Below are 57,671 nucleotides of genomic sequence, written 5' to 3'. Positions count from 1 at the left end.
CCGGTATGCGTGCGATGGTCAAGGTGCTGCTAAAGCGCTATCGCTACCCACCCGACAAGCAGGAGGCAGCGACCGAAACCGTGCTGTCGCAGGCGGAGCGTCTCGCTGACACCTGGGCATTTGAACTGTCATGACGCATCCCACATCCAGTTGCTGAACATATGAAGCGTCTATGCCCTGCTTCGTTATCGAATCGTCGGCGAAGGCGAAGAACACCCTGGCAGCACAACCGTAGCACCCGTGAAAGCGGGCAGCCCTGGACCAACTACTCAGTGACTGCGGCTCGGCTCATCCCGGCAACACTAGCGGCTGAGGCTTGATCCCCGCCGTAACGGTTGAGGACCCGGGCATTATCGTGGCCGCCTCCGTTGCGGACACCTATCCCACCAGCAAAGAATCGATAAGCGACCTGCGCAAATCTACGCCACCAAGCCTGCCCACGCCACCAGAGGGTGACTTTCTTGAGGCTAGTCAATCGCTTCCCGCGAGAATACTAACTCCCTGTTTTTATCGAAGTTTCGAGGCTCCCACGGAGTCCAGTTGATCCGGGGTCGGCGCGATGCGAGAACACACAATATAGTTACTCTTGCCGACTGGAGCGACTCTACCGTAGCTTGTTGCACGTGAAATCGCACGCGAACCCGATGCTCAACCGCCAAGTCAACGACGCCGTGAAGGCGCTAGACGACGGCCGGTGGGGGCCATTGGCTGCACTCATCCAGCACGTTCGTCGCCACGAGAGCTGGCGAGACGAGTTCAGGAACTTCAGCGACTGGATTAACCACCAAGCCGCTGCGCATGGCTTGAGCCAGGCAAGGTGCTGGCGATACAAAGCCTCGGGGGCATACTACGAAACTCTGCGGGAACGCCACACGGGGCTCCCCGAGCTAAAGGACCTACCGGCAGGCATCTCGGCCGAGGCACTAGAGCTCCTGGAGAAGTTGGAGCGTGTGGCGCAGAAAGGCCTGATCGAAGAGATGACCGTGCGCGCTCTCGCCGGCGACATGCCGATACGCGAGCTTAAGCAGGTTTGGGCGACCTACAAGCCGGCGCTTCAAGCAAACTCACCAGGCGATGCAGTTGAGGGGGCCCGGCAGCTCGAGGCAGATTGTGTTCTTGCTTTGTCTAAGCAGCGTGCCTGGACCGGCCATCAGAACCCGGTGCGCTGTCATGTTTACCGCTCCGTGCCAGATTCCACAAATCGGCGTGAGTTCGACGCGGTGGCCCTTGTGCAGGGCGATCGTACCGCCGAGGCCGAAGTGCATGTCTTCGAAATCAAGCTCGCCTCCAAGAGTGCCGAGGCGCAGTGGAAGTTCCAGGCGTGGTCTAAAGAGGCGGATTTTTGCTGGGCGGTCACCAACGCCACTCAACCACTGCAGATTCTCGAACGACTGGAGCCCCATGTTGGGCTGCTAGCACTCATCGATGGCCAGCTCAATGTAAGCCGGTCGGCAATTCGACAGGAGACAGATCAGACGCTCACACCGTTTGTGCGCACGCTGTTGCTGCGGGCGCTGAGATCCTAGTTTGCAATATTAACTCTTGACGAATGGAGTATATAGATGACTAACCGACGGCTCTAAGGAAAGCCGGCGTCCCATCGTGCTCACGGTGATTTCGTCGCACACAACAACGATAGCGATGCGCCTTACGTTGATAAGGAAACGAGAAATGAACGCGCTCAACACGAATAGCCCCGCCTGGTCGAGCCACGCACCGCTGGCAACTCAAGGTAATTCCTCAAACATCGACTTTTTCAATCGACTGCTAAGGCGGAGCCCCGAGCTGATGACCGTGACACCAACCACCTATTCGCGGCAGAGCATCACTCGCACAGTCATCCGCCGTGGTGCTCGGCAGCATCACGTCGGGCTGTATGCCAGCCGGCGCAACAAAGCGTTAGTGCCTTTCGAGTCCACCCTAGAGAAGCAGGCCTGCGCCCTACTGGAATCACAACCTCGCTTGGTGGGCTACCGGACACAGCCGTGTGCGATCCAGCTGCCAATCGACGGCAAGACCCGCAAGGTCTACCCCGACTTCGAGCTGACTACCGTAAACGGTGTGGCTCTCGTCGATGTCAAGTATGAAAAGGCGTCGCGCAAGCTGGCTTTTCAGGCCCGCGCGTCGGCGCTTCAGGAGTACGCCAATCAGCGCGGGATGAACTATGCCGTACTCACTGAGCAGCACATTCGTGTACCCCGCATGACAGCCACCACCTGGCTCATGAGCCTGGCCAACGGTGATGCGCGGCCACAGTTGCATAAGGCAGTACGTACCTGGCTGTCTAGCCTTTATGGATCGACGATAGGCGACTTATTTGATCTCTCCGCTGGCTACCCAGCGGTGCAAAATGTCCTGGCTTCGTCGATCCTCGATGGCCATCTCCGCGTGGACTGGGATTACCCCATCAAGGACCAGCTCGTCATCTTCTCGATCGAGGAGCAGTAGCGATGGCAGAACTGCGTCTTGAGAGAGGAGCCGTCATCGACTTCCACGGTCGTCGCTACACCTGCGGCGGTCGTGGGCCCGGCGGCGGTTACATGCTCGCCCCCCACAAAGGTCGGACCAACCAGCTAATCAAGCCCGGCGCCGCCTTTGATGCCCTGGCCAAGGGGAAGTTGGTCTTCGTAAAAGAAGAATCGGACCACGAGGGCGATCCGCCGCCCGAATTGCATTTCGATTTGACCGCACTGGCAGAGGGCGAACGCACTCTGGTGCTGATGCGTCACTACTACATGCGTCGCATGGATGACTACCGGCGGGAAGGCGGAAAACTCTCAGAGAAAGCCGTGACGGCGCTCGCGAGGGAAGTACACACTGACTACGTTGCAATCTGCCGCAGGCACGACCGCGAACCACCCCACAAGCCGATGAGCGAGGCCGCCGTTCGTCGTTGGTATCGGCGCTGGGTCAATTCCGGCCACAAGTTAATCAGCATTGTCCGCGACGCAACGGGCAACAGTCACAGCAAGCTGACTACGGAGCAGGCAGATGCGCTGTACGCAGCCATCCACGACGATTATATGGACAGGCGGCGGATTAGCGCACGGCACGCCCACACGTTGATGACCGCGAAGCTCAACATCGAGAACCGGGCCAGGGAGGCGCGTGGCGAGGCTCCAATCAAGATCCCGCACTACAACACCCTCTTGGCTCACCTCGATCGGGTCGATCTCTTCGAAAAGCTCAAGGCGCGCTACAACACGCAGTACGCGCTGAAGGTCACCCGCCAGTATGGCATCACCCCGCCGGCGATCCGGCATTTGGAGCGGGTTCAAGTGGACCACACGCTGCTCGACATCTACGTCGATTTCGGTCACCGGACGCTGGTGCGCCCGTGGCTGACGCTGATTCTCGACAGCTACTCCAAGGCCATCCTAGGCTTCTGGCTGACCCCGGACCCGGCGTCGGCGGAAAGTGTTATGCAGGCGATGCGAATGGCGATCCTGCCGAAGAACGTGCGCGAGCTCGGAGGTGATGCCGAGTGGCATTGGCCGATGCACGGCCTGCCGTCCGAATTGACTCTGGACAACGGCAAGGAATTCCACGGGAAAGACCTGGAAATGGCAGCAGCCGAGCTGGGCTTCACGCTCAACTTCACCCCGCCTCGCAAACCCTGGTTCAAGGCTCAGGTCGAACGCAAGTTCGGCGAGATCAACCGGAGCCTGCTGGCCCAACTCCCAGGCCAGGTCTTCAAATACGAGCCTGAGAAGCACGGTCTCGATTATCCGCACCTCTCGCTTGATGAGTTGAAGCGGATCTTTCTCCAGTGGATCACGACGGTGCTGCACCGTACGCCGAACGAGAACGGCCATACCCCGGAGCAGCTCTGGCTCGAGTCGGTTCACAGGCACGGCATGCCGGGCGGCGGCTTCGCCCAGGAATACGTCGAGATGTGCCTGTCCAAGACCTGCGCCGAGAGGATCATCCACCCCAACGGCATCCACCTTAACGATCTGCACTTCAACAACGAGTGGCTGTCGCGCTTGCGCAATGAGCTGGCGCCGAAGGTCGACAATCGCAAGCCGGCGGTAACGGTAAAGTGGTCTGCTGCGGACGTTGGTGTCATCTACGTGCTCCACCCCGACACGCATGAGTTCTTCCGGGTTGAGGCCCAGCAGGAATACGCCCATGGCCGCTCCCTCTACAACCATCGTGTGGTGAAGCGCGAGCAGCGGCTTCGGCGCAAGGCGAGCTTGCAGGATGCATGCTACACGGATGCAGCTCTCGCGCTCGACCAGGCGATCAAAGAGCTAACTGACACGAGGGTGGCCAAGGGCAAGAAGCTCGGTACAAAGGTCGCCCGCTATGAGAGTGGCAAGCCCAAGAGGGCAGCTCGCACGTGCACTCCCACTCCGCCGGAGCCCTTCGATCGGGAGGAACCGATTCAGCATCTTGATGATGATGTGGTGAATACGAGTACGGGAGAGATCCTGACGGCGAAGCCGACTGAAGCGAAGACGCCCCCGAGCGATAAAGATATCGAAGACTTCGCCGACGACTTGGAGATCTGACGATGCCGACAACCTCGATCAACGTGCCGGAGCTCAACCGCGCCCTTCGAGCGCTGCGGATTCCGCACGGCAACTTCAAATCGGCATTCGAGCGAGGCAAGGAGCTGTTCCACTTACCCGACGAGGGTATGCCGGGCAGCGGCCTCATTGTTTCGGGCCCGTCCGGTGCCGGCAAGACCACACTGACCCATGCACTGGTGGACTATGGCCACAAGCATTTCGGCCCCGATTCGGTCATGCGTACCCAACTCTCGTCCGGAGCCACGATCAAGGGGCTTTTGTCGGGCCTGCTGTGCGCGTTTGGTGATCCGAGGCCGAACGCGGGCGCCACGTACGATCTGTCCCGCCGGCTGCTTAACACGATCAACGTGCGCGGATGCCGTCTCATCATCATCGACGAGACTCAGCACCTCGTCCCCGGCGGGAAGCCTTCTCAGGCTCTGATCGACAACATCCTCAACAGTCTCAAGATCCTGGACGAGTCAGAGGTCTCATTTGTCCTAGCCGGAATGGACACTATCAGCCAACTTTGGGGGGCGGACCCACAGATTCGAAGTCGCTTCCAGACTACCTGTTACCTGAACGTGCTGGTTTACCCGAAAGACCGCCCCACCTGGCGGGGGATCATCAAGAGGTACCTCTGCAAGATGGAAGATTTCGGGGTGACGGTAGAATGCGCCGACCTTGAAGACCGCCTCTATGCGGCGACCAAGGGAGCGATGCGTCCGCTGATGCTGACCCTGACTTCAGCAATCGTCCTGGCAGCGAAGGACAACAGTGTAGTGGTAAAGACCGAACACCTGCGAAAAGCGACTCAGAAGCAAATCGACAAGAATGACGGAATGCCCAACGCCTTCGACATCGACCTGGAAGAGATTACACGCTTTAGCCGGGAAGCCCATACGACGCGGAAGCTGGCGCCAGCCAACAGGGGCTTGGGCGAGATTCTGTCTGCATGAAGCCGCGCCTACCGGTTCCGTGTCCATTGCAGCCCGGACAGTCTCTCCCGGGACTGTTGTCCCAGGCCGTGGTTGGCAACAGCTATACCAGCCTAGGCTTGCTGGCCCAATACTTCGGCGTGACCGATCGTCCTGGCGGGCTGAGCAGGGTGGATCTGCGGCATCTGGCCGTGGGCGCGGTCGACACCGGCCAGTTAGCTCAATTTACCGAGCACACGCCCGAGCAAATCCAAGCCGCCGCGTTGAAGCTCGGCCCGCCGTGTCCTGGGGGACGATACGACGAGTACGTCAGCATGCACCGATGGCGCTATTGCCCGGCCTGCATCCAGAGCGGCAAGCCTCATCAGCGGCTATGGCTGCTGCCATTCTCCACGGCGTGCCCGGAGCACGGCTGCGAGCTGGTCGACGCCTGCCAGGCTTGTGACCGGCCGAATGCTGTCAACGTCGTTTTGATGCCGCACTGCGCAGGCTGCCAAACATTTGCCGAGGCTAGACCGGCGCAAGCTCACGAGGTCGAGTGCGCGGCTACGCTGAATCGCCATCTGGACGATGAGATGGAGTTGAAGCGCCTGCTGGATCGCCTGATGACGGCCTGGTTTCTAAGCACGAGCGAAGCGCTCAGGCCACACTACCGTTTCAGCCCTCAACTCCAGACTGTAGCGGCCATGCGAGACCTAGTGATCCGGCTGTGGCCTGCCGCTCGGTCCACCGGGGACCTCGCGGCCGCCGTTGAAACCCAAGTTGAGGCTCTGGCAGAGCGATGGCCCCGGTTCCCCGCCATGCCCACGATGCTGGTCAATCGTGCTCGGGAGGCTGGTGCCGTGCTGCCAGCCCGGGAGATTGGTGAATCCCGTATTTCGTTGCTCCGTGACGACGACCCCTGGTGGCTCCCCCTCTGTGAGGCTGCTGCCGCGGCCGGAATCTCCAGGCATGTGATGCAGCCACTGGTGGACAGAAAGCGCGTCCGCTCCAAGTTGTTCACCAAGATAGGCGACAACGGCAACCGGCACAAATTCCGGATGGTCGACATGAACCATCTACACGAGATAATCGACAATCTCTACGCCGAAGCTATGCCGGTTTGCAACGCGACCAGCCTCACGAACATCTTGATGGTGCCGCTACATGAGGTCATCCGGGATGTCCGCAGCGGGAAAATGTCGGTCTTTCGAGGCGAAGGTTCGGACCTGTCCGAATTGATGGTTAGCTATAACGAGACGACAGCGTTTGCTCGGAGGCAACGCAAACCAGCCGGCACGCTCTCGGCCAGGGAAACGGCAAAACTGCTGGGCACGTATCACGCCGTTGTCGCCGACCTGACGGATCGCAGAATTCTCGCCACTCACCACAAACCGGATCCGCGCCGGCTGCTGATCAATCAGGAATCTGCCGAGGCTTTCAATAGGGAGTACATCCTGGTTGGGACCCTGGCCAAATTGCTTGGCCTGAACAGCACTAATCTGGCGGAGAAGCTAGCGGCTATTGGTGTGCAACCGGCACCTCTGGATGCCTTGGTCACGATCTATCGCAGGGCAGACGTCGAAAGTGTCGATTTTGCGGCCGTGAGTGCTGTAGCAAGTTACGAAACAAAAACCGGCCGAAGGCCCAAGGTCGATGCCAGCAAGGTGGACTGCCCTCGCACAAAGAAACTCATCGCGCTGGTCAACGAGCATGGAGGGCAATCCGCGTTTTGCCGGAAGTTCGGGGGCTCCCGCGGCACGTTATCATCCATCCTTCTTGGCCAAAAGAAGTTCGGGCCTTTGGCGGCCAGGCGGATGGAGAAGCGGGCTAACCTCGTTGAAGGATGGTTTGATTCCTGCGGCGTAGTGCACGCAAGAGAATCCGATGCACAGCCAAGCAGATCGCGAACACATCGACCAGCGTAGTACAAAACTGTCCAGCATAATGGCGATGGCCGTTGCTTACTCGCTCGGCCAACAGGAGGATGAATCAAGATTCCCGCGCAACCCGGCAACGGGCTGGAGAGCGTCACCCGCAAGCATCTAAGGACGGAAGAGCTTTCTCGGATAGCTGCACGATGGCTGCGCCTGAAACCTAGCGACAGATCGGCTCAGTATTCGACTTCGATCACGCGTCTTCGGACCAGCTGTGGGGGCAGAAAATTGCCTGGCCGCTGGCAGCCAGCCGAATCCTATAGTGTTGATAGAGATTGGCTGAGCCAATAGGCAAGCTCTCGCGATGATGTTGGCCGAGAGGACGGCGCCACAGAACATAGCCGCACCAGTCGTCAAAAAACTTAGGCGCCACTTTTCTCCGCCCGGTACCAAGGCAACACCAAGTTCCGGATAATGAGGTCATCAGTCGGTGAACACTCCAACTCTACCCATGCAACTGACGGGCATCGGACTCTACACCTTCCCGGAAGCGGCTCGCCTGACCGGGATAGCTTCGGCGCAGCTACGCCGCTGGCTCATCGGCTATCGGCCCAGCTCGTCGTCTCGCAAGCCCCCGATCTGGGAAACCGACCTGGCCGCCGAAAACCTGGAGGGGCTTAGCTTCTTCGACCTCCTGGAAGTCCGGCTGGTGCGGCATTTCCGCAACCTTGGGATCAGCCTTCAAACGATCCGACTCGCTTCGAAGCACGCGAAAGAGCTGTTCCACAGCAGCCACCCCTTCATCTGCCAGCAGTTCCTGACCGATGGCAAATCGATCTTTGCAGAAGCATTCGAGGCCAGCGACGAAAACAACCTGATCGACCTGCGACATAAGCAATTCGTCATAAACCAAGTGGTTCGACCCTCGCTGTATTCCGGCCTGGAATACGACGGTGACCAGCCTCAGCGGTGGTTCCCGATGGAGAAAATCAAGTCTGTCGTTCTGGACCCGAAAATCGCTTTCGGCAAACCGATCGTTATGGGTACCGGCCTGCGGACCCAAGCCTTGTTCGATGCCTGGCTGGCGGAAAACGAGGACTACCGACGGGTGTCCTTGCTCTATGAAGTCCCTGTCAGCGCGGTCAGGTCGGCGGTAAGATTCGAACAAAAACTTCCTGCGTGAACTTCTTCTTCGACAACAACTTGCCCCCAGCCATTGCGCGAGCTCTTCAAGCGCTGTCGAGGAGCCAGTGGGGCGAGGAGCACGAAGTCCAACACCTGACGAACAGATTTCCACCCGACACGCCTGACGCCGAATGGATTACTACGTTGTCGGATGAAGGTGGTTGGTGCGTGATCACGAAGGACAGGCTGACAAAGGGACTGGAGCGCCAAGTTCTCGCCCGTGCGGGACTCGTCGTGTTCCTCTTGGATCGGAGCTGGAAGAACCACCAATTCTGGGCGTCCTCGGTTCAGCTTTGTCGCTGGTGGCCGAGGGTCGTTGAGCAAGCTGAACGCCTCAGCGGCGGAGCAATTCTTCAGGTCCCCTGGAACGTCAGCGGCAAAGGCAAGTTCAAGCAGGTCCCCCTAGCGTAATCCGTCATCCGGCAACCGCTTTGCCTAACCGTAGCTATTTGCTGCGCCACATTCGGTCGCTAGATCCCAGGACCAACACAGCAACGCCTGACCGTGGCCAGGAATGTGCGTTACGGTCAGCGGATACTATGATATCGGGGTAGCCACGGTCGCCGGATGCTGTGACAATCACGGTCAGCGAATCCTATAGTAGCGCCGTAAGCCATTGATTTCTGGAAGTCGCCACGGTCACTTCTTCAGTTGCCTCAGATTGATTTTCCTGAACTGCATCTTGAGCCTCGGGCCGGAAGGGAGGTCGCAGTGCGTTAGATTGGAGGTAATGAAATGTCAGCTTCTATCACATACTTTCCTGTATCCAATGGCGATATGGCACTGGTCTGTCTGGACAACAGGCAAACGATCCTGCTCGACCTCAATATTCGAGAGGCGGCCGACGATGATGGCGCCGACATGCCTGACGTGGCTTCGCAGCTTCGCGAGCGCCTCGAGCGCGATGAGTACGGGCGAATGTATCTGGACGCTTTCCTCCTCAGCCATCCGGACCAAGATCACGTCAACGGTTTGCGCAATCACTTCCACCTTGGCCCACCGGACGAATGGTCGAGAAAAGAGGACAAGATCCTTATCCGCGAAATATGGTCTTCTCCAGTCGTGTTTCGCCGCGCTAGCGCAATCAATCCGCTATGCGAAGACGCAAGAGCTTGGGCCACAGAGGCTAGGCGGCGCGTAAAGCGGTTTCGCGAAAGCGGGGGCTCCACAACGGAAGGCGATCGCATCCTCCTCATGGGCGAAGATACTGACGGGAAGACGGATGACATCCTCGATATTGTCGTGAAGGTGGATGACGTTTTCTCTATGTGCAACCGTATCCACGAAGAGGTGTTTGAGGCACGGCTCCTCTGTCCGCTGCCGGTGGCAGACGATGACGACGAAGAAACGTTCACGAAGAATGACTCATCCGTCGTTGTGCGCTTCTCTCTCAAGGGCGGCGGCACCGCGGATCAATGCCGATTCCTGACGGGCGGAGATGCTGGCGTCGCTATCTGGAAAAGACTGTGGCGTCGCCATGGCGATACCAATACCGACTGGCTGACGTACAACATCCTGCAGACACCCCATCATTGTTCGTGGCGAAGCCTCAGCTTCGATCGCTGGAGTGACCTAGGGGAGCAGGTCAAGGTCGATCCAGATGCACGCCAAGCGCTGTCCCAAACTAAAAAGGGGGCGGTGATCGTGGCAAGCAGTAAACCGATCAAAAAGGGCGACGATAACCCGCCGCACGAACGCGCCAAGCGGGAGTACATCGACATTCTGGGAGGAGATCACGATAGGTTCTACTGCACAGACGAACACTGGAACGAAAACAACCAGGCACTGGAATTCGAGATCAAGGCAAGCGGTATCACCAGGAAGATTGTCGATGCTGCAACTTCAGCTGGACTGGCACTTGGTATCGGGGCAACGGCTGCCCAGCCTCGCCAGCACGGCTGATTCCCCATGCCCGGAGAGAGCCTCCGTGCGCACGCAGAGCACTTTTTAGCGGTTGCAACGCGTCACCCGGGATGCCGCGCCGGCAGAATCATCGACGCCATTAAAACAAGCGCTACGGTCGAGCTGGATATAGACGTTGAGCTGCCATTGCACATGAAGCCGGATGGGCAAAGCCCCAACGGAGTGCGCAATGCGGAAACCGTACAAGTTGTGCTGGGGCCATCGTATCCGTGGTCGTCTCCGGCCTTTTATTTGCGCACAGATTTCCCCCGCGATCTACCCCATATCCAGCCGGACGCAACGGATACGCTGCCGCGCCCATGCCTGCTCGACGGTAGTCAGCGAGAGTTCTTCTTCCAGTTCGGCATGGTGGAGGGCGGCATCTTTCACCTTGTCGATCAACTTGTGATCTGGTTGCAGCACGCAGCCGAGGGGACGTTGATTAACCGCGAGCAGGGGTGGGAGCCCACCCTAAGGCGCGACTTGGCGAACCTGATGGCAATCGACGCGGAGTCCTGCCGCACCCTGGTGGATCGCAGCGGAGGCCATCGCATTTTCAGGGCGGGCTATATACGGCTCGGTGCGGTGGATAACAGACTTTCGTCCGGCGCCGCGGCGATGCTTCACGTCAGCGCCGAGCGGACGCGTCTCAAGCGGGCGGACAATGATCTGTTCATCACTCGGCCCGGAGCAGAATCCACTTTAGGCAGCACCGTGTGTTGCGTCGTCTGGCCAGACAAGCTGCCGAGCGGCGAGCAGTTCATAGCCGATACCTATCTACCTGAAACAGTGACCACGCTGGGTGCGCTCCAGAACCGTGCCAACGAACTACGTTGTGGCCAAAACCTCCGGGGTATGCTCGAAGCGCTGGAACGGTACTTCCGTGGACGTGCTCTCGAAACACCAGTACCGATAGGTATCGTCCTGTGCGCCCGGCGTCCATTTCACCTGATCGGTTCCGCGTCTGACATCGAATTGCTTCCCTATATTGTCGAAGTGCGCGCCACCCGGGGGCGTAACGCGCTCTTCGCTTCGGGTAGCGACGAACCCGTTGCTCCGGCTACGCAGCTCGACGTTGCCAATCCCGCCTTGCTGCGCAACGTCTCGGGTGCACCGGAGACAGGTTCTGTTGCCATGCTCGGGTGTGGCAGCGTCGGCTCGAAAATGGCAGTGCATTTGGCACGTTCTGGCGCTTCTATCACCATAGCAAGCGACCAGGATCTGCTGATGCCGCACAATCTAGCTCGGCACGCCCTAACGTACTGTGGTCCGCCCCGGTACAAGGCAGACGCACTGGCCGATGAACTTGTTCGTCTTGGCCAGGAACCGCAGGTTCACAAAGGGGATCTCGTACAGGATCTGCAGAGCGTAGGGCGCCGTCGGGGGATCCTTACAAAACAGTCCACCTATGCAGTTAATACCACGGCGTCGTTGGGCGTACGCGAAGCGTTGTCGCTCCTTGCGCCACAGGATGTTGAGCCCCGGTTAGCGGAAGCTGCACTGTTCGGGCGCGGTAACGGCGGATTCTTGTTGGTCGAGGGAAAGGCCCACAACCCCACACTTTGCGACCTTGTTGCCGAACTGTATGCAACCGTTGACGAGAATCGCCTCCGTAGCCTGCTGTGCGACCCTGAGCATGGGCTTTCGGAGGTGCAGATTGGTCAGGGATGCAGCTCGTTGACTATGCCGATGACGGACATGCGCCTTTCAGCAATGACAGCGGCGTTGACCGAAACATTAGTAGAAGTCATGCAGCACGGTGACGGCAACGGTGAGATAGCCGTAGGCCACACAGCGGAGAACGCTCCTGACACAGGCTGGTCCAGGCGATCGGTTGCTCCGTTCCACGTGATCCCGATTCAATCGACGCCTGGCTGGACAATGCGGGTATCGCAACGTGTTCTCGACCAGATGCGCGCCGAAGCGAAACGCTGGCCTGCGTCAGAAACCGGGGGCGTTCTGATCGGCAAGTGCAGCGTCCGGCTCAAGGCAGTGACCGTAGTGGACTTGCTCCCAGCGCCTCCAGATAGTGTCCGTTCCGAAACCCTTTTCACGCTGGGCACCAATGGCCTGAAACAGGCCATCATTGCTCGCCACCGCGCAACAGGCGGCGCTCTGTTCGATGTCGGGACCTGGCATTCACACCTTGATGATCACGGCCCATCGGCACGCGACTGGGAGACCGCGCGCGAACTCGGTTCCGGGCGCCCACCGCCATCAGTGCTACTCATTGTCACGCCGGAAAGGCTGCATGCCATCATGCATGCGGAAGGGAATTGTGGCCCATAGCCCTTCGCTCAAGGAGCAGAACGCTTGGCTGCTTCGGGCGGTTCTGCTGCTACACGCCGTGGTCTTCGCATACGTAGCCTTCGAGCCTGTCATGCTCGCGCAGCTCCATCGTCCGGATCTCGTTCAAAAGCTCCAGGAAGCGCTCGCGCCCGGCACGCTCTCATTGGCTGTCATCGCACTGACTCGGATCGTGCTACTCGGACTGATCCCCGCGCGGCTACGTGATCGAGCAATCCACTGGCGCTGGCGCAACCCGCTTCCCGGAAGTCGGGCCTTTACGAACCTAGGACCGGCGGATCCCCGCGTTGACATGAGCAGGATTGAGAACCGTTACGGCCCTCTACCTGACGATCCCGGAAGGCAGGGTGCGCTCTTCTACCGAATCTATAGCGCACATGCCAAGTGCCCTGGGGTCCTGGATGCGCATCGCTCATATCTCGCGGCGCGCGACATCGGCATGATCAACCTACTTATGTTTCTCCTGCTTCCGACTTTCGCTTACTGGGCAACGGGGGAACTAGGTCGCCCCACGGTATATGCGGGAATACTTTTGTTGTCATACACGCTCATGTCTTGGGCTGCCCAGATATACGGCGAAAGGTTGGTCGAGAACTCCCTAGCGGCAGCGTCCGCGGAGGAAAATACGTTTTCAGGAGGGCGCGTCTGATGGCTTAGGATAATAGAGGGCAGACCAAAATAGTGCCTATCTGTAAGGTGTTGCATAATGCAAGACAGACTAGGATTTGTGGCGGCATCGACGCTCACTTAAGAAAACATGCGAAATTGGCGCAGGCCGATATTCAACTCGCGCCTGAACTTCTCCAATATCTCACTTTCTAAACGAGTGGTGGTGTGCGCCATCTATTGCACCTACTTCCGGAGAAGGCCACTGATGAGGCGCGGTGGCTGCCTACCGCCGGAAGGAGGTGATTGATATGGCAAGGACGAAATGTCGTCCACAGCGGACGTCGGCTAAGCCGGGACCCAAGACCGTGAAGGTCGAGTCCCACCGGCGCTCCAAGCCGGCCCGGCTTGGTAAGAAGTGTCGGTAAACGGTAGTTGACTAAGCGGCGCACACCGCCACTATCCGCTTTACGGCGAAGCCCCTCGTAGCAAATCGGTTACCTTCTGCTGCAGGTACGATCGCGCGGCAGGGTGCGATCGGCCGCGTCAGACCATAAGGAGCTGTTGAAGTTTATGCCGGAGTTGGTGTTCAAGGGGAAGGAGTACGTCTACAACCACCATCTGTCGGTGCCCTACCGCCCGCTGGAGGCGGTCACGGACAAATCCGTGGGGCTTGGTGACCTGAACGGCAACCTCATCATTCATGGCGACAATCTACACGCACTGAAGGCGCTGCTCCCGCGCTATGCGGGGCAGGTGGATCTGGTGTTCATCGACCCGCCCTACAACACCGGCAATGAGGGCTGGTGCTACAACGACAACGTCAACTCGCCAATCATGCGGGAATGGCTGTCCAGCAACCCGGTGGACGGCGAGGACATGCTCCGCCACGACAAGTGGCTGTGCATGATGTGGCCACGGCTGGTGCTGCTGCGCGAGCTGCTTTCTGATCGCGGCAGCCTATGGATGACGCTCGATGATAACGAGCTACACCGAGCACGGATGATACTCGATGAGATATTCGGCGAGGACAATTTCGTAGCCAACGTCATCTGGCAGAAGAATTATTCACCGAAAAATTCGGCGCAGTACTTCTCTGAAGATCACGATCATCTGGTCGTGGTCACGAAGGACCGCGAAACATGGCGGCCGAATATGCTGAAACGGTCCGAGGCCATGGAGTCCCGGTACAGCAATCCAGATAATGATCCGCGCGGTCCCTGGAAAGCTGAGAACCTTTCGGCAAGAAACGCTTATCGTGACGGGATCTATGCCATAAGGTGCCCAGGTGGCCGCATTATCGAAGGACCGCCTAAAGGTCGATATTGGGTAGTTAATGAAGAGACGTTTAAAAAATGGGATACGGACGGCCGCATATGGTGGGGCAAAGATGGCAACAACACCCCTGCAATTAAGCGCTTCCTAAGCGAGGTTAAGCAAGGCCGCGTCCCCCAGACACTCTGGTTCTACGACGAAGTCGGCCATACCCAGGATGCCAAGCGCACGCTGCTTGAAATGGGTGTCATCCAGAGTCAGCAAGACGCCACGCTGACGCCCAAACCCGTTTCGCTTATCAAGCGCGTGATAGAAATCGCAACCGACCCGGATTCAATCGTGCTGGACTCTTTCGCGGGCTCGGCGACCACCGGTCACGCCGTGCTTTCGGCCAACGAACAAGATGGTGGTGAGCGCAAGTTCGTGCTGGTGGAGTGCGAGGACTATGCCGACAGCATTACTGCTGAACGCGTCCGCCGCGCCATCAACGGCTACGCCTTCAGCGGCACAAAGCGCGAGACACTGCTGGAGGAGAAGCTAACCTTCTCGAAGCTGAAGAAGGTGGACGACCTGATGGAGCGTGTGGAAGCCATCAAGGCCCGCGAGGGTTTCGGCTCGGGTGATCTTGCCGATCAGGCCAGCGTGGAAAAGAAGCGCTTCTCGGAGGTCAAGGCCACCGTCAAAGACGGCAGGCTGATGGTGGAAGGCGTCAAGAAGATTTCGGAGCGCGTGGAGGGCCTTGGCGGCGAGTTCACCTTCTGCACGCTGGGTGAGGCGCTAGACCTGGAGAAAATGCTCTCCGGCGAGGCTTTGCCGGATTACGAGTCCCTGGGGGCATGGCTGTACCACACGGCGACCGGCGAAACACTGCCCGCGCGACCCAAGAAGGCGCCGCAATGGTATCTGGGCGAGGCCGAGGACAAACATCTGTGGCTGATCTACCAGCCTTCGCTACTGTTCCTGAAGTCGCCCGAGGCCGCATTGACGCTGTCGGTGGCCCGCGATCTGCAAGGGTGGAGCCAGAAGCACGGCGGAAACCGCAAGAATCTGGTGTTCGCGCCAGCCAAGTACCTGAGTAACCGGCAGTTGCAGGAACACGGCGTGGAGTACGCACCCCTACCCTTCGCGCTGTACCGGGAGGCGTAAATGTCGACCAGCAGCCATCAACAGCGATTCGAGCAGGCTCGCGATCAGTTCTCGCGGGCCGTGGCGCGGCTGGCCGAGGTCGCGGCGCTGGACGAAACCGACGTGGTACGCGATGCCCTGATCCAGCGCTTCGAGTTCAGTTACGAGCTTGCACGCAAGTCCTTGTTCTACTGTCTGCGGGATCAGGGCGAGCAGGTGCAGGATATGGCAAGACCGATTCTGCAGGCCGCTTTCCGGGCCGGCCTTCTAGACGATCCCGATCTATGGGATCGCATCAAGAACGCTCGCAACGAGACCAGCCACACCTACAACGAAGCCAAGGCGATCGAGATAGCGGCTTTCGTGCGCGAGGAGGCGCTACCGGCCATGCAACGTCTGGAACAGCAGATGAAAACGCAATGAGTGCTCAGGCAGCAGAGGTGGTTACTGAGGGACCACTGGATCCGGACTTCGGAATTGCGCCGCAGTCCGCGCGGAAACTGAGAAACCTGTTTCAACAGATACCACGGCTGGAACGGGTGTGGATTTACGGCTCCCGTGCACGTGGGGGTCATCGGCCGGAGTCGGATATCGATCTGGTCTTCGACGCACCGGAGATGTCCGCCGACGACGTAACGCGCTTCAAGGCCCGGGTCGAGGATCTGGGCTTGCTCTATGGCGTGGACCTGACGCACTGGCAGGACAAGCTCGACGACAGTTTCCGGCGCAACATCGAGCGGGATAGGCAGGTGTTCTGGGAACCTCGGCGGGCTCGCGCCGAAGTCGAGCACCTCGGCGGGATTGTCATGAAACCGTTTCAGTCCGAGGTGCTTACCCAGCTCGGGCGCTATCTGGACGAGCTGAAGCGACAGCGCGACAAAGCGGCGAAGGCCGCCAATGCGCTGCGCGTTGCAGAAATCGATGTGCCGAACGAAATGAGCGACTATCCGCGCAAGGCCTGGGACGCGCTGCGCGAGGCCCAGCAGCTTCCGCCGGCCTTCGCCTCTCTGGACTACAACAGCCGTTTCGACGGCGCCGGCCAGCCGATACCCAACGCCTGTCTCAAAGTGCCGACCGGTGGCGGCAAGACCCTACTGGCCGCCGCCAGCGTGGCGCGGACCTTTTCCGGTTTTCTGGGCAAGCACACGGGGCTGGTGTTGTGGGTAGTGCCCAACGAAGCTATCTACGAACAGACGCGCAAGGCCCTCACCGACCGCGACCACCCCTACCGGCAAATGCTCAACGTCGCCGGCGCCGGGCGGGTCAAAATTCTGGAAAAGCACTCGCCGCTGTCGCGCATGGATGTGGACTCCCACCTCTGCGTGATGCTACTGATGCTGCAGTCTGCTGCCCGGCGGTCGAAGGAAACACTGCGCTTCTTCCGCGACCGCGGCAACGTGCTGGGATTCCTGCCGCGCGAGGACGATATCGAGGGGCACTTCGAACTACTGGACGCCGTGCCCAACCTCGACGCCTACGCGCCAACCGGCCTGAGCAGCGAGGAAATCAGGCACCAGAAGGGCTCCATCGCGAAGAGCTCGCTGGGTAATGTCATGCGCATGCTGCGGCCGATGGTGGTCATCGACGAGGGGCATCACGCCTACACCGAGAACGCGCTCTCTACGCTGGACGGCTTCAACCCGAGCTTTTTGCTGGAGCTTTCCGCCACACCGCGCGTGGCGGATACGAAGAAGAAGCGCGGCGGCTCCAACATCCTGGTGGACGTGAGAGGCACGGATCTCGATGCCGCCGAGATGATCAAGCTGCCGATCAATGTCGATGTGCGCCCCTGGAATGACTGGGAAAGCTGTTTGAGCGCATCAGTGGATCGGCTGAATCAGCTGCATGCGGAGGCCGATCGGCTGCACGGTGAAACGGCACGCTATATCCGTCCCATTCTGTTGGTGCAGGTGGAGCGGACCGGCAGTGATATGCTGGAATCCGGCTTCATTCATGCCGAGGATGCCAAGACCTACCTGCTGCAACTGGGTTTTCACGAGTCCCAGATCGCAATCAAGACGTCAGAAAAGAACGACCTGCGCGACCCGGAGAATATCGACCTGCTCTCGCCGACCTGCGAGGTACGCGTCATCATTACCAAGCAGGCGCTGCAGGAGGGCTGGGACTGCCCGTTTGCCTACGTGTTGTGCGCACTGGCCGCCGGACGCAATCCGGCGGCGATGACGCAGCTCGTCGGCCGCATCCTGCGCCAGCCGCAGGTTGCCAAGACCGGTCGGGAGGCCCTGGACGCCTGCTACGTGCTTTGCCACGACGCCAAGACCGCCAAGGTGGTGGGCGACATCAAGAAGTCCTTGGAGCAGGAGGGTATGGGCGACCTGGCGTTGCATATCAGCGACGGCGGATCCGGTAGCGGCGCAAGCAATGTCGTCACCGCCCAACGTCGCGAGCGCTTTCGCAAGCTCCGGCTGTTCCTGCCACGTGTGACCTGGGTGGAAGACGATACCCGCCGTGAACTGGACTACTTCAGCGACGTGCTCGCCCAGATCGACTGGCATGCCGTCAATACCGAGGCCCTTTGCGCGAACTGGGCACCGGACCCGCGTAACGTGCGGGCGCAGCAGGTGCGCATCGGGCTGTCCATTCTCGAAGAACCCGAAAGCGCACAAACAAGCTTCGCCGAAGCCGGCGAGGTCCGGCTGGACCGGGCCCGCGTGGTGCGGGCCCTGCTCGATCTGGCACCGAATCCCTGGATCGTCTGGGGATGGGTGGATGCCGTACTGACGCGCCTGCTGACCTCTGGCCTGGACGAAGGCGCCATCGCGGCCTCCAGCGCCTCACTCATTGAAACACTGCGCCTAGATCTCGAAGCCGAGCGCGACCGCCTCGCCCAGGGCGTGTTCGAGTCCGAGGTTGCTGCCGGCCGCATCGAGTTTCGGCTTCGTGCTGACGCGACGGACTACGAACTACCACACAACATGCGCATCGCTACCAACGGTGACCCCCAGCCGCTGATGCGCGAGGACTATCAACCGGTCCAGAAAAGCCTGCTGGAACCGATGTTCAAGGCGATGCTCGACAACACCTTCGAGTGCAATTTCGCCACCTACCTGGACCAACAGGCGGCACTCGACTGGTGGCACCGCAACGTCGCCAAATCGCAGTACGGCCTACAGGGCTGGCGGCGCAACAAGGTGTACCCGGACTTCGTCTTCGCGCTCAGTGAGGAAAGTGATCAAAAGCGCGTTGTCGTCATGGAGACCAAGGGGGCGCATCTAAAGAACGAGGACACCGACTACAAGCAGCGACTACTGCAAATGCTGAGTGATCATTTCCGCGACGAACGCCACCACCGAGCCGGCGAACTGGAACTCGCCGGGCGGGAGAGCACTCTCGTCTGCGATCTGGTCTTTGACGATCGCTGGCGCGCCACAACAGACGCACGCTATTTCAGCGGATAACACAGGTTGAAAAGGTAAGCATAAGAACCAGCTCTTGCCGGTTGGTTCTATCCATCTCGAAGCCGACGAAAATTTCCCATTCAGCGGCTGGAAAAAATTTTCTTGCCCCCACAACCTGCGCCACCCATGCCGCGACAATCAGACCCTGCGCGCCTCGGTGACATCATTCCCGTCTTGATGGCGCTGGTCATCGTCGGCGGCCTTCTCGCTGTTTTCGTTTACAGCCTGGATAGCCCGGTTGACCGAGCGAAGGAGGCTGCCAACCAGCCCATGCCGGAGCCCGCCGATGAACCGGCACCCCGCCCCGGCATTTATGCGACGCGCCGGCCCGAGCCATCGGCGCCGCGCCAGGCGCCGCCGGCCGTGCCATCCCGCCCGAGCTCGGACGATCGCCGCCGGCTGGCCAAGCTGAAAGCGCTTTGCCGGCAATGGACCGAGAAGAACACGCGTGGCCAATACGAGGGCCTGCAGACCCAGGCCTGTGCCGACATGCAGCGCTTTGCACAGCAGACCAATCAGGCCGCGCCGGGGGTCACCATTCGGCAAGCCCCGTCACAGCCGCGCTCTGCCACCCGTTCCGACCGTATCGCGATCTACGTGGAGGAATGCGAGCGCTTCGGCTACGGCAGCATCCGCTATCGCGAATGCCGGGCGGACGAAAAGGAACGCCTGCGCCGACAGTGCCGAAAGCTGACCAGCCAGTTGGATGTGGTGCAGGCTGAGACCAATCAGTACACGCGGGCACGCAAGCGGGCCTGGTGTGGAGCTTACAGCCGGTATCAGGTGGTCAAGTAGCCCGCTCCTCGGCCGTGATGACGTGCTAGCCGTCCCGCGTCTGTCGGCATTGCGGGAAGCGGGAACAGCCGTAGAATTCCTGGCCGCGTTTCGGCCCCCGTTTCGCCGTGCGACGCTTCATGTGCGCGCCGCAACTCGGGCAGTTCGGTGCCGTGGCGCCTGGTGGTGGCGCCAGTTCCTCGGCGGTCTCCGGTGCCGATTCATCCACCATGGCGCGGGCATCGATCAGCGTGATGTTCTGGCCTGCGGCGAACTGCCGAGCCGCGTCGGTGAACGCGCCCACCCCGACCACGAATCCGCCGGTGGCCCCGCGTGAGGCCATCACGCCGTAAAGCTCGCGGACCACGCTGACGCCAATGCTTGTGGCACGCCAGCGTTTGCACTGGACCAGGAATGTCTCGCCCTCACGCCGCAGAACCAGATCCACCCCGCCATCCGGCCCGCTGTTCGTGGGGCTGACGCGGTAACCCTCGCGCTCGAACCAGGCGTGCATGAGCCGTTCGAAATCCCGCCAGTGCAGATCGAGCACTGACTGGCTGCTTGCCCGGTCGAGCGTTCTTGTCAGGAGCCGCTGCCGCCACCAATTGCCGACTAACGAAATCAGGGCAGCAGTGAGCAGCGTCGCGGGCGCGATGTACTGGAAGAGACTGCCGATGACCCTGATCCATTGGCCACCGATTGCGACGCCGAGTTCGTCCATCCGGACCGGCTGCGGTGCCGGCCAGTCAGCCAAGGCGGCAAACCCGAAATACGCAGGGACCGCTGACAGCACGAGCCACTGCCAGGGCAGCTTCGATAGCAGGCGAACCCAGGCTTCGAATTCCGACTCTTTCCTGCGTCGCGCCACGCTGTCAGTCACCTCGTCTTGATCGGTGCGGGACTCGAGCCGCCCGGGTTCCGCTAACCGCTTATATAGGTCTCAAGCTGCTTGATGACGTATTCCTGATCCGCAATCACCGACTTGACCAGGTCGCCGATGGACACCAGGCCGATCAGCCTGTCGCCGTCCATCACCGGGAAATGCCGGACGCGCTTGTCGGTGGCCAGGGCCATGCAGTCTTCGACGGTCTGGTCCGGCCCGACGATGAGCACGCGGGTGGTCATGACTTCGCTTACCGGGGTGTCCCGGGAGGATCGGCCCTGCAGGATCAGCTTGCGGGCGTAGTCGCGTTCGCTGAGCAGGCCGACGATCCGCTCGTTGTCGATCACCACGAGCGCGCCGATGCCCTTGTCCGCCATGAGTTGCAGGGCGTCGTAGACCGAGGCGTCCGGCGCAATGGTCCAGACCTGGTCGCCCTTTTCCTTCAGCAGTTGCCGCACTTTCGTTTTCATGAGGTGCGCCCCGCTTCAGTCGTATTGTGGGACCAGTCAATCTAGCAAAGCCGGAACGCCGGTGCTTGTTGGTGATCGCGGCCGCTGTTCTGACGTTCATCGCCGACCGGGCATCGCTTTCCCGCGACTCCCTGCCCGTGCTTGAATGCGGTGGTTCGTTTCACACGGGCAAGCGTGCCCCTTTAGTCATGCCCGACAGGATGAAAACCGCACCGGATCACCGCGGGTTGCCAATGCGCTGGCTGGCCGGGCTGATGCTCGCCGGGCTTGCGCTGCCGGCATTTGCGGAAGGCGCCGATTACCCCGACGGGCATGGCGGCGAGGTGCACTTCCCGATGGGGGCGGTGTCGTTCGCTGATCAGGTCGAGTCGTTTGCCGCCGGGGACCCGGCCGCGGACGACGATCAGTATTCCGAGGCCGACCGGGTGCTGGGCATCCCGGGTTATGCCGAGGACGAGCATGATTTCGTCACCCTGGGTTGTGGCGGCGAGCTGGTGCTGCGTTTTACCGATAACGAGCTGATCGACGTACCCGGCCCGGACTTGTACGTGTTCGAGATCGGGCCGGACACCGAGCCCACCGCGCTGGCGGTGTCCGAAGACGGGCAGGACTGGACGCGTGTGGGCACGATTGCCGGGGGCAAGGCGGAGATCGATCTGGCGCCCTACGTGGCGGCCGACGACACATTCCGCCTGGTGAAACTGGTGGACCTGAAACGCGCCTGCCGCAGTGGCACCCCGGGGGCCGATGTGGATGCGGTGGGGGCCATTGGCTCGGCCTCGACCATCGCGCTGGACAGTTCGGTGCTGTTCGATTCCGGGGCACACCAGCTCAAGCCGGGTGCCTACGCGGCCCTGGACGAGGTGCTGGCCCGCATCAACGACCCGGCGGCCAGCCAGGTGAACGTGGCGGGGCATACTGACAGCGTCGGCGATGAACAGGACAACCTACAGCTTTCCCGCCAGCGGGCCGAAGCGGTGGCCGGTTATCTGCGCGACAACGGCGACTTTGCCGGAGAGGCCGTGACCACCACCGCCCACGGCGAAACCCAACCGGTGGCCGGCAACGATTCGGCCGAGGGCCGGGCCCGAAACCGTCGCGTCGAGTTGACCGTGCGCACCACGCCGGCCGCCGACGACAAAACGCCAGACATCGACATCCTCGGCGTCTGGGGCGGCGTTGGCGGGCGCAGTGCCGATCGCATCGTGGAGCTGCGGCGCGAGGCCGGCGAGGTCCGGGGCGACTACGACTTCGACGGCAGCCGGATCCGCGGCGAGTTCGTCGACGACACCACCTTCGAGGGTTTCTGGATCAAGAAGAAGTCCGGCCAGCGCTGCGACAGCGAGAAGGACGGCAGCCCCTACTGGGGTCATCTGCGGCTGACGTTCGATTCCCCCGCCCGCGACCGTTTCAATGGCGAGTGGCGTTACTGCGGCAGCAGCGAGGACGACTGGAGCCCGAAAGGCTGGCAGGGCATCGAGCGAATCCTCTAGGCCTACCGAGTCGAATCACGCCACGGCCCTCGCACGCCTGACCGATGTTTCGACGCACGGCCGCTGACGCCGGCCTATGGCAGGAACGCGTACCCGCGCTGCTGAAAAATGGCCAGCGCGGGCAACGCGCCGGACACGATCGTCACCTGATCGTTGACCGCCTCAGGGTCGATACCGTGATGGGCCAAGGCCTGGCTGCAGACGTACAACCGCACGCCGGCATCCACCAGCGCCTGAATGAGCGGCGTGCTCGGGTTGGTGATGCCGAATTCGGCCTCGTAGGCAGCATCATCGAGCACCCCGGTGGTGGCCTTGCCGTGGATGACGGCAACCAGATCGAGATTGTCTGCCGGCACACCGGCCAGCGCGTAGAGATTGACCAGCCGTGCCACGCGGTCCAGGCCCTCGTTGACCTGTCCGGCTTCCGGGGCGGCCCGGACCACGTCCTTGACGATTCGATGCTGGCGGTCCGCCTCGGGCTGTAGCTGGGCGCCGGCCACCGGCTTGACCTTGCCGTAGCCCTGGATCCGCGGCGTCTGCCAACCATTGTCGGCACTCGCCGCGGTGGAAAGGACGGCGATCATCCCGGCAATCAGCAGGTTCAGCCGGGCTGGGGGTCGGTAATGCGGAGCAGGTGTCATGTCGGCCTCGCGGCAGTTGATCGGATTTGCGTCAAACCATGGCGACACGTGTCGGACGCGGTGCCACCATGCTCGCATACGACCGGGGGTATGCGGCGGAGGTTCCCCGGCGCGGTCTCGCAGACGGCATGATTCCGGGAGACGGCCGTGCCCGGGCGAGCGGGGTACCGACATTCCCGGGACGGCCGAGAACCGACCCGGGCGAGGCGTGCGAAAAAACGCACCGTGACGGGAAATAGCTGCTAAGCTCGGCCATCCTGTCTTTGCTTTGCCTGCACGGCCGTCCGGCGGCGGGCCATCCCACAAGCAATCACTGAGTGTTCGCCCCCAGGGCGAGGCGTGCCTGTGTGTCGTGTTCCCGCGTTGTGTCGCGGGCACCCGGCGGGCGAGGTCGCCGCCTGGGGTCGGTCATCGTCGCGGCGTCCGACGGCGGCCGGCGTTACCGATCACCGACGCGAATTTATCAGCCGATCCCACCGGGGACGGCGTTTCACATTGGAATGACTATGTCTCAGAACAAACTGTATGTTGGCAACTTCCCGTACGACGTGACCGAATCGCAGCTTCGCGATCTGTTCGAGCCGTACGGCGAAATCGAAGAGCTGGCGCTGATCATGGATCGCGACACCGGCCGTGCCAAGGGTTTCGGTTTCATTACCTTCGCCCAGCAGCAGGCTGCCGAAAAGGCCCTGGAGCTGGACGGCAACGACCTCGGCGGCCGTCCGCTGAAGGTGAACATCGCCACCGAAAAGGGTCGCGATGATCGCCGTGGTGGCCGCAGCCGCTGGTAAGCGACTGACCGGTTCGCCGGACTTCGCTTCGCTCGGGTGGATGGGGCCGGTTTTCGGCCCCGTCCAGCCGGGACTGAGTAAGACCAATCACCGCGTGTTTACCTAATGCGCTGGCAGATTCCGAGATTGCCGCGGCCGCTTTGCGGACTCGCGATGACCTGCTAGTCGGGGGCGGCGAAGGCGTCGCGGTGGAATGCCTCGATTTCCTCGACCGCGTCCATCCCCGGTTCACGCGGATTCGCCGGCTTCCCGCCGGCCATGACTTCCAGCACCCGGCGCGTGCAGCGGGCCAGGGTTTCCGGGTTGTAACCCCCTTCCAGCATCATGGCCAGACGGCCCTGGCAGTGTTCGTCCGCCAGCCGCTGGACGATGCCGGCCAGCGCGCTGTAACCGTCAAATGAAAGATTCAGGCACAGCTCGGTGCGGTGGGCATCCATGCCGGCGGATACCAGGATGAGTTCCGGCTGAAACCAGGCCGCGGCGGGCACGAGGATGTGCTCGAACGCATGGATCATGGCCAGGTCGCCGGCTTCCTCCGGCAGCGGGACGTTGATGGTGGTGCCTTCGCCCAAGCCCTCGCCGACCTCTTCCATGGCACCGGTGCCGGGATAGAACGGGGCGGCCCGGTGGGTATCGAAGAACAGCACGCCGGGGTCGGCGGCGAAGATGTCCTGGGTGCCGTTGCCGTGGTGGGCGTCCCAGTCGACGATCAGGACGCGCTCCACGCCCCATTTGGCCTGGGCGTGGGCGGCGGCCACCGCCACGTTGTTGAACAGGCAGAAACCGCGGGCCCGTACCGCGTTGGCGTGATGGCCGGGCGGACGGCACAGGGCGAAGGCCGAATGCGCCTTGCCGTTGAACACGGCATCCACCGCGGCGACGGCCGAGCCGGCCGCCACCTCGGCGGCCTCCACACTGCCGGCGGATACCGCGGTGGTATCCACATCTAGCCAGGCCTGGTTGCCGCGCAGCTCGTACAGCCCTTCGATGTACGACAGCGTGTGCACCCGGGCAAGCTGGTCCAGCTTGGCGACCCGGCCTTTCGTCAGCCGCACGCCCGGTACCGGCTCGGCCCGCAGCAGATCCGCAATCGCCGTGATGCGGCCGGGGTGTTCCGGGTAGCTCCACTTGGCTTCCAGGCCCAGGCCCTCCAGCACCCCGCGCACGCGGCTGTCGAGGCGGCCGGGGAGGAATGGCTCCCGCGCTTCCGGGCGATGCGCCAGCACCCGTTCGTCGTAAATTACCCGTACGTTGCGATCACCCAGCACGCGGTCGATCCCGTCAGATTACTGCCCCGCGATGATGCGTCATCGTCGGGCAACATGCGATAGCGATAACGCCGCCTCGAGCCGTTATGGCGCCTCTGCCGTGGCGACTTCCCGTTCAATGCGATCGCCCACCGCGTTCTCCGTGGTGCGCAGTTCGAAGGTCGTCTGCAGATTCAGCCAGAACTGCGGGGTGGTATCGAAATAGCGCGCAAGACGCAGCGCGGTATCCGCCGAAACGCCGCGGCGTTCACGCACGATGTCATTGATCCGCGGCGCCGGCACTTTCAGCGCCCGGGACAGCGCGTTGGCACTCATGCCCAGCGGTTCGAGGTAATCCTCCCGCAGGATTTCCCCGGGGTGAACGGGACGCATCCGATTCTTGAACATGGCCCTGCCTCTAGTGGTAGTCGGTGATCTCAACATCTTCCGGGCCGTGATCGGTCCAGCGGAAGCACAGGCGAAACGGATCGTTGATGCGGATGCTGTGCTGCCCGGTTCGCCGGCCGCGCAGCGCTTCCAGGCGATTACCCGGCGGCGACGCAAGATCCCGCAGTTCTTCCGCGTTATCCAGTTGCACCAGCTTGCGCGTCGCGGCGCGCTCGATCTGGCCAAAACGCCTGTCGCGGCCGGTCTCGAAAAGCCGCCGGGTGGCTCGGCACCGGAAACTCCGAATCATGGCCTGAATATATCACTTAACGTTAAACGTTAAAAAAACCTGCCCGAGGTACTGCGGCATGCCGGTTCCGTTGACAGGAGCGCGCCGCCTGGCCGCGCAACCATCGTGAATGCGCCGATGCGCGGCATCCATTCCCGCACAAGGCGAGGATTCGGAATTACCGGCATTAATCGGTATCCTTGCTCGCCTTTCGCGCGGCTCGCAATGGTCGGGCTATGCGAGGCGAGCCCTTGCCGCCCGGTCGATGCCACGCGACACACTTGAACCACGAGGCGCCATGACTACCACGACCGAAACCGCCGCCACCCGCATCGACGGCAAGGTGATCGGCGGTGAAATCCGCGAACGCATCGCCCGCGAAGTCGCCGCCCTGCAGGCCGACCACGGCGTGACCCCGGGACTGGCCGTGGTGCTGGTCGGTGGCGACGAGGCCAGCCAGGTCTACGTCAGCCACAAGCGCAAGGCCTCGCTGGCCGCGGGCATGGAATCCTTCGAGCATTATCTGGACGAGGACACCTCGGCGGACGAGTTGCTCGCCCTGATCGACAAGCTCAACCGGGACCCGGCCGTCAACGGCATTCTGGTGCAGCTGCCCCTGCCGGCTCAGATTTCCGAGGACGCCGTGCTGGCCGCCATCGACCCGGACAAGGACGTGGACGGCTTTCACGAGGTCAATACCGGTCGGCTGTGGAACGGCGGCAGCCCGCCCGTGCCCTGCACCGCGCTGGGCTGCGTGCTGTTGCTGCAGCACACGCTCGGCAATGATCTGGCCGGGCGGCACGCGGTGATCGTGGGCCGCTCCAACATCGTCGGCAAGCCGCTGGCCAACCTGCTGCTGCGGGAAAACTGCACCGTGACCGTGGCCCATTCGAAGACCCGCGACCTGCCCGGTCTGTGCCGCCAGGCCGACATTCTGGTGGCGGCCGTGGGCCGGCCGAAATTCGTGCAGGGCGACTGGATCAAGCCGGGGGCCACCGTCATCGACGTGGGCATCAACCGGCTCGAGGCCAACGCGGACGGCAAGCGCCGCCTGGTGGGCGATGTGAATTACGCCGCAGCGGCCGAGGTAGCCGGGGCCATCACCCCGGTGCCGGGCGGCGTCGGTCCCATGACCATTGCCTGCCTGCTGCACAACACGGTGCGGGCCGCCTGCCAGCAGAAGGGCCTGCCGCTGCCGGCCGACGACTGAACCAATCGCGAACCCGGCAACGGGAACTTCCAACCATGCAGGGTCACGCCAGGCGTGACGCGGGGTGCGTCGGGACCGCCCGGCGCCTTGACCGGACGAGGAGACACCGACGGTGACCAAACGCAACGACGAGAAGCTCACGAAACCGCCGAACGGCGACGCCGCGATTGCCCGGGCCGCCACCCTCAAGCCCATCCGCGAGATCGGCGAGCGACTGGGGGTGCCATGGGAAGCCATGGCGCCCTATGGCCATACCAAGGCCAAGATCGATCTGGATTACATCGCCTCGCTGGCGGACCGGCCGGACGGCAAGCTGATCCTGGTGACCGGCCTGACGCCCACCCCGCCCGGCGAGGGCAAGACCACCACCACCGTGGGCCTGACCGACGCGCTGTCGGCGGCCGGCGAGAACGTGGCCGCCTGCCTGCGTGAACCCAGCCTCGGCCCCTGCTTCGGCATGAAGGGCGGCGCGGCCGGCGGCGGGCACGCGCAGGTGGTGCCCATGGACGATCTCAATCTGCACTTCACCGGCGACATGCACGCCATCGGCATGGCCCACAACCTGCTGGCGGCGATGATCGACAACCACATCAACTGGCGCAACGAGCTCAATCTCGATCCGCGCCGGGTGAGCTGGCGCCGGGTGATGGACATGAACGAGCGCGCCCTGCGCGACATCGTGATCGGCCTGGGCACCGGCAACGGCATGCCGCGCGAGGACGGCTTCGACATCACCGTGGCCTCCGAGATCATGGCCATTCTCTGCCTGGCCACCGACATGGCCGACCTGCAGGCGCGCCTGGCCCGCATCGTGGTGGCCGAAACCCGCGACCGCCAGCCGGTGACCGCGGCCGATCTGGAAGCCGACGGCGCCATGGCGGTGCTGCTCAAGGATGCGATCAGGCCCAACCTGGTGCAGACGCTGGAGAACACGCCGGTGTTCGTGCACGGCGGCCCGTTCGCCAACATCGCCCACGGCTGCAACTCGGTGATCGCCACCCGGGCCGCGCTGAAGCTGGCCGATTACGTGGTCACCGAGGCCGGCTTCGGCGCCGATCTGGGGGCCGAGAAATTCTTCGACATCAAGTGCCGCATGTCCGGCCTCAAGCCGGCCGCCGCGGTGATCGTGGCCACCGCCCGGGCGCTGAAAGTGCACGGCGGCAACGCGGTGCAGCATCTGGAGGAAGAGGATGTGGAAGCCGTGCGCAAGGGCTGCGACAACCTGCGCCGGCACATCCGCAACATCCGGTCCTACGGCGTGCCGGCGATCGTGGCGATCAACCGCTTCCCCTCCGACACCGACGCCGAACTCGACGCCATCGCCGAGGAGATGCGCACGGAAGGCGTGGAAACCTCGCTATGCACCCACTTCGCCGACGGCGGCGCCGGCGCGGCCGACCTGGCCCGTACCGTCACCGAGGTGGCGGCCCGCGACGAAGCGGACTTCAAGCCGATCTACCCGGACGACATGGAGTTGCTGGACAAGATCCGCACCGTGGCACAGAAGATTTACGGCGCCGCGGACGTCGACGCGGGTCACGCCATCCGCGCCCGCCTCAAGAACCTGGAAAAAGCCGGTTACGGGCATTTCCCGGTGTGCATCGCCAAGACCCAGTACAGCTTCACCACCGATCCCAACCTGCGTGGCGCCCCCAGCGGTCACACCATCCCGGTACGCGAAGTACGGCTGTCCGCCGGCGCGGGCTTCATCGTGGTGATCTGCGGCGAAATCATGACCATGCCCGGTCTGCCGCGGCGGCCCGCGGCGGCGGATATCCGGATGCATGCGGATGGGCATATCGAGGGGTTGTTCTAAGGAACCTCTGATTCATTCCGTGCAGCCAACCGGGGCAGGCCAGTCGGCCGTCTCGGATGCCCCCGGGCGCGGGATCAGGCGCTGAGGAAACGACGCAACCGGTCGCCCAGCCAGTTGGGATGCTCCAGCGGTATCCAGTGACCGCCATCGATGGTCTCGCACTGCCACTCGGCGTCGACATACTGCCGGGAATCGCGCATCTGCGCCGCGACCAGATAGGGGTCCCCCTTGCTCCAGATGCCCAGCGTCGGTGCCGTTATCGTCGGCTGGCGGCGAAACAGGATGCTGCCCATGCTGGCGCGGTAGATGCGCAGACCAGCCGTCAGGCGGCCGGGTGCCGACAGCCGGGCCACCACCTCGTCCGGGTCCGGGTGCGAGCCGGACAGCATTCGCGCCAGGCCCAGCGGCCCGCGGCTGCCGAGCACGTACTCGGTCACCCCGCCCAGCAGGAAGAAACCGATGTACCAGGCGGCCAGCTTCTGCGCGATGCCGGCGCGCGCATAGGCCGTGGGGTGGCCCACCGACAATACCGCCAGGCGATGCACCCGCGACGGATAAAGTCCGGCGATCAGCCAGGCCGCCCAGCCGCCCCAGTCGTGACCAACAATGTGGGCCCGCTCGATACCCAGGTGATCGAGCAGCGCGACATGATCGCCGGCGATCGCCACGATGTTGTAATCACCCAGCTTCGGCGCCATGTCGGAGTCGCCACAGCCCACGGTGTCGGGCGCAATGCAGCGAAACCCGTCGGCGTGCAGGGCGCTGATCTGCGCCGCCCACATGGCACCCGAATCGGGGAAACCGTGCAGCAGAAGCACCGCCGGGCGCTGGTCGTCACCGGGCGCGGAATCCCGATAGGACAGGGTCAGCCCGCGATGGGTGAAACTGGCGCGAGACACGGTCATGAATGGGCTCCGGGGCGCGAAAACGGCAATGGGTGCCACCGAATATACAGGCGACCGGATGTGCAGCCAGCCGATAAGCGGGCGCAGCGTGGGTTCGTGGGCATATGCGAGGACACGTTGCCCGGTTTGGCCGATAGCTCTCAGGGCTCGCTAACGGGAGGGAAGACGCGACCCCACCGGGCTTTGGCAACTCTTGATTCCCGTCGGGACGAGCTGAGCACTGCAGGGCGGCGAGGTTCCCGGCCCGAAGGGGCGCGCCCAGGACGGGCGCGCGGTTTTCGCCGGGTCATGGATGACCCGTCGAAACACCCCCTCGCCGACCGAAGCGCACAGGGCATCCTGCCTCGAACCCCGTTCGAGGCAGGACTCGCCCGCCGGAAGCGTTTCTTTGGTGACTTTCTTGTCGCACAAGAAAGTTACCCGGCCCGCGTCAGCGGGGCGGAATCCTCTTCCTCGCCATCCTGAAAACACGGAACGCGGGCTACGCTCGGCTTGTGCCGGTATGCCCGAGTGAAGAGGCGCCATGAATGGCGCCCTACGGACGGCGCAAACAGGCCCGATCAATGCCGCTGAACCCCCGCCGTGTAACGCCTGTCTCAGAACTGTCAACGAATACCGCGAGCCTGCAGCATTGGCGCCATTCGCACCCGTACGATTAATTCGCAAAAACTATCAATCCCTCAGAAAGAATTTATTTGTCATATAGATGCCGGGGCACTACCTTGTGTCCCCTGGCGAGGACTAAAGCCTAGATACGACAGGAGGAAACGTTATGGCGGACGGTGATAACACAGGCAAGTGCCCGGTCATGCATGGCAGCCGCACGCAGCTGCATGGCGGTGGCGGCGGTCCCAAGGACTGGTGGCCGAACCAGTTGAACCTGGGCATCCTGCATCAGCACACCCCGAAGTCGAACCCGATGGGCGAGGAATTCGACTACGCGGACGAATTCAGCAAGCTCGATCTGGCGGCGGTCAAGCAGGATCTGACCGCGCTGATGACCGATTCCAAGGAATGGTGGCCGGCCGACTACGGCCATTACGGCCCGTTCATGATCCGCATGGCCTGGCACGCGGCCGGCACCTACCGCACGGCCGACGGTCGCGGCGGCGCCGCCACCGGCAACCAGCGCTTTTCCCCGATCAACAGCTGGCCGGACAACGGCAACCTGGACAAGGCCCGCCGCCTGCTGTGGCCGATCAAGCAGAAGTACGGCAACAAGCTGTCCTGGGCCGACCTGTTCATCCTCACCGGCAACGTCGCGCTGGAGTCCATGGGCTTCAAGACCTTCGGCTTTGCCGGCGGGCGCGAGGACATCTACGCGCCGGAAGAGGACATCTACTGGGGTGCCGAGACCGAATGGCTGGCCACCAGTGACAAGCCCAACAGCCGCTACTCGGGCGAGCGCGAGCTGGAAAGCCCGCTGGCCGCGGTGCAGATGGGCCTGATCTACGTCAATCCGGAAGGCCCGGACGGCGAGCCGGACCCGCTGAAGTCGGCCCACGACATCCGCGAGACCTTCGGCCGCATGGCCATGAACGATTACGAAACCGTGGCCCTGACCGCCGGCGGCCATACCTTCGGCAAGGTCCACGGCGCCGGCGATGCCGAGAACGTGGGCGTGGAGCCGGAAGCCGCGCCGATGGAAGCCATGGGCTTCGGCTGGGCCAACAGCTACGGCAAGGGCAAGGGCCGCAACACCATCACCAGCGGCCTGGAAGGCCCCTGGACGCCCAATCCCATCAAGTGGGACATGGGTTACCTGGATGTGCTATTCGGCTACGAATGGGAACTGACCAAGAGCCCGGCCGGCGCCAATCAGTGGCAGCCCAAGAACCTCAAGGACGAGGATCACGCGCCGGACGTGGAAGACCCGTCGCAGAAGGTCAACCTGATCATGACCACCGCGGACATGGCGATGCGCTATGACCCGGAATACAGCAAGATCGCCAAGCACTTCCACCAGAACCCGGACGAGTTCGCCGATGCCTTCGCCCGCGCCTGGTTCAAGCTGACCCATCGCGACATGGGGCCGAAGGTGCGCTACCTCGGGCCGGAAGTGCCGGAGGAAGACCTGCTGTGGCAGGACCCGGTACCGCCGGTGGATCACGTGCTGATCGACGAGCTCGACGCCGAGCAGCTCAAGTTGCGGATTCTGGACACCGGGCTGAGCGTGTCCGAGCTGGTATTCACCGCCTGGGCCTCGGCCTCCACCTACCGCGGTTCCGACATGCGCGGCGGTGCCAACGGCGCCCGCATCCGCCTGGCCCCGATGAAGGACTGGGAAGCCAACCAGCCGCGCCAGCTTGCCAAGGTACTTGATCAGCTGGAAAGCGTGCAGAAGGCCTTCAACGATGAGCAGTATGGCAACAAGAAGGTCTCGCTGGCCGACCTGATCGTGCTCGGCGGCGCCGCCGCCATCGAGAAGGCGGCGCTGGATGCCGGCAACCCGGTACACGTGCCGTTTGCCCCGGGCCGCACCGACGCCACCGATGAGCAGACCGACGTCGAATCCTTCGAACCGCTGGAGCCGGAGGCCGACGGCTTCCGCAACTACCGGCGCACCAAGTTCACGGTTGCCGACGAGGAAATGCTCGTCGACCGTGCCCAGCTGCTGGGCCTGACGGCGCCGGAAATGACGGTGCTGGTGGGCGGCATGCGCGCGCTGAATGCCAATTACGAAGGCATCCAGCACGGCGTGCTCACCAACCGTCCCGGCCAGCTGACCAACGACTTCTTCGTCAACCTGACCGACATGGCTACCGAGTGGAAGGTCAGCGCGGACGACGAGGACGTATTCGAGGGCCTGGACCGCGACACCGGCAAGAAGAAGTGGACCGGTACCCGCGTGGACCTGGTGTTCGGCTCCAACTCGCAGTTGCGGGCGCTGTCGGAAGTCTATGCCCAGGCCGACGCGAAGCAGAAGTTTGCGCAGGACTTCGTCGCCGCCTGGAACAAGGTGATGAACGCGGACCGCTTCGACCTGAGCTGATAGGTGGCGATCGGCGGTATCCGGGCCTGCCGGATACCGCCGACATCGCCCGACCCGAATGAAGGCGGCGTCCCGGGCCGGGGCGTCGCCTTTTTTGTTGGGCGGTTGACATTACCCACAAACCGAGCGGAAACGGCAGGCCGGGAGGTTTCCGTTCGGCCGGCTGATTGAAACCTTCGACTTTCAGGACATCAACGAAGCCGCAGCTGCCACGGAACCCGCCCGCGTGGTGAAACCGGTGGTGGTCTCAGCCTGACGGGGCAGCACCGCCTCGCTCAATCGCGGCGGCCCGAAGCCCCCTCGCCCCGCCGCCGGCGCTTGACCTCGTACATCGCTTCGTCGGCCCGTACCAGCAGGTCCGCCAGCGACTCCTCGGCGCTGGCCTGGATGGTTACACCCACGCTGGCGCCGGGATAGTCGATGCTGGCGTCGCCCAGGTCGTAATGACCGCGGACCGCCTCTTCCAGACGATCTCGCACGGCGTCATGAAAGGCATCCGCCTCATGCTCCGGGACCAGCGCCAGCAGCACGAACTCGTCACCCCCGTAACGGGCACAGATTTCCTCGGCCCGGGTGACGGTCTGCAGCGAGACGGCCACCTGCATCAGGAAGCGGTCACCGGCGTCGTGGCCGTGGTCATCGTTGATCTGCTTGAAGCCGTCCAGATCGACAAAGGCCGCGCACACCCGGCCGCCATGACGAACCGCCCGGGCACGCAGCCGTTCGCCTTCTTCCTCCAGCTGGCGCCGGTTGGGCAGGGCCGTGAGCGGGTCCAGCCGGGCCTGCCGTTCGATCTCCCGATAGGAGGCCTCGAGCGACTCGCGCAGCTCCAGCCGGGTGACCAGCAGCGACAGATGCAGGGCCAGGCCGGTAAGCATCTGCTGCGCGGCCAGCCCCTGGCTGGGCAGGGCACGGGCCAGTACCAGCACCGACCCCGCGCTCTGGCCGCGACGCATCGCGCAGGCCACGCCGATGCCCACGATATCCGGGCCGACCAACTCGCCGGCGGCCTCGAACACGTCCGGATCGTCACGCCGGTTCCACCAGCCGGCGCCGTCGGGTGTCAGCTGCTGGCCGATCAGCCAGTTCATGAACGCCCGGACCACCGGCTTGGCCGGCCCCTCGTCGGCCGGGTGGCAGGTGCGCACGGTGACGTCGGTCCAGATGGAATCGAGCACCCCCGCGCAGCCATGCAGGGCCTCCTCCAGAACGGTGGCACCGGAACACTGCTCGGCCAGCGCGGCGATGCCCTGGAACGAGCGGGCCGCGTCCTCGGCCTGGCGCGCCCGTTGCCGGGCGTGACTGGCAGCACGCTCGAGCTGGATCTGGTGGGCCACCAGCTGGGCGAACAGCGACATCACTGACTCCGTCCCTTCCGGCACCGGGGCGACATGGTCGCTGGCGCCGCACAAGGTGCCGAAAATCTCGCCGTCGTCGGCCTTGACCGGGACACTGGCATAGGTCTGGATATTGAGCGCCCGGGCCGCTTCGGAATCGCCCCAGCGCACCGGCACATCGGTGGTGAGAAAGCGGTTCTCGTCCAGCGCGCGGCGACACAGCGTGTCGTGCCAGGGCACCACCAGCCCCTCGCCGATAGTCATGTCACCGCTGTTCTGCGAAAACAGGATCTGCTGCTGATCGGCCTGCCAGTCGATCGCGGTGAGATACACCGAATCCAGCCCGGTCAGGCGTTGCAAGATGTTCAGTAGCGGCCGGGTCAGGCCTTCCAGATCGCCGGCCCCGGCAACCTGTTCGGCGACCGCGGTCAGCAGGCTTTCGGCAGCTACCGTCGAGGCCTTGGCCGATTGACTCATGCGTTGGGTTGCGAATCACGAACGGATGACGCGTCTTAGTGTACCCACAGGCGCCGGCCACTTCACGCGGCGGCCCGGTGGGCCTGCTCGCCGAGCGATGAGTAAGTACACTCACACCGACAACACGGAGGAGACCCGGATATGCACCTGACAATCGCGACGCGGACTATCGCTCTGACCGCCGCCCTGATCGCCGGTGCCGCCGGCGCGGCCGACAACGACGACAAGCCCCTGCCGGCCGAGGCGCCCGATGCGCCGGAATGGTGCCAGTCGGAATGGGGACCGGGCGATGAAATCGGTGCCGCCAACCTGCTCACCGAGGAACGCGCCCGGGCCGCGGCCAAGCTGGTCACCAGGGGCAAGGTCTACGGGCTGGGGGCAGAAACCAACGCCGATACGCCGGCCTACGGTTCCCGTTCCTGGTCGATGGTCGTCACCCAGCCCGGTCAGGCCGGCGGGGCCAGCATCGGCGAGTCGCAGACGGTGTTCAACGACGACATCCACATGGGCTATGTGGGTATCGGCTCGCAGATCGACGGGCTCGGCCACATCGGCATCGACAACGTCTACTACAACTGTCACCCCGCCAGCGAGTTCGTGCAGGGCGACGGGCTGACCGCGCTGGGCATCCATCAGGTGCCCAACATGGTCACCCGCGGGGTGGTGCTGGACATGACCGACCACTTCGATCAGGCCGTGCTGGACGAAGGCACCGCCTTCAACCGCGAGGAAATCCGGGCCCAGGCGAAGGCCCAGGGAATCGAGATCCGCGAGGGCGACGTGGTGCTGTTCCACACCGGCTGGCTGGACCTGGTGGGCGAGGACGACGAGCGCTACATCACCGCCGAACCCGGCCTGGGACTGGACGGCGCCCGCTACCTGGCGGAGAAGAACGTGGTCGCCGCCGGCGCCGATACCTGGGGCCTGGAAGTGATCCCCTTCGAGGAAGGCGTCGGCGTATTCGAGGTGCATCAGGAGCTGCTGGCCCGCAACGGCATCTACATTCTGGAAAACATGGATACCGCCGAGCTGGTGGCGGACGGGGTGTCCGAGTTCATGTTCGTGCTGGGGGCCCCGCGCTTCACCGGCGGCGTCCAGGCGATCGTGAATCCCACCGCCATTCGCTGACGCGAACGCAGCCGGGGTGCTCAGCCCGTGGCGCCCCGGCTGCGTTCGGCCAGGGCGATACCGCCCAGCACCAGCGCGAGCGCCAGGGCGTGAAACGCGTGGAAGGCCTCGCCCAGCAGCAGCACGGAAAAACCGGTGCCGAACAGCGGCACCAGATTGATGAACAGGCCGGCGCGGTTGGCGCCGATCAGTTCGGTGCCGCGGATGAAGGCCGCCTGGGCCAGCACCCCGGGCACCACGGCCGCGAACAGCACCACGCCCCAGCCGGTCAGGTCCGGCCAGCCCGCCGGGTCCGCGGTGATCCGCCAGGCTGCCACCGGTAGCGTGGCCAGCCAGGCGGCCGCGGCAATCGCCGCGATGAAGCTCAGCCAGTGAATCGGTGGTCGGAAACGCAGCGCCACGGCGTAGGCGCTGTAGCAGACGATGGCCACCAGCATCAGCGCGTCACCCCGGTTGAGTGACAGCGTGAGCAGGCGGGCGAGATCACCGGCGGAGACCACCACCGCCACCCCGGCCGCGGTCATCAGGAACCCGACCAGCTGCGCCGGTACCGGCCGCTGGCGCAGGAACAGGAAACTCAGCAGGAAGATCATGCCGGGCATGCCGGCCTGTTCGATCACCACGTTCACGGCGCTGGTGTAGTTCAGCGCACTGTAGAGCGCGATGTTGAACGCGCCGAAGCCGATCAGGCCGTAAAGGAACAGCAACCCGGCGTGCTGTCGCACCAGCGGCCAGTCATGCCGCAGATGCGGCCAGGCGAAGGGCAGTATCACCAGCGCCGCGCAGCCCCAGCGCAGATGGGTCAGCACGATCGGGTCGACATGGCCCGCCGCCAGCTTGCCGGCCACCGCGTTGGCACCCCAGGCCATGGCGGTGCCGGTCAGCAGCACATAGGCGAACCAGCCGGCGGGCATGGCCGAACGGGGCCGGATCAGGCGCGGCGCGGCACGGGTGCCGGTTAGCCGGCCGCGGCGTCCAGCTTGTCTTTGGTGCGATGCTCGAAATCGCTGGCGTCATGACGTTCGGGAAGCTGCTCGGCCGGGTCGCCCCACACCCGGTTGACCATGCGGCCGCGCTGCACCGCCGGCCGGGCATCAATGTCATCGGCCCAGCGCTGCAGGTTGCGGTACTCCTGTACCTGCAGGAATTCGGCAGCGTCGTAGAGTACGCCCTTGGCCAGCGCGCCGTACCAGGGCCAGTTGGCCATGTCGGCAATGCTGTAGTCCTCGCCGGCCAGGAAGGCGTTGTCCGCCAGATGCCGGTCGAGCACGTCCAGCTGACGCTTCACTTCCATGGTGAAGCGGTTGATGGGGTATTCCATCGGTTCCGGCGCGTAGGCGTAGAAGTGCCCGAAGCCGCCGCCCAGGTACGGCGCGCTGCCCATCTGCCAGAACAGCCAGTTGATCGTCTCCGTGCGCGCCGCCGGTTCCGTCGCCAGGAACGCGCCGAATTTCTCGGCCAGGTACAACAGGATGGCGCCGGATTCAAACACGCGGGTGGGCGTGGCGGTGCTGTGGTCCATGAGCGCCGGAATCTTGGAGTTCGGGTTGGCCTCGACGAAGCCGCTGGAAAACTGCTCGCCCTCCAGGATGTTGACCAGCCAGGCATCGTATTCCGCGCCGGTATGCCCCAGCGCCAGCAGCTCCTCGAGCATGACCGTGACCTTCACGCCGTTCGGCGTGGCCATCGAATACAGCTGTAACGGATGCTTGCCCACCGACAGTGCCTTGTCGTGTGTGGCTCCGGCGATCGGCCGGTTGATGCTGGCGAAGCGGCCGCCGCTTTCGGCGTCCCAGGTCCAGACGGCGGGGGGCGTGTAGCCGGTTGTATCGGTCATCGGTGCCTCGTAGGTTCGCGGCAACGCAGAACGCGGTGCGCGCAGGAATGGCGGTCGCAAGCGTAGCCCCGGGCACCGGGGCAAGACAACTTGCCGTGGGAAGACGACCGGACCCGCACGATCCCGCTGGCAACGAAAAGGGCGGCCCGAAGGCCGCCCCCGCGAATCCGGTCGGCCTCGGGGCCGCGCCGCAGCGGGCCCCGGGCGCCGGGCTCCGTCATTCCACCTGCGACAGATACCCGTCCAGCCGGTCCTTGTTGGCGGCAAAACTGGCGGCGATTTCCTCGGCCTTGTTCTTCGCCGCGTCCAGGTTTCCGGGCTCGCCGACCTGGATCACGCCCACCATGGCCAGGGCCACGTGCGGCTGGCACTTGTAGACGTACACACCGGGCTCATCCAGCGTGACCGTCACTTCCTTGCTGATCTCGCCCTTCCACTCGGACCCGCCGTCCGGCACCAGCACCGACTGGCTGTTATGGGCCGGGTCCGTGGGCTTGAAGGTCACCGTGTCGCCCGGCGCCACCTCAAGGTAGCCGGGTGAGAACACCATGGTGCCCTCGTCACCGGTGTTGAGCATTTCCACCGTGTGGTCGGCGGCCTGGACCGGCACGGCCGAAACCGCAGCCAGCGTGATCAGTCCGGAAATCAGACGACGCATGTTGGTCAACTCCTGTTCAGTCAAAACGAATGGGCCATGAGCATGGATCCGGCCGTGGTCTCGGTACCGGGCCGCTTGCAACGCACGCCGGGCACCCGCAACAGATGGCACACTGATGGCCTGTCCCGGAACCGTAGCAAACGTTGTGGCCAACGCTTCTGACCGCATGACACCGACTCGGTTCGGACCGGATTTCGAAACACGCCAGGTCGATACCGGCGACGCCAGCATCAACCTGGTGCACGGCGGCACCGGGCCGCCATTGCTGCTGTTGCACGGCTACCCGCAGACCCATGTCATGTGGCACGCGGTCGCCCCGCGCCTGGCCCGGCATTTTCACGTGATCTGCCCGGACCTGCGGGGTTACGGCCACAGCAGCAAGCCGCCCGGCGGCGACGATCACGCCGCCTACGCCAAGCGGGCCATGGCCCGGGACATGGCGGCGGTGATGGATGCGTTCGGCTACGCCGAGTTCGACGTCGCCGGCCACGACCGCGGGGCTCGGGTGACCCACCGCATGGCACTGGATTACCCGGACCGCGTGCGCCGCGCCTGCGTGATGGACATCGCGCCCACGCTGCACATGTTCCGGCACACCGACCAGCAGTTCGCCACCGGCTACTACCACTGGTTCTTCCTGATCCAGCCGGACGGCCTGCCGGAAACCATGATCGGCGCCGACCCCGGCTACTACCTGCGGGAAAAGCTGCGCCGCTGGGCCGCCCCCGGCGCCCGTTTCGATGACGCGGCAATTGCCGAGTACGAGCGCTGCTTTGCCGACCCGGCGGCCATTCACGCCAGCTGCGAGGATTATCGGGCGGCGGCCGGCATCGACCTGATCCACGACGAGGCCGACCGTGACCGGCGGCTTGCCTGCCCGCTACTGGTGCTCTGGGGGGCGCACAGTTTCGTCCACCGCACCTACGACGTACTCACCGTATGGCAGGACTATGCCGATAAGGCGGCGGGCCGGGCGCTGGCCTGCGGCCACTTTCTGCCCGAGGAGTCGCCGGACGAGGTGCACGACGAGCTGCTGCGCTTCTTCACGGACGGGACCTGAGCGCCCGTCAGCCGGGCCGCCTGTGGGCCCCGCCGAATGAATCAGCGAGCCCTCGGGCCGGGTGAGCGGCAATCGGCACTTGCCCTCGACGTCAAAGTGTATTTATATACACTTCCTACTCAGCGATTGCCGGTGTCCCCGATGCCCGTTTCTGCCCAGACGCAACCAGCCGATGTTCTGTCCGCCGCGCCGGCGGGCTGGCTCACGCTGCCGATCATCGGCCGGGTGGCCGCCGGCGCCCCGATTGCGGCGATCGAGAACACCGAAAAGGTGATCCATGTCCCGGCCGCGCGCTTCCGGTACCGCCCGGATTACCTGCTGCGGGTACGCGGCGATTCGATGATCGGCGCCGGGATTTCCGACCGCGATCTTATCGCCGTGCGCAAGCAGTCCAGCGCCCGTCCCGGCGACATCGTGGTGGCCCGTCACGGCGAGGATGTGACCGTGAAGGAACTGCGCATCGACAACGGCGAGGTGGTGCTGGTACCCGCCAACGAGGCCTATGCCGATATCCGCATACCCGCCGACCAGGTCGTTATCGAAGGCGTGTACGTAGGATCCTTGGCCGATTCGGACACCGTCGCGGCCTGAGCCGGAACTTAAAACGCGGGACGGGCCAGGGCAGACGCGGCGGATTCGCCGCGGTGGAAATAGAAACCCTGGAAGCTGCCGAGACCGAGCCCGGTCAGAATTTCCAGGCTGCCGGCGTCTTCCACGCCTTCGGCGACGACTTCGATTGCCAGCCGCCGCCCGACATCGGCGATGGCGGCCACCAGCACCGAGTCAATCGGGTCGTCGCAAAGCTCGCGGGTGAACAGGCCGTCGATCTTGATGCCATCGACCGGCAGCCGCTTGAGCAGTTCAAAGGTGTTGTAACCGCTGCCGAAGTCATCCAGCCAGACGCGGTAGCCGTTCGCGCGCAGTGCCGCGATCAGGGTCGCGTAATCGTGCCCTCGCAGTTCGTCCGTTTCGGTGATTTCAAACCGCAGCGCGTCGGCTGGCGGAGATCGCTGGCGCAGGCATTCCAGCAAACGAGCACCGAAGATGGGATCACTGACGCTGCCGGCACTGAGATTGATGGAGAGATAACGCCTGGCGGGCCAATGCCCGGCCGCGGTGCGTGAGCCGACCAGGTCCAGCGCGGCGTTGACTACCCATTCGTCGATCGCCGGCATCAGCCCGAGGTGCTTGGCTGCCGGCAGGAACGCGCCCGGCGGCAGCATTTCGCGGCCATCCCGCAGCCGCAACAGCGCTTCGTAGCCCTGCGGCTGGCCCGCTGCATCGACAATCGCCTGAAGATGCAGTTCGAACCCGTCCTGCTCGAGGGCCCGGTGAATGCGTTGCGCCGCATCACGGGCGTCAAGGTTGAAACGTATCGCCGGATCATCCCCGCTGTAGAAATGCACACGATGACGTCCCGCCTGACGTGCGACATCCAGCGCGGCATCCGCCCGCACCAGTAACTCGGAAGGCTCGCAGTCACTGGGCATGAGTGCGGCCACGCCCACACTGAGACCGACGGTATAGGGACGATCCTCGTGGATGAGGTGGTACCGGTCCACGGTATCGATCAGTTCATTGGCCAGCGTGGTAACGGCATCTTCGCCGTCGGCCGCCACCAGCGCGGCGAACTCGTCACCGCTCAGGCGTGCCAGTTGCGCGCGCTCGCCGAGTGCCGCCTGCAGCAACGTGGCCAGATCCTCCAGCACGCGATCGCCGATCTGGGTCCCGCAGATGTCGTTGACAGTGCGGAAATGATCCAGATTCATGTGCAACAGATAGCGGGGCTGTTTATCGCCGTGATCAATGATGCGGCGCAGATTTTTCTCCAGCGCGCCGCGGTTGCGCAAGCCGGTCAGTGCGTCGTGGCTGGCCAGGTAGATCAGTTCCTCGGTCGCCTGGTGCAGTTCGCCGACATCCTGCAGCACCATAACTGCGCCCGCGGGTTCCGTATCGGAGAACCGGATCGGGGATGCCATTGCCGTGACGACCGGCGGGTTGACGCCGGCGTTGGCCAGGCGGGCGAACCGAGCCAGTCTGACGACGGTTCCATCTGCCAGCGCCTGGCCCACCGGGTTGGCCAGACGCTGCCCGTCTTCCAGGCTTTCCAGCACCACCGTGCTGGCCACCGGCTGGCCGATGAGGGTCTCAGGATCCGCTTGCAGCATCGCCAGTGCAGCGGTATTGGCATCGGCAATGCGGCCGTCGGCGTGACACCGGATCACGCCCTCGCCGAGGGCGGACAGGGTTGTCTGGGCCACCCGCTCGGCCCGCGCGAGGGCCTTTGCCTGCTGCTTGCGCGCGGTGATGTCCTGGATCTGCGACAGGAAATGAATCGGCCGGCCGTCCACACCGCGAAGTAGCGATACATCGAGCTGGGCCTCGACGATCGAGCCCGACCGGGCGATGTAGCGTTTCTCGATCCGGTAATCGTCGGCGTTGCTGTCCAGCAGGCGCCGTACCTGTGCGAGATCATTCTCGAGATCATCGGGATGCGTGATCGACTGGAAGTCGCGCTGCAGCAACTCGGCACGATCGTATTCCAGCATCAGACAGAGCTCGTGATTAACCGCCAGCATGCGGCCGTCCGGTGCCACCAGCGCGAACCCGATGGGAGCGTGATCAAAAGCCTGCTGGAAACGCCGTTCGCTTTCGCGCAGCGCCAGCTCGGTGAACATGGGGATCACCTTGCCGGGCGGCGTATCAGTCATGGCCGGGCCCGACTGAATATCCGCCGTCGCTCTCGCGGGGCGCCGGAATGAAAAAACGCTTCATGCCGTGCTTAACGGCAGAAGCGTCGGAATTTTAGTCGGCGCCGGTTAGCGCCGACCCGGTTCAGAATAGCTCGACGTTGCCCGGCGCCACCGACACCTGGGAGACCGGGTTATGGGGCGGCTCGCGCCAATCGTCGGCCTGCTCGGCGATACGCTGGCGGGTGACCCGGCGCTGTATCCGTGCCTCCCGACTCGCCCCGGCGATCCCCGGGGCGCGGAGTTCACCGGCGTTATCGCCCATCAGCCGAACCCGCTCCAGATGGCGGCGGGCCGCCCCCAGCGCCTGGGTGGCGATATCCTCGAACTGCAGCGAACGAACCGCGACCTGGGCGGCCTGATCGATTCGCTGACTGCTCGCCGAAACTTCGCCCAACGCCTCGGACAGCGTGTTGTTCAGCCCCTCGATATCCCGTACCAGACCGTCGGCGCGGCTCCGGGCCTGCTTGCTGGCTTCCTGGTTGCGGGACGCCATGTCGCCCACGGTGTCGCTGACGTTGGCGATGGCCTCGCGGGAACTGGTCACCAGCTTGCGGATCTGCTCGTTGAACACCGCCGAACGCTCGGAGAGGCTGCGCACTTCTTCGGCCACCACCGCGAAACCTCGCCCGGCCTCGCCTGCGCGAGCGGCCTCGATGGCGGCGTTGAGGGCCAGCAGATTGGTCTGGTCAGCGATCGACTTGACGTCCTCCAGCAGCGCGAAGATGCCGTCCAGGTGCTGGGCCATGGCATCGATGCGGGTCACCGTGTCGGTGCTGCGCTGGCTGCCGTCCGCCAGCACGCCCACCATATGCGTCATCAGATCGCCCACGGAACTGGCAAACCCGCTGACGTTGGCCGCGCCGTTGTCGCCGGCCTGCACGATGCCGCGAACCTGGCCACCCTGTTCGCGCACGAGGGCGTTGATATCCTTGAAGCTGCTGGTGAGCTTGGCCACGGCATCGTTGATCAGCGTCGATACCCGCTCGACTTCCGCCTCGGCTAGCGAGAGCTCCGACCGGCCGGTTTCGGCGAGCTCGTCAAGCAACGCCGCCTCGTCGGCGGACTGATCGGCCGATTGCGCCAGGCCGCGCTCGCGGATCCAGACGTAGTAGCCCCAGCTGGCGAGCATGGCTGCCAGCACCGTCCAGCGCAGGGCCGCGGGTACCGGCTGGGAAACCGTTATCACGTGCGCCAGGGTGGCAAGTGCCGGAATCCCGACGCCGGTGACCAGATGCTTGTAACGCATTGCCTTCTCCAATGGACCCGTCTTGCTTAACGGACCGATAGACTGTTTGTTTTAGCCCCGGGGCCGGGCGGCGCTACCCGGCCACCACCCACCAGGGCCGCCGGGACCTCGGCCAGCGGCAGCACCCGGTCGGCCGCCCCCAGGCGCACCGCCGAACCCGGCATGCCCCACACAACGCTGGTTGCCTCGTCCTGCGCCAGCGTGGTCGCACCCGCCTCGCGCATGGCCAGCAGGCCGCGAGCCCCGTCCTCGCCCATGCCGGTGAGAATGGCGGCGACGGCATTGCGGCCGCAGGCGATCGCCACCGAATCGAACAGGACGTCCACGCTGGGCTTGTGGCGATTGACGGGCGGACCATCGTCCAGCCGGGTCAGGAAATGGGCCCCGCTTCGCACCACCTGCAGGTGTCGGTCACCCGGTGCCACGTAGGCATGCCCGGCCATCAGCCGCTCGTTGCCGCGGGACTGGCAGACCACCAGGGCCGAGTGCTGATCCAGACGCTCGGCGAACGAAGCGCTGAAGGCGGCCGGGATATGCTGGGCGATGACCACCGGCGGACAGTCCGGCGGCAGCACCTGAAGCACGGCGCGGATAGCCTCGGTGCCCCCGGTGGAAGCGCCGATCGCAATCACCTGGTCGGTGGTCCGCAGGCTGCTCATGCGAATCACCGGCCCGGCCTGGGCGGGTCCGTCGGCACGGGCGGAAACCCGGGCCACGGCGGCCTGATGCACCTTGGCGACCAGGTCCTCCGCGTATTCCTGCAGACCCTCGGTCAGACCCAGCCGGGGCTTGGTGACGAAATCCACGGCCCCGAGTTCCAGGGCCTTGAGCGTGACCTCGGCCCCGCGTTCGGTCAGCGAGGAGACCATGACCACCGGCATCGGCCGCAGCCGCATCAGGTTGGACAGGAACGTCAGCCCGTCCATGCGCGGCATCTCGACATCCAGCGTGAGAACATCCGGCGACAGCGTCTTGATCTTGTCCCGGGCCAGATAGGGATCGGCCGCCGACCCGACCACCTCGATGCCGGGGTCCGCCGACAGCAAGTCGGTCAGCACCTGGCGCACCAGGGCCGAGTCGTCGACGATCAGCACGCGAATCTTTTGCATGGCAGGGCCCGAGAGCTAGAAAAGGGACACGTCGCCGGCCACCGGTTCGGTGGACAGGCGGGCGCGGTAGGTCTTCTCCTGAACCGCCACGGACCCGGCCTCGACCGCGGCCAGGTGCCGAACGCGTACCCGTCCCTGGGCGGCATAGAGCAGCACCTTGCGCGGCTGCAGGCCTTCGAGGTCCGCCGCCAGTACCGGGATCCGCTCGGCAGTCAGGTAGGCCCGCACGAATTCGGCGTTGCGCTCGCCCACGCGACTGCCCGCGAGGCTCGCCAGTACGGCGGCGCCGCCGAATACCTTGGCGGTAAGCCGCGTGCGCTGGGCGCCGGCCTTGAGCATGTCGTTGATCAGCAGTTCCATGGCGTGGGAGCCATAGCGACCCGATGCGCTCACCGAGCCCGTGCTGCGATCCTCCGGCAGCATGAAGTGATTCATGCCCCCGATGCGGGCCTGCGGGTCATACAGGCAGACTGCCACGCAGGAGCCGAGCACCGTCATCAGCACGATGTCCTCGGCGGTGGCGTAGAACGCACCGGGAAGAATCTTCGCCACCGTGGCGCCCAGGCGATTGTCGTGAAACCGCATCGGCGCCTGGGGGTCCTCCAGCACGGTTGCCGCCGCCTGGCTCATGCCGCCTGCGCGCCGCTGATACCGGCACGCCGGTAGATCGTGCGCCCGCAGGGGGTGAACAAAGAGGGCACGTTGAGATAGCTCTCCGAGTGCCCGGCCACCAGATAGCCCTCGGGCGCCAGTCGCTGATGCATGCGTTCGAGAATCCGGCGCTGGGTGGGCTTGTCGAAATAGATCATCACGTTGCGGCAGAAGATGACGTCAAAAACCCCGTCCAGCCGCCAGTCCGGTGCGACCAGATTAAGCGTCTGGAAACGGATCGCGGCTGCGGTCTCCGGCCGCACCCGCACCTTGCCGGCGTTCGGCCCGATGCCGCGCTGGAAGAATCGCTTGCGCCGCTCCGCGGACAGTTCATCAATGCGATCCAGGTCGTAGACCCCGGCTCGGGCGCGGGCCAGCACCGCGGTATCCACATCCGTGGCCACCTGCTCCAGCGTGCCGGCACGCCGCCCCAGCGTTTCCGCCGCCACCATCGCGATGGAAAAGGGCTCTTCGCCCGTGGACGCCGCTGCACACCACACCCGCGTCCGGTCGCCCGCCCCCCGGCCGGCCAGAAATTCGGCCAGCCAGGTGAAATGATGCGGCTCGCGAAAGAAGGCGGTCAGATTGGTGGTCAGAGCATTGGTGAACGCCTCCCATTCCGGATCCGACGTTCGGCTCAGCCGGCGCAAATAGGCATCGAAGTCGGCCAGGCCCAGGGCCCGCAGCCGGCGGCAAAGCCGGCTGTAGACCATGTCCTTCTTGCCCGGTGCCAGCGCGATACCGGCCCGGCTGTGGATCAGCTCGCACACCTGACGGAAGTGGCCGTCATCGAAGGCGAACTCCCGTTCGCCAGCGCCACGGTTGGTACCGGTCATAGGCGGCTATCCGGACCCAGCACCGCGCCGGCGAAGCCGGTGCCCTGGCGAGCCAGCATTGCCCCGAGGCTTAGCCAGACCGACACGGGTGCGACAGCCGCGCCCGCGGGCACAAGCGCGCGGTTAGAACTCGACCCATTGATCACTGTCGTGTTCCTGACTGGCGGTATGCCCATTCATGGCGCGGCCGTTGGCCTTGCTCGGCGCTCCGGCGTGGGCGGTGGCCGAACGATCGGCTGACGCGCCCTTCCCGTTGCCGGGCGAGCGTCTCGAGTCGGCAGCAAGCGCCGGGGCGACGCGGATGGCACCGCTGGCGCCACCCTGGTCGTCGAGACGGAACACCCGGATCGACTCCACCAGGCCGGCAGCCTGCTCTTCCAGCGAACGAGCCGAGGCCGAGGCTTCCTCGACCAGCGCCGCATTCTGCTGGGTGACCTCGTCCATCTGCGTGACGGTCTGGTTGACCTGTTCGATGCCGGAACTCTGCTCGCGGGAGGCCGCGCTGATTTCGGCCATGATGTCGGTCACCCGCTTCACGGAATCGACGATCTCGGCCATCGTCTGGCCGGCCTGGCTGACCAGGTCGGAGCCGTTCTCGACCTTCTCGACCGAATTGCCGATCAGTGTCTTGATCTCCTTGGCCGCCGCGGACGAACGCTGCGCGAGACTACGCACCTCGCCGGCCACCACCGCAAAGCCGCGGCCCTGTTCGCCAGCGCGGGCGGCTTCCACCGCCGCGTTCAGCGCCAGGATATTGGTCTGGAACGCGATACCGTCGATCACACCGATGATGTCGACGATCTTCTTGGAGCTTTCGTTGATCGCATCCATGGTGGTGACAACCTGTCCCACCACGTCGCCTCCGCGCTTGGCCACGTCACTGGCACCAATGGCCAGTTGATTGGCCTGGCTGGCGTTGTCCGCATTCTGCTTCACGGTGGAGGTGAACTCCTCCATGCTGGACGCGGTTTCCTCCAGGCTTGCGGCCTGCTGCTCGGTGCGCGACGACAGATCCGCATTGCCGGCGGCGATTTCGCGGGCAGCCGTATCGATGGTCTCGGCCGCCAGCTTGATACCGGAGACGATGCTCTTGAGCTGGTCCACCGTCGCATTGGCGTCGGTCTTGAGCTGCCCGAAGGTGCCCTTGTAATCGGCGTCGATCGACTCGGTGAGGTCGCCCTTGGCCAGCGCGGCCAGCACCCGGGCGATGTCGTTGAGACCGGCTTCGCTGGTGCTAAGCAGATCGTTGACACCCCGGGCCAGCCGCTCGAAGAAGCCGTCCTTGTCATCCAGCGCGATGCGGCGACTGAATTCGCCGTTGACCGCCGCCTCGACGATCTCGTTGACCTCGGATTCCACCGCCACTTCCGCGGTGCGATCCTGCCACTCCACCACCGTACCCAGACGCGTACCGTCCTCGTCTGTGATGGGATTGACGGTCAGGTTGAAGGTGCGGCCGCCCACGCCGATCTCGGCGCGATGGGTACCGGTGAGATTCTCCAGCATCCGCCGCTGGTGGTCGGGATTCTTGTGGAAGATATCGATGGTCGCGCCCATCACCTTGCCCATCGAGAACTGCGGCAGATCCTTGCGGATGTCGCTCTCGGCGACCTCCAGCATGGCCATCAGCGAGTTGTTGCCGTAAATGATGCGCCGGTCGTTGTCGGCAATCATCACGTTGGTGGTGACGTTGTCCAGGGCATTGCGGATGCGGACATTCTCGGCAGCGATCTTCTGCTCCGCGTCACGCGCGGCGGCGATGTCCTCGAGCATGGCATTGACGCCGTCGCAAAGTGTCGCAATCGGACCACTCTTGCCTTCCATCGGGATGCGTTTGGACAGATCCCCGGCGCGGGCGGCGCTGACCACCGAACCCGTTTCGGTGACGGCCTGTTCGGTGGTGCGCTGACCAAGCACCTGCTCGGTGACATCGGTGGCGTACTTGACTACCTTGAACGGCCGGCCCGCGGCATCAAATATCGGGTTGTAGCTGGCCTGAATCCAGATGTCGTGCCCGTCCTTGGTCACCCGACGGTACTGGCCGGCGTCGTATTCCCCGCGCCCGAGCTTGTCCCAGAATCGCCGGTACTCCGCCGACTCGCGTTCCGCCGGATCCACGAATATCCGATGGTGCTGGCCCTGCACATCCTCCAGCCGGTAGCCCACCGCGCCGAGGAAGTTGTCGTTGGCGGTGCGGATGGTGCCATCGAGGTCGAACTCGATCACCGCCTGCGCCTTGGAAATGGCCGCCAACTGGCCCTGCTGGTCGGCGGCTCGTGTGACCTGTTCGGTCACGTCGGTGGCGTACTTGACCACCTTGAAGGGCCTTCCTTCCGTGTCGAAGATAGGGTTGTAGGTCGCCTGGATCCAGATCTCCCGGCCGTCCCGGGTCAGGCGCTTGTACTGACCGGCGTCATACTCGCCGCGCCCGAGCTTTTCCCAGAACTGCCGGTACGCCGCGGATTCCCGTTCGGCCGGCTCCACGAAGATGCGGTGATGCTGACCCTGCACCTGGTCCAGGGTGTAGCCAAGCGCATTCAGGAAGTTGTCGTTGGCCGTTCGGATGGTGCCGTCGAGATCGAACTCGATCACTGCCTGCGCCTTGGAAATGGCCGCCAGCTGGCCCTGATAATCAGCTGCCTGAGTGACCTCGTCGGTAACGTCGGTGACGTACTGCACCACCTTGTAGGGACGGCCATCGGCCGCCAGTAGCGGGTTGTAGATCGCCTGGCCCCAGAACCGGCCACCGTCGGCACGCCGGTAGGCGTAGCGGCCAGACACGAACTCGCCCTGCTGCAGGCGTGTCCAGATCTCGGCATTGTCCTTTTCGACCAGGAGATGGTCGTGGGGTTTGCCCGCCAGCGCCGCCGAATCGAAGCCGCTCAGGCCACTGAAATTGGCGTTGACGTCGCGGATGGTGCCGTCGAGGTCATAGGTAATGGCGCCACGCGAGCGATTCACCGCGCTTGTCAGGGCTTCCAGGTCAGCCAACCGCGCCTGCATCGCGCGACGGGCGGACCCATTCGAAAAACTGAATCCGAACATGGTTTGGGTTCCTCCGGTAAGGGGCGCGATCAGGCAGCGGCCGCGGCGACCAGCGCCATTTCTTCGCTGAGCATGAGTCGCTCGATGTCGACAAGAATGAGCATGCGGTCCTCGATCACGCCGAGGCCGGTGATGTAGTCGGCGTCAAAGCTGCCGCCGAATTCGGGGGCCGGGCGAATCTGATCGCTGGTCAGATCGATGACGTCGGACACCCCGTCCACGATCATGCCGACCGTACGATCCGCCAGGTTGAGAATGATCATCACCGTGAACTCGTCATAGGCCACGGTTTCCAGCTCGAACTTCACCCGCATGTCCACCACCGGCACGATGGTGCCGCGCAGATTGATCACGCCCTTGACGAAGTTCGGCGACTCCGGGATGCGGGTCACGGTTTCGTACCCGCGAATTTCCTGCACCTTGAGGATGTCGACGCCGTATTCCTCGTCGCCGAGGGTGAAGGTCAGAAATTCATTGGTCGGCGGGTTGCCGCCGCGCTGGGGATCGCTTGACTCGGACATACTGCCCTCCGCTCAGGCGGCGGCCGGCCGGCGCGTCGCGCCGATCAGCTCGCCGATATCCAGGATAAGAGCGACGCGGCCGTCGCCCAGGATGGTGGCGCCGGCCACGCCGGCCACGTGTCGGTAATTGGCCTCCAGGCTCTTGATCACCACCTGCTGCTGACCCAGCAGGTCGTCCACCTGCAGGGCCAGGCGCTGGCCGCCGGATTCCACCACCACGATGACTGCACCGTTGTCGCCGTCTGCCCGCGCCACGCCGAAGAATGCCGCGGCCGACACCAGCGGCAGGAACTCCTCACGGAAGCGGACCACCTTGCTGTTGCCGGCAAGGCGGCGCACGTCAGCGCCGCCGGGCTGGAGCGATTCGACCACGCTGTGCAGCGGGATGATGTAGTTTTCTGCCCCGACCGCGACGGTCATGCCGTCGAGGATCGCGAGCGTCAGCGGTAGCCGGATGGTGATATCGGTGCCGCGGCCAGTTTCCGAGGCGACTTCCACCTGCCCGCTCAGGTTGGTGATGTTGCGCTTGACCACATCCATGCCCACACCACGGCCGGACACGTCGGTGACGGCGGCCGCGGTGGAAAACCCGGGCGCGAAGATCAGTTGCCATACCTCGGCGTCGCTCATCGATTCCTGGCACGGGATGCCACGCTCGGCGGCCTTGGCCAGCAGCCGGGCGCGGTCGAGGCCCCGGCCATCATCGGACACACGGATGACGATATGGCCGCCTTCATGGCTGGCTTCCAGGGTGACCGTGCCGGTCTCCGGCTTGCCGGCGGCACGCCGTTGCTCGGGGGTCTCGAGCCCATGATCCAGGCTGTTTCGCACAATGTGATTGAGCGGATCGGTGATGCGTTCGATCACCCCGCGGTCGAGTTCCGTGCTTTCCCCCAGCGTTTCCAGTTGTACCCGCTTGCCCAGCCGTCCGGCGAGGTCGCGTACCACCCGTGGGAAACGATTGAACACGAACGCCATGGGCACCATGCGGGTGGCCATCACCGCTTCCTGCAACCGGCGGGTATGCAGCTCCAGCTGCGACAGACCCGATAACAGCATCTCGTTGTGTACGGGGTCGAGGTCCTGGGCCTGCTGTTGCAGCATGGCCTGGTTGATGACCAGCTCGCCGACCAGGTTGATCAGGGCATCGATCTTGTCCACCGACACCCGCAGTGAACTCTCGCCGCCAGCGGCAGGCTGCCGTCGGGCGGGCGGTTCATCGCCTTCCGCCGTTGCCGCGGTCGGTTCCGGCGACGGCGCAGGCAACGGTTCGATCACCAGATCGCACTCGTCCTCGACCCAGGCGAATATTTCCTCGACCTGCGCCCGGTCCGTGCTGGTAGTCAGGGTCAACGTCCAGCCGAGGTAACAGGCCTCGGGATCAAGCGTGTCGAGGGGCGGCAGACGGGTCGGATCCGGTTCGACTTGCAGCGCCCCCAGGCCGGATAGTTCCCGCAGCAGGCGCAACGGTTCATTGCCGGATGCGAACAACGCTTCATGCGGCTGGAAGCTTATTCGCCAGGTGGTTTCGGTCACCGGGGCCGAAGACGCAGTCGCGTCGTCGCGCACAATCGCTGTCTGCGGCTGGTAGGCGGCCAGCGCCTGCTGGGTCGCGGTGATCGCATCGATATCGACGTCGTCCCCGGACTGGGCGGCATCCAGCAGCATGCACATCACATCCGCCGCCCGAAGCAGGATATCGATCAGATCACGGTCGGGCGTCAGCCGGCCTTCCCGCAACTGGTCGAGGGTGGACTCCACGCCGTGAGTGAAATCGGCAATTGCGGTGAACCCGAAGGTTCCCGCGCCGCCCTTGATCGAATGCGCGGCGCGGAAGATCTGATGGAGCGCGTCCGGATCCGCCGTGCCCTGATCCAGGGCCAGAAGCCCGGTCTCCAGAATCTGCAGACCTTCGCGGCTTTCCTCGAAGAAGGTCTGGTGGAAACGCTCGATGTCGATACCCACGGGACTCGTCCTAGCCCAGTACGCGGTTGACGGTGGCGACCAGCGTGTCCGGATCGAACGGCTTGGTCAGCCATCCGGTCGCACCTGCCGCCTTGCCTTCCTGCTTCTTGTCGGCGCCACTCTCAGTGGTGAGGATGAGCATGGGCGTGAACTTGTAGGCGGGCAGATCGCGCAACGATCGGACCAGGGAGATGCCGTCCATGCGCGGCATGTTCACGTCCGCCAGTACCAGGTTGAATTCGCGCGTCCGGGCGGTTTCCAGCGCCGCCTGGCCATCCTCGGCCTCGGTGACATCGAACCCGGCCTCGGCCAGTGTGAAGCGGACCATCTCCCGCATTGAAGCGGAATCGTCCACGGCAAGAATGCTTGTCATGATCGGTTGTTCTCCGTTAACCCGTCGGGTCGGACAGACCCAGCGTTTCGGCAAGCCCGGCCAGCCGGGCTGCCTCGATGAGCGCAGCGCTCGGTGCCAGCCATGCCACCGTGCCGCCGGCCGCCGCCCGGTCGCGGCAGAAGGCCACGAGCAGCTGCAACCCGCCCGCGTCCACCCGCGCCACCTCGGCGCCATCCAGGGTCACGGGGCCCATCATGGACAGCGAATGCAGCAACTGATCGCGCAGCCCCCCCGCCGTGCGAACGGACAGGTCGGACCCCAGCGAAAGCGATTCTGCGTGTTGTTCGGATATGGTCATCATTCATCCTCTTGCAACTGCTGTGCCTCGGCGCTAAAATCCAACAAATACCTGTTTAAAAACACATTTATCAGATTCATCGGTGTCAACTCCGCATCCGGGACGGCGAATCGTTGCCGGGGTGTCAAACTTCCGCCGCACCGGGGCGGTGCCGAAATTCCGCCGCCAGCGCCTCGCGGTCGAGCACCATGAGAATATGGCCGTCGATATCGCAGACGCCGGAAACAGGTACCTTGCCGGGACGCATACCGGCGGCCGGCGGTGGCTGAATGTCGTTCCGGTCGAGCAGGCGCACGCCGGCCACTCGATCCACACGCAGCGCCACCGCCGTGTCGTCGAGATCGAATATCACCAGCCGGGTGGCCTCGGTATCCGGCTGTCGCGCCAGCCCGAGCAGCGGGGCCAGATCCACGACCGGCACGATGCGACCGCGTACGTTGATCACACCGATCACCGCCGGCGGCGTGCCCGGCACGGGGGTGACCGCCAGCATGCGCATGACCTCCTGCACCTCAAGCACCGCAATCAGGTACTGCTCATCGCCCATGGCAAACTGAATCCATCGGTCCCTGACCGGCACGGCCGTGGTCACTGCCAGCGACGAATCAGCCCGCGAGTTCACTTCGAGGGTCGCGCTCATGCCGCTACCTGCGACTGGCGCCCGGCAACCCGCGGCGCCAGCCGCATCCAGGCCTGTTGATAGGCAGCCGCCGCCCGGCAGCTGCGGCAGAACATGCCGATCGGCTGACCGGCCTCGGCGGCCTCGCGAACCTTCGTATCCATGGGTATCACCGTATCCAGCAACGCACTCGGATGCGCCTGCGCCAGGGCATCAAGCCCTGCCTTGCCGGCGCGCGTGCGCGGGTCGAAGAACGTGGGCAGGATGGAGAACGCCAGCGGTTGCGGGCGACTGCGATTGACCATGGCCACCGTGCGGATCATGGCTTCCACCCCGTGGCGTGCCAGCGGATCGGTCTGCGTGGGAATGAGCAGATGGTCGGCGGCCGCCAGTGCGTTGATCATGAGCACGCCCAGCGCCGGCGGCACATCCAGCACGGCCCAGGCATAGGCCGCGGCAACACTGTCGAGTGCCTGCATCAACCGCAACCCCATACCCGCGGCACGCCCCTGTTCGCGTTCAAGCGACGCCAACGCGGTGCCGGCGGGGACCAGATCCACGCCCTCGCAAACAGCGGTCCGGATCTGGCAGGCCAGGCCTGCCTGGCCCGACAGCACCGGGTAAACGCCCCGATCGGCACCGACCGGGGCTAGGCCGAAGTAGTGGGTCAGGGAACCCTGCGGGTCGAGATCGACGACCAGCACCGGCCCGTCATCGCGGGCGAGCCCTGCGAACGCGGCAGCGGTGCTGGTCTTGCCCACCCCGCCTTTCTGGTTGGCCACCGCGAGAATACGCATGAGCCGTTATCCCGCGGTGGGCCCGGGGCGGCCGGCCAGGCCACCGGGCAAACCCTGGATGTCCGGCAGCGTGCGGACCAGCACGACCACCCGCCGATTGGCGTTGCGCCCCCCGGCGGTGGTGTTGTCGGCCACCGGGCGGTACTCGCCGTAGCCGTGCACGCTCATCAGTGCCGGCGCCAGACCCTCGGCCGCGAACAGCTCCACCACGCTGGCGGCTCGAGCTGCCGACAGCACCCAGTTGGAGGCATAGCGGGGCGTGCGGATCGGCACGTTGTCCGTATGGCCCTCGATACGCAGCGGGTTCGGCAACCCTGACAGCACGGCCGCCAGATCCGCCAGCACCGGCCGGGCCCGATCCTCGACCTCGGCCGAGCCGCTGACGAAAAGAATGTCGGTGTTGATCTCCACTTCCACCCCGGCAGGCAACTCCCGGACGGTGACCATGTCCGCAGCGATCAAGGGGGCAAGGGCCTCACGGATCCGCTCCGCCACGGCCTGGATCTGCGCCTGGGCGGCCGCCGTCCCGGACCCGTCGGGCGACGCCACGATCGGCACGCCGGCTCGTAGCGGGATTGGCGGCGGAAAGATCGCGTCGTGGCGAATGGCTCGGGCGGAACCGCCGATGGACTGCTCGATCGTCTGCGGCTTGATGATGTTGACTTTCTGATCGCTGTCATCACCCCGTTGACGGGTTCTCCCCAGCTGGATCGGATGGATGGTGCGCGCCGGACTGTTGAACGCCTTCATCATGGCGTCGGAAAGCACCCGGTACTTGCCTTCGTTGATCGAGGAGATGGAGTACATCACCACGAAGAACGCCAGCAGCAGAGTGATCAGATCACCATAGGGAATGGCCCAGGCCTCGTGGTTGACGTGATCTTCCTGGTGCCCGCGTTGCCGGCGGCTGCTCCCGCTCATATCTCGAGGAAGCCCTGAAGGCGCGATTCGATATTGCGCGGATTTTCACCCAGGGCGATCGCCACCAGGCCCTCGATCAGCATTTCGCGGTGACGGGACTGCGCGTTGACCGTGCCCTTCAGCTTGGCCGCGATCGGCAGAAAGATCAGGTTGGCGGAGCCGATGCCGTAGATGGTGGCCACGAAGGCGGTGGCAATGCCGTGGCCAAGCTTGTCCGGGTCGGACAGGTTCTGCATCACTGCCATGAGCCCCAGAACCGCCCCGAGAATGCCCAGCGTGGGGGCGTAAATGCCCAGCCCCTCGTATACCTTGGCGGCCTGCTGTTCGGTGTGTTCGCGGGTATTGAGCTCCACCTCCAGCACGCTGCGGATGGTGGCGGGCTCAGCCCCGTCAACCAGCATCTGGAGACCCTTGCGCACGAACGGATCGGGCTGCGACTCCACCTCGGCTTCCAGCCCCAGAAGACCACTCTTGCGGGCGATGTTGGACCACTCGACGATCCGGCCCATGGTTTCGACCGGCGCCAGCGCGGGCGGGGAGAATACCCAGCGCAAGATGACCAACGCGCGGCGGAAGGTCGGAAACGGCGTCTGAATGAATACCGCCGCAAACGTCCCCACGAAAACGATCACGAACGCGGCGCTGCTCCACAGCGCGCCCAGGCCACTACCCTTGAGAATACTGCCGCCCAGAACCGCAACTACGGCCATCACCAGGCCGGCGAAACTCATCTTGTCCAGGCTCACGCCACCGTCCCCGACCGCTCGGTCCCTGTCGTCTCGACTGCCCTGCTTGACGGCATGCGGGCCAGAACCTTGAGCAACCCGTTGACTTCCAAAATCAGTGCGATCGCGCCGTCGCCGGTCACCGCCGCGCCGGAGAGTCCACCGATATCCTCCAGCAGTGCACCCAGCGGTTTGATGACGACTTCCTCGCGGCCCTGGACGGCATCCACAATCAGGCCGCGACGCTCCCCGCCGGCGCCGACGATAACCACATGGCGGGTTGCCTCGTGGGGGTGACAGCCAAGCCAGTCCGCCAGATCATGGATTGGTAGTTCGGCGTCCGGGAGCATGAGCACGCGACGGTTTTCCGCCACGCGCATGCGAGCCGGGTCCAGGGCGATGACATCTCCCACGGTGGCCAGGGGAAAGCCGATGATCCGGGGCCCCACCGAGGCCATGAGCGTGGGCAGGATCGCCAGCGTCAGTGGCACGCGGATCTCCATGGTGGTGCCCCGGCCCGGCTCGGAAACAATCTCGACCTGGCCGGCCAGCGACTCGATCGCCGACTTGACCACGTCCATGCCCACGCCGCGGCCCGACACGTCGGATACCGCGTCACGGGTGGAGAAACCCGGCATGAAGATGATTCGCAGGCATTCCGCGATCTCCATGCGGGCTGCCGTCTCGCGATCGATAACCTGACGCTCCACCGCCTTGGCGCGCAGCACGTTGGCATCGATGCCCGCACCGTCGTCGGCGATGCTCACCAGAATGTGGTCCCCGGCCTGCACCGCGCTGATGGTCAGCCGGCCGGCCCGCGGTTTGCCCATCCGCTGACGGGTCGTCGGGTCCTCGATGCCGTGATCCACGGCGTTGCGCACCAGATGCACCAGCGGATCGGCCAGTGACTCCACCAGGTTCTTGTCCAGCTCGGTGTCGTCACCGACCAGCTCGACCTCCACTTCCTTGCCCAGCTTGCGGGCCAGATCACGGACGATCTTGGGGAAGCGGGCGAAAACACGACCAACCGGTTGCATGCGGATCTGCATCACCGATAACTGCAGACTCGACGTCACGCCATCCAGCGCCGAGATCGCCTTGTCCAGTTCGGAGGATGCGGCGTCGGTACGCCTGGCCTTGAGCCGGTTGCGTGCCAGGACCAGTTCGCCGACAAGGTTCATCACCCGATCCAGGCGTCGGGTCTCGACCCGCACGCTGGTCTCGGCCGCCTTGAGCGGTGCCTGAACCCGGGCCGGCGATGGCGCCGCCGCACCGGCGGGGGGGGCAACCGGCGGGGAATCGGGGGGCGCGACAACCGCCGTGGGAGCCGGTGGCGTTCCCCCGTGCAGCTGGTCGAGCAGGGCCTCGAATTCATCCTCGGTAATGGTGTCCTCGCCGGCTGCGGGTGATTCAGCCGCCGGCGGCGACATGCCCGCCAGCCAGTCGGATACGGCAGCCTCGGTGGGATCCACCGCCGCATCGGTAACGTGTTCTTCCTCAGTCGAAGACGGGGCAGCTACCGGTGCGGGGGCCAAAACCGGCGCCGGGGTGTGCCGGGCGCCAGGTGGTTTCAGGGCCGCCAGCAGGGCCGGGTCAGCCAGTGGCGGCGACTCACCGGCCTGCACCGCATCGAGTTGCGACTGCAGGGTTTCCAGTGCCGCGGACAGGGCGTCAACCATTTCCGCCGTCACCGCATAGCTGCCGCTGCGCAGACCATTGCAAAGCTCTTCCGCGCGGTGACAGACGTCCACCACGGCGTCCAGCGCCATGAAGCCCGCCCCGCCCTTGACGGTATGAAACGCACGGAATACCGCGTTCAGGCGGGCCGGATCGGCATCGTGTTCCAGGCCGAGTACGTCGGCCTCCAGGCCATCGAGCAGCTCTCCGGCCTCGGCCAGGAAATCCGCCAGCAGTTCCGGATCGGCAGCCATCTAGAGACCCAGGTCTTCCAGCAGCTTGTCCGCGTCGCCCTGGCTGGCACCGACGTCGATGCCCGCCAGCCGCGGGCCATGGCCGCGGGTAACGCTGTCGACCAGGGGTGCGCCCACGACTCTTGCGGCATCGATACCCGCGTGAGCCAGCAGCGCCGCAAGTGCGTTTTCCACTTCCCGCAGCAGACCGATCACCTTCTTGATGGTCTGCCCGCACAGGTCCTGATAGGCCTGAGCCTCGGCGATACCGTTGAGATGGTCACGCAGCCGCGCCGTGGCGGTACGCACGAGGTCGGCGTTGGGCTGGATGGCCTCGATCAGCCGCAACTCGGCCTTGC

At 64.1% G+C, this 57,671-nt stretch carries 49 protein-coding genes (2 of these 49 cut by a window edge); 22 read left to right on the top strand and 27 right to left on the bottom strand.

Annotated features, from left to right (window positions below; all coding sequences use genetic code 11):
- From RM531_RS07470 to RM531_RS07410, 14 genes are all read left to right on the top strand, one after another.
- Window positions 1-134: the final stretch of a type I restriction endonuclease subunit R gene (locus RM531_RS07470; protein ID WP_311658408.1), read on the top strand. The gene continues 2,971 nt to the left of window position 1, outside the view; 134 of the gene's 3,105 nt are visible here — the last part of the coding sequence; the start codon falls outside the window, past its left edge; the stop codon is at window positions 132-134.
- A gap of 510 nt (window positions 135-644) precedes the next feature.
- Window positions 645-1,526, top strand: coding sequence for a hypothetical protein (locus RM531_RS07465; RefSeq protein ID WP_311658407.1), 882 nt, complete (start codon window positions 645-647; stop codon window positions 1,524-1,526).
- A gap of 145 nt (window positions 1,527-1,671) precedes the next feature.
- Window positions 1,672-2,448, top strand: a complete 777-nt coding sequence (locus RM531_RS07460) for a TnsA endonuclease N-terminal domain-containing protein (RefSeq protein WP_311658405.1) — start codon at window positions 1,672-1,674, stop codon at window positions 2,446-2,448.
- A gap of 2 nt (window positions 2,449-2,450) precedes the next feature.
- On the top strand, window positions 2,451-4,514 hold the full coding sequence (locus RM531_RS07455) for a TnsB C-terminal domain-containing protein (protein ID WP_311658403.1): 2,064 nt from the start codon (window positions 2,451-2,453) through the stop codon (window positions 4,512-4,514).
- 2 nt (window positions 4,515-4,516) lie between these two features.
- On the top strand, window positions 4,517-5,473 hold the full coding sequence (locus RM531_RS07450) for a TniB family NTP-binding protein (protein ID WP_311658402.1): 957 nt from the start codon (window positions 4,517-4,519) through the stop codon (window positions 5,471-5,473).
- On the top strand, window positions 5,470-7,359 hold the full coding sequence (locus tag RM531_RS07445) for a TniQ family protein (protein ID WP_311658401.1): 1,890 nt from the start codon (window positions 5,470-5,472) through the stop codon (window positions 7,357-7,359). Before RM531_RS07450 ends, RM531_RS07445 begins: the two co-directional genes overlap by 4 nt.
- A gap of 460 nt (window positions 7,360-7,819) precedes the next feature.
- Window positions 7,820-8,491 (top strand): hypothetical protein, encoded by a 672-nt coding sequence (locus tag RM531_RS07440; RefSeq protein WP_311658399.1) that lies wholly within the window; start codon window positions 7,820-7,822, stop codon window positions 8,489-8,491.
- Window positions 8,488-8,904 carry a PIN-like domain-containing protein gene (locus RM531_RS16080; protein ID WP_349255412.1) on the top strand — a complete coding sequence of 139 codons (417 nt, stop codon included), beginning with the start codon at window positions 8,488-8,490 and terminating at the stop codon, window positions 8,902-8,904. Before RM531_RS07440 ends, RM531_RS16080 begins: the two co-directional genes overlap by 4 nt.
- A 324-nt stretch (window positions 8,905-9,228) precedes the next feature.
- Complete coding sequence (mblB, locus tag RM531_RS07435; protein ID WP_489753839.1) at window positions 9,229-10,395, top strand: anti-phage 6A-MBL system MBL-fold protein; 1,167 nt, start codon at window positions 9,229-9,231, stop codon at window positions 10,393-10,395.
- Window positions 10,396-10,401: 6 nt separating this feature from the next.
- The gene (gene cap2-3 / locus RM531_RS07430; RefSeq protein ID WP_311658397.1) at window positions 10,402-12,684 is read left to right on the top strand and encodes an anti-phage 6A-MBL system cap2_3 protein; all 2,283 of its coding nucleotides are present in this window, start codon (window positions 10,402-10,404) and stop codon (window positions 12,682-12,684) included.
- Between the two features lie 1,197 nt (window positions 12,685-13,881).
- A complete protein-coding gene (locus RM531_RS07425; RefSeq protein WP_311658395.1) occupies window positions 13,882-15,729 on the top strand; it encodes a site-specific DNA-methyltransferase in 1,848 nt (615 codons plus the stop codon).
- Window positions 15,730-16,131: an HI0074 family nucleotidyltransferase substrate-binding subunit gene (locus RM531_RS07420; RefSeq protein WP_311658393.1), complete on the top strand. Its 402-nt coding sequence runs from the start codon at window positions 15,730-15,732 to the stop codon at window positions 16,129-16,131.
- Window positions 16,128-19,127 carry a DEAD/DEAH box helicase family protein gene (locus tag RM531_RS07415; RefSeq protein WP_311658392.1) on the top strand — a complete coding sequence of 1,000 codons (3,000 nt, stop codon included), beginning with the start codon at window positions 16,128-16,130 and terminating at the stop codon, window positions 19,125-19,127. The genes RM531_RS07420 and RM531_RS07415 overlap by 4 nt, the downstream gene beginning before the upstream one ends.
- A gap of 363 nt (window positions 19,128-19,490) precedes the next feature.
- A complete protein-coding gene (locus RM531_RS07410; RefSeq protein ID WP_311658391.1) occupies window positions 19,491-19,922 on the top strand; it encodes a hypothetical protein in 432 nt (143 codons plus the stop codon).
- Window positions 19,923-19,947: 25 nt separating this feature from the next.
- Here the strand turns inward: RM531_RS07410 and RM531_RS07405 are convergent, their stop codons facing one another.
- Both RM531_RS07405 and RM531_RS07400 read right to left on the bottom strand, forming a co-directional pair.
- On the bottom strand, window positions 19,948-20,769 hold the full coding sequence (locus tag RM531_RS07405) for a restriction endonuclease (RefSeq protein ID WP_311658389.1): 822 nt from the start codon (window positions 20,767-20,769) through the stop codon (window positions 19,948-19,950).
- A gap of 53 nt (window positions 20,770-20,822) precedes the next feature.
- The gene (locus RM531_RS07400; RefSeq protein WP_311658388.1) at window positions 20,823-21,254 is read right to left on the bottom strand and encodes a CBS domain-containing protein; all 432 of its coding nucleotides are present in this window, start codon (window positions 21,252-21,254) and stop codon (window positions 20,823-20,825) included.
- A 233-nt stretch (window positions 21,255-21,487) separates the two neighbouring features.
- Between RM531_RS07400 and RM531_RS07395 the strand changes: the two genes are divergently transcribed.
- Window positions 21,488-22,747 (top strand): OmpA family protein, encoded by a 1,260-nt coding sequence (locus RM531_RS07395; protein WP_311658507.1) that lies wholly within the window; start codon window positions 21,488-21,490, stop codon window positions 22,745-22,747.
- Window positions 22,748-22,821: 74 nt separating this feature from the next.
- On the opposite strand, the gene RM531_RS07390 is transcribed toward RM531_RS07395, so the two are convergent.
- A complete protein-coding gene (locus RM531_RS07390; RefSeq protein WP_311658387.1) occupies window positions 22,822-23,388 on the bottom strand; it encodes a DsrE family protein in 567 nt (188 codons plus the stop codon).
- Between the two features lie 506 nt (window positions 23,389-23,894).
- Here RM531_RS07390 and RM531_RS07385 point away from each other — a divergent pair.
- Window positions 23,895-24,179, top strand: coding sequence for an RNA recognition motif domain-containing protein (locus RM531_RS07385; protein ID WP_311651035.1), 285 nt, complete (start codon window positions 23,895-23,897; stop codon window positions 24,177-24,179).
- 161 nt (window positions 24,180-24,340) lie between these two features.
- On the opposite strand, the gene RM531_RS07380 is transcribed toward RM531_RS07385, so the two are convergent.
- The 3 genes from RM531_RS07380 to RM531_RS16075 all read right to left on the bottom strand — a co-directional run bounded on the left by RM531_RS07380 (window position 24,341) and on the right by RM531_RS16075 (window position 26,123).
- Window positions 24,341-25,447: a histone deacetylase family protein gene (locus RM531_RS07380; RefSeq protein WP_311658386.1), complete on the bottom strand. Its 1,107-nt coding sequence runs from the start codon at window positions 25,445-25,447 to the stop codon at window positions 24,341-24,343.
- An 84-nt stretch (window positions 25,448-25,531) separates the two neighbouring features.
- The gene (locus RM531_RS07375) at window positions 25,532-25,834 is read right to left on the bottom strand and encodes a HigA family addiction module antitoxin (protein WP_311658385.1); all 303 of its coding nucleotides are present in this window, start codon (window positions 25,832-25,834) and stop codon (window positions 25,532-25,534) included.
- A gap of 10 nt (window positions 25,835-25,844) precedes the next feature.
- Window positions 25,845-26,123 (bottom strand): type II toxin-antitoxin system RelE/ParE family toxin, encoded by a 279-nt coding sequence (locus RM531_RS16075; protein WP_349255411.1) that lies wholly within the window; start codon window positions 26,121-26,123, stop codon window positions 25,845-25,847.
- Between the two features lie 277 nt (window positions 26,124-26,400).
- Here RM531_RS16075 and folD point away from each other — a divergent pair, with 277 nt between their 5' ends.
- Together folD and RM531_RS07360 are read left to right on the top strand one after the other, a co-directional pair.
- Window positions 26,401-27,312 carry a bifunctional methylenetetrahydrofolate dehydrogenase/methenyltetrahydrofolate cyclohydrolase FolD gene (folD, locus tag RM531_RS07365; RefSeq protein ID WP_311658381.1) on the top strand — a complete coding sequence of 304 codons (912 nt, stop codon included), beginning with the start codon at window positions 26,401-26,403 and terminating at the stop codon, window positions 27,310-27,312.
- Window positions 27,313-27,424: 112 nt separating this feature from the next.
- The gene (locus tag RM531_RS07360) at window positions 27,425-29,128 is read left to right on the top strand and encodes a formate--tetrahydrofolate ligase (protein WP_311658380.1); all 1,704 of its coding nucleotides are present in this window, start codon (window positions 27,425-27,427) and stop codon (window positions 29,126-29,128) included.
- 74 nt (window positions 29,129-29,202) lie between these two features.
- Here the strand turns inward: RM531_RS07360 and RM531_RS07355 are convergent, their stop codons facing one another.
- Window positions 29,203-30,033: an alpha/beta fold hydrolase gene (locus RM531_RS07355; protein WP_311658378.1), complete on the bottom strand. Its 831-nt coding sequence runs from the start codon at window positions 30,031-30,033 to the stop codon at window positions 29,203-29,205.
- Window positions 30,034-30,805: 772 nt separating this feature from the next.
- Here RM531_RS07355 and katG point away from each other — a divergent pair.
- Complete coding sequence (gene katG, locus RM531_RS07350) at window positions 30,806-33,025, top strand: catalase/peroxidase HPI (RefSeq protein ID WP_311658377.1); 2,220 nt, start codon at window positions 30,806-30,808, stop codon at window positions 33,023-33,025.
- A gap of 275 nt (window positions 33,026-33,300) precedes the next feature.
- Here katG and RM531_RS07345 read toward each other — a convergent pair whose 3' ends face one another.
- Entirely contained in the window at window positions 33,301-34,839 is a 1,539-nt protein-coding gene (locus tag RM531_RS07345) for a sensor domain-containing diguanylate cyclase (RefSeq protein WP_311658375.1), read from the bottom strand.
- Between the two features lie 141 nt (window positions 34,840-34,980).
- Here RM531_RS07345 and RM531_RS07340 point away from each other — a divergent pair, with 141 nt between their 5' ends.
- Window positions 34,981-35,967, top strand: a complete 987-nt coding sequence (locus RM531_RS07340; RefSeq protein WP_311658374.1) for a cyclase family protein — start codon at window positions 34,981-34,983, stop codon at window positions 35,965-35,967.
- A gap of 20 nt (window positions 35,968-35,987) precedes the next feature.
- On the opposite strand, the gene RM531_RS07335 is transcribed toward RM531_RS07340, so the two are convergent.
- The 3 genes from RM531_RS07335 to RM531_RS07325 form a co-directional block, all read right to left on the bottom strand.
- Window positions 35,988-36,881, bottom strand: coding sequence for a DMT family transporter (locus tag RM531_RS07335; protein ID WP_311658372.1), 894 nt, complete (start codon window positions 36,879-36,881; stop codon window positions 35,988-35,990).
- Between the two features lie 44 nt (window positions 36,882-36,925).
- On the bottom strand, window positions 36,926-37,804 hold the full coding sequence (gene yghU, locus RM531_RS07330) for a glutathione-dependent disulfide-bond oxidoreductase (RefSeq protein ID WP_311658370.1): 879 nt from the start codon (window positions 37,802-37,804) through the stop codon (window positions 36,926-36,928).
- Window positions 37,805-38,021: 217 nt separating this feature from the next.
- Window positions 38,022-38,462, bottom strand: coding sequence for a pseudoazurin (locus tag RM531_RS07325; RefSeq protein ID WP_311658368.1), 441 nt, complete (start codon window positions 38,460-38,462; stop codon window positions 38,022-38,024).
- A 166-nt stretch (window positions 38,463-38,628) separates the two neighbouring features.
- On the opposite strand from RM531_RS07325, the gene RM531_RS07320 reads away from it, so the two are divergent.
- Together RM531_RS07320 and RM531_RS07315 are read left to right on the top strand one after the other, a co-directional pair.
- Window positions 38,629-39,522 carry an alpha/beta fold hydrolase gene (locus RM531_RS07320; protein WP_311658366.1) on the top strand — a complete coding sequence of 298 codons (894 nt, stop codon included), beginning with the start codon at window positions 38,629-38,631 and terminating at the stop codon, window positions 39,520-39,522.
- 141 nt (window positions 39,523-39,663) lie between these two features.
- On the top strand, window positions 39,664-40,113 hold the full coding sequence (locus tag RM531_RS07315) for a LexA family protein (protein ID WP_311658365.1): 450 nt from the start codon (window positions 39,664-39,666) through the stop codon (window positions 40,111-40,113).
- An 8-nt stretch (window positions 40,114-40,121) separates the two neighbouring features.
- Here the strand turns inward: RM531_RS07315 and RM531_RS07310 are convergent, their stop codons facing one another.
- From RM531_RS07310 to RM531_RS07235, 16 genes are all read right to left on the bottom strand, one after another.
- Window positions 40,122-42,233 (bottom strand): EAL domain-containing protein, encoded by a 2,112-nt coding sequence (locus RM531_RS07310; protein WP_311658364.1) that lies wholly within the window; start codon window positions 42,231-42,233, stop codon window positions 40,122-40,124.
- Between the two features lie 124 nt (window positions 42,234-42,357).
- A complete protein-coding gene (locus tag RM531_RS07305; RefSeq protein WP_311658362.1) occupies window positions 42,358-43,521 on the bottom strand; it encodes a methyl-accepting chemotaxis protein in 1,164 nt (387 codons plus the stop codon).
- A 26-nt stretch (window positions 43,522-43,547) separates the two neighbouring features.
- Window positions 43,548-44,630: a protein-glutamate methylesterase/protein-glutamine glutaminase gene (locus RM531_RS07300; RefSeq protein ID WP_311658361.1), complete on the bottom strand. Its 1,083-nt coding sequence runs from the start codon at window positions 44,628-44,630 to the stop codon at window positions 43,548-43,550.
- A gap of 15 nt (window positions 44,631-44,645) precedes the next feature.
- On the bottom strand, window positions 44,646-45,260 hold the full coding sequence (cheD, locus tag RM531_RS07295) for a chemoreceptor glutamine deamidase CheD (RefSeq protein WP_311658360.1): 615 nt from the start codon (window positions 45,258-45,260) through the stop codon (window positions 44,646-44,648).
- Window positions 45,257-46,117 (bottom strand): CheR family methyltransferase, encoded by an 861-nt coding sequence (locus tag RM531_RS07290; protein WP_311658359.1) that lies wholly within the window; start codon window positions 46,115-46,117, stop codon window positions 45,257-45,259. Before RM531_RS07290 ends, cheD begins: the two co-directional genes overlap by 4 nt.
- A 123-nt stretch (window positions 46,118-46,240) precedes the next feature.
- A complete protein-coding gene (locus tag RM531_RS07285) occupies window positions 46,241-49,162 on the bottom strand; it encodes a methyl-accepting chemotaxis protein (protein ID WP_311658358.1) in 2,922 nt (973 codons plus the stop codon).
- Between the two features lie 29 nt (window positions 49,163-49,191).
- Window positions 49,192-49,683: a chemotaxis protein CheW gene (locus RM531_RS07280; RefSeq protein ID WP_311658357.1), complete on the bottom strand. Its 492-nt coding sequence runs from the start codon at window positions 49,681-49,683 to the stop codon at window positions 49,192-49,194.
- Window positions 49,684-49,695: 12 nt separating this feature from the next.
- Complete coding sequence (locus tag RM531_RS07275; protein WP_311658356.1) at window positions 49,696-51,648, bottom strand: chemotaxis protein CheA; 1,953 nt, start codon at window positions 51,646-51,648, stop codon at window positions 49,696-49,698.
- 10 nt (window positions 51,649-51,658) lie between these two features.
- Complete coding sequence (locus RM531_RS07270) at window positions 51,659-52,021, bottom strand: response regulator (protein ID WP_311658355.1); 363 nt, start codon at window positions 52,019-52,021, stop codon at window positions 51,659-51,661.
- Between the two features lie 16 nt (window positions 52,022-52,037).
- A complete protein-coding gene (locus tag RM531_RS07265) occupies window positions 52,038-52,340 on the bottom strand; it encodes an STAS domain-containing protein (RefSeq protein ID WP_311658354.1) in 303 nt (100 codons plus the stop codon).
- Between the two features lie 124 nt (window positions 52,341-52,464).
- Window positions 52,465-52,980, bottom strand: a complete 516-nt coding sequence (locus RM531_RS07260; protein ID WP_311658353.1) for a chemotaxis protein CheW — start codon at window positions 52,978-52,980, stop codon at window positions 52,465-52,467.
- Window positions 52,977-53,756 carry a ParA family protein gene (locus RM531_RS07255; protein ID WP_311658352.1) on the bottom strand — a complete coding sequence of 260 codons (780 nt, stop codon included), beginning with the start codon at window positions 53,754-53,756 and terminating at the stop codon, window positions 52,977-52,979. The genes RM531_RS07260 and RM531_RS07255 overlap by 4 nt, the downstream gene beginning before the upstream one ends.
- Window positions 53,757-53,762: 6 nt before the next feature.
- The gene (motD, locus tag RM531_RS07250; protein WP_311658351.1) at window positions 53,763-54,677 is read right to left on the bottom strand and encodes a flagellar motor protein MotD; all 915 of its coding nucleotides are present in this window, start codon (window positions 54,675-54,677) and stop codon (window positions 53,763-53,765) included.
- A complete protein-coding gene (locus RM531_RS07245) occupies window positions 54,674-55,417 on the bottom strand; it encodes a flagellar motor protein (protein ID WP_349255417.1) in 744 nt (247 codons plus the stop codon). The genes motD and RM531_RS07245 overlap by 4 nt, the downstream gene beginning before the upstream one ends.
- 2 nt (window positions 55,418-55,419) lie before the next feature.
- Window positions 55,420-57,333 (bottom strand): chemotaxis protein CheA, encoded by a 1,914-nt coding sequence (locus RM531_RS07240; protein ID WP_311658349.1) that lies wholly within the window; start codon window positions 57,331-57,333, stop codon window positions 55,420-55,422.
- Window positions 57,334-57,671, bottom strand: partial view of a protein phosphatase CheZ gene (locus RM531_RS07235; protein ID WP_311658348.1) — the 3' portion only. 307 nt of this gene lie beyond the right edge of the window; only the last 338 of its 645 coding nucleotides appear in the window; its start codon lies off the right edge, out of view; the stop codon is at window positions 57,334-57,336.

This window comes from Spectribacter acetivorans (assembly GCF_031846305.1).
GTDB lineage: Bacteria > Pseudomonadota > Gammaproteobacteria > Nevskiales > Salinisphaeraceae > Spectribacter > Spectribacter acetivorans.
The sequence above is the reverse complement of the archived record's forward strand: the minus strand, read 5'-3'. Positions and strand labels throughout refer to the sequence as shown.

Bases quoted from the DNA above. Each gene is read 5' to 3' on its own strand.
- RM531_RS07465 (WP_311658407.1), top strand. From the start codon at position 645: ATGCTCAACCGCCAAGTCAACGACGCCGTGAAGGCGCTAGACGACGGC.
- RM531_RS07460 (WP_311658405.1), top strand. From the start codon at position 1,672: ATGAACGCGCTCAACACGAATAGCCCCGCCTGGTCGAGCCACGCACCG.
- RM531_RS07455 (WP_311658403.1), top strand. From the start codon at position 2,451: ATGGCAGAACTGCGTCTTGAGAGAGGAGCCGTCATCGACTTCCACGGT.
- RM531_RS07450 (WP_311658402.1), top strand. From the start codon at position 4,517: ATGCCGACAACCTCGATCAACGTGCCGGAGCTCAACCGCGCCCTTCGA.
- RM531_RS07445 (WP_311658401.1), top strand. From the start codon at position 5,470: ATGAAGCCGCGCCTACCGGTTCCGTGTCCATTGCAGCCCGGACAGTCT.
- RM531_RS07440 (WP_311658399.1), top strand. From the start codon at position 7,820: ATGCAACTGACGGGCATCGGACTCTACACCTTCCCGGAAGCGGCTCGC.
- mblB (WP_489753839.1), top strand. From the start codon at position 9,229: ATGTCAGCTTCTATCACATACTTTCCTGTATCCAATGGCGATATGGCA.
- cap2-3 (WP_311658397.1), top strand. From the start codon at position 10,402: ATGCCCGGAGAGAGCCTCCGTGCGCACGCAGAGCACTTTTTAGCGGTT.
- RM531_RS07425 (WP_311658395.1), top strand. From the start codon at position 13,882: ATGCCGGAGTTGGTGTTCAAGGGGAAGGAGTACGTCTACAACCACCAT.
- RM531_RS07420 (WP_311658393.1), top strand. From the start codon at position 15,730: ATGTCGACCAGCAGCCATCAACAGCGATTCGAGCAGGCTCGCGATCAG.
- RM531_RS07415 (WP_311658392.1), top strand. From the start codon at position 16,128: ATGAGTGCTCAGGCAGCAGAGGTGGTTACTGAGGGACCACTGGATCCG.
- RM531_RS07400 (WP_311658388.1), bottom strand. From the start codon at position 21,254: ATGAAAACGAAAGTGCGGCAACTGCTGAAGGAAAAGGGCGACCAGGTC.
- RM531_RS07395 (WP_311658507.1), top strand. From the start codon at position 21,488: ATGCGCTGGCTGGCCGGGCTGATGCTCGCCGGGCTTGCGCTGCCGGCA.
- RM531_RS07390 (WP_311658387.1), bottom strand. From the start codon at position 23,388: ATGACACCTGCTCCGCATTACCGACCCCCAGCCCGGCTGAACCTGCTG.
- RM531_RS07385 (WP_311651035.1), top strand. From the start codon at position 23,895: ATGTCTCAGAACAAACTGTATGTTGGCAACTTCCCGTACGACGTGACC.
- RM531_RS07375 (WP_311658385.1), bottom strand. From the start codon at position 25,834: ATGTTCAAGAATCGGATGCGTCCCGTTCACCCCGGGGAAATCCTGCGG.
- RM531_RS16075 (WP_349255411.1), bottom strand. From the start codon at position 26,123: ATGATTCGGAGTTTCCGGTGCCGAGCCACCCGGCGGCTTTTCGAGACC.
- folD (WP_311658381.1), top strand. From the start codon at position 26,401: ATGACTACCACGACCGAAACCGCCGCCACCCGCATCGACGGCAAGGTG.
- RM531_RS07355 (WP_311658378.1), bottom strand. From the start codon at position 30,033: ATGACCGTGTCTCGCGCCAGTTTCACCCATCGCGGGCTGACCCTGTCC.
- katG (WP_311658377.1), top strand. From the start codon at position 30,806: ATGGCGGACGGTGATAACACAGGCAAGTGCCCGGTCATGCATGGCAGC.
- RM531_RS07345 (WP_311658375.1), bottom strand. From the start codon at position 34,839: ATGAGTCAATCGGCCAAGGCCTCGACGGTAGCTGCCGAAAGCCTGCTG.
- RM531_RS07340 (WP_311658374.1), top strand. From the start codon at position 34,981: ATGCACCTGACAATCGCGACGCGGACTATCGCTCTGACCGCCGCCCTG.
- RM531_RS07335 (WP_311658372.1), bottom strand. From the start codon at position 36,881: ATGCCCGCCGGCTGGTTCGCCTATGTGCTGCTGACCGGCACCGCCATG.
- yghU (WP_311658370.1), bottom strand. From the start codon at position 37,804: ATGACCGATACAACCGGCTACACGCCCCCCGCCGTCTGGACCTGGGAC.
- RM531_RS07325 (WP_311658368.1), bottom strand. From the start codon at position 38,462: ATGCGTCGTCTGATTTCCGGACTGATCACGCTGGCTGCGGTTTCGGCC.
- RM531_RS07320 (WP_311658366.1), top strand. From the start codon at position 38,629: ATGACACCGACTCGGTTCGGACCGGATTTCGAAACACGCCAGGTCGAT.
- RM531_RS07315 (WP_311658365.1), top strand. From the start codon at position 39,664: ATGCCCGTTTCTGCCCAGACGCAACCAGCCGATGTTCTGTCCGCCGCG.
- RM531_RS07310 (WP_311658364.1), bottom strand. From the start codon at position 42,233: ATGACTGATACGCCGCCCGGCAAGGTGATCCCCATGTTCACCGAGCTG.
- RM531_RS07305 (WP_311658362.1), bottom strand. From the start codon at position 43,521: ATGCGTTACAAGCATCTGGTCACCGGCGTCGGGATTCCGGCACTTGCC.
- RM531_RS07300 (WP_311658361.1), bottom strand. From the start codon at position 44,630: ATGCAAAAGATTCGCGTGCTGATCGTCGACGACTCGGCCCTGGTGCGC.
- cheD (WP_311658360.1), bottom strand. From the start codon at position 45,260: ATGAGCCAGGCGGCGGCAACCGTGCTGGAGGACCCCCAGGCGCCGATG.
- RM531_RS07290 (WP_311658359.1), bottom strand. From the start codon at position 46,117: ATGACCGGTACCAACCGTGGCGCTGGCGAACGGGAGTTCGCCTTCGAT.
- RM531_RS07285 (WP_311658358.1), bottom strand. From the start codon at position 49,162: ATGTTCGGATTCAGTTTTTCGAATGGGTCCGCCCGTCGCGCGATGCAG.
- RM531_RS07280 (WP_311658357.1), bottom strand. From the start codon at position 49,683: ATGTCCGAGTCAAGCGATCCCCAGCGCGGCGGCAACCCGCCGACCAAT.
- RM531_RS07270 (WP_311658355.1), bottom strand. From the start codon at position 52,021: ATGACAAGCATTCTTGCCGTGGACGATTCCGCTTCAATGCGGGAGATG.
- RM531_RS07265 (WP_311658354.1), bottom strand. From the start codon at position 52,340: ATGACCATATCCGAACAACACGCAGAATCGCTTTCGCTGGGGTCCGAC.
- RM531_RS07260 (WP_311658353.1), bottom strand. From the start codon at position 52,980: ATGAGCGCGACCCTCGAAGTGAACTCGCGGGCTGATTCGTCGCTGGCA.
- RM531_RS07255 (WP_311658352.1), bottom strand. From the start codon at position 53,756: ATGCGTATTCTCGCGGTGGCCAACCAGAAAGGCGGGGTGGGCAAGACC.
- motD (WP_311658351.1), bottom strand. From the start codon at position 54,677: ATGAGCGGGAGCAGCCGCCGGCAACGCGGGCACCAGGAAGATCACGTC.
- RM531_RS07240 (WP_311658349.1), bottom strand. From the start codon at position 57,333: ATGGCTGCCGATCCGGAACTGCTGGCGGATTTCCTGGCCGAGGCCGGA.